Annotated in this window: 54 protein-coding genes (2 of these 54 only partly in view); 26 read left to right on the forward strand and 28 right to left on the reverse strand. The window is 69.2% G+C overall.

Annotated features, from left to right (window positions below):
- Positions 1 to 112, reverse strand: the 5' portion of a protein-coding gene (gene dnaN / locus ACWDYJ_RS00480; protein ID WP_451563206.1) for a DNA polymerase III subunit beta. The gene continues 1,019 nt to the left of window position 1, outside the view; the window shows 112 of its 1,131 coding nt (coding positions 1–112); its start codon is at positions 110 to 112; its stop codon lies beyond the left edge, outside the window.
- An 865-nt stretch (positions 113 to 977) separates the two neighbouring features.
- Positions 978 to 2,729, reverse strand: coding sequence for a chromosomal replication initiator protein DnaA (dnaA, locus tag ACWDYJ_RS00485; RefSeq protein WP_451563207.1), 1,752 nt, complete (start codon positions 2,727 to 2,729; stop codon positions 978 to 980).
- Between the two features lie 357 nt (positions 2,730 to 3,086).
- Between dnaA and rpmH the strand changes: the two genes are divergently transcribed.
- The 9 genes from rpmH to ACWDYJ_RS00530 all read left to right on the forward strand — a co-directional run bounded on the left by rpmH (position 3,087) and on the right by ACWDYJ_RS00530 (position 9,557).
- Complete coding sequence (rpmH, locus tag ACWDYJ_RS00490; protein WP_008741645.1) at positions 3,087 to 3,224, forward strand: 50S ribosomal protein L34; 138 nt, start codon at positions 3,087 to 3,089, stop codon at positions 3,222 to 3,224.
- A 21-nt stretch (positions 3,225 to 3,245) separates the two neighbouring features.
- The gene (rnpA, locus tag ACWDYJ_RS00495) at positions 3,246 to 3,620 is read left to right on the forward strand and encodes a ribonuclease P protein component (protein ID WP_451563208.1); all 375 of its coding nucleotides are present in this window, start codon (positions 3,246 to 3,248) and stop codon (positions 3,618 to 3,620) included.
- Positions 3,617 to 3,898 carry a membrane protein insertion efficiency factor YidD gene (gene yidD / locus ACWDYJ_RS00500; protein WP_075970728.1) on the forward strand — a complete coding sequence of 94 codons (282 nt, stop codon included), beginning with the start codon at positions 3,617 to 3,619 and terminating at the stop codon, positions 3,896 to 3,898. The genes rnpA and yidD overlap by 4 nt, the downstream gene beginning before the upstream one ends.
- Before the next feature lie 3 nt (positions 3,899 to 3,901).
- Entirely contained in the window at positions 3,902 to 5,008 is a 1,107-nt protein-coding gene (gene yidC, locus ACWDYJ_RS00505; RefSeq protein WP_451563209.1) for a membrane protein insertase YidC, read from the forward strand.
- Positions 5,009 to 5,023: 15 nt separating this feature from the next.
- Entirely contained in the window at positions 5,024 to 5,536 is a 513-nt protein-coding gene (locus tag ACWDYJ_RS00510; RefSeq protein ID WP_451563210.1) for a Jag family protein, read from the forward strand.
- 116 nt (positions 5,537 to 5,652) lie between these two features.
- Entirely contained in the window at positions 5,653 to 6,372 is a 720-nt protein-coding gene (rsmG, locus tag ACWDYJ_RS00515; RefSeq protein WP_451563211.1) for a 16S rRNA (guanine(527)-N(7))-methyltransferase RsmG, read from the forward strand.
- 263 nt (positions 6,373 to 6,635) lie between these two features.
- Positions 6,636 to 7,739 (forward strand): ParA family protein, encoded by a 1,104-nt coding sequence (locus ACWDYJ_RS00520; RefSeq protein WP_451563212.1) that lies wholly within the window; start codon positions 6,636 to 6,638, stop codon positions 7,737 to 7,739.
- Positions 7,736 to 8,821 carry a ParB/RepB/Spo0J family partition protein gene (locus ACWDYJ_RS00525; RefSeq protein WP_451563213.1) on the forward strand — a complete coding sequence of 362 codons (1,086 nt, stop codon included), beginning with the start codon at positions 7,736 to 7,738 and terminating at the stop codon, positions 8,819 to 8,821. The genes ACWDYJ_RS00520 and ACWDYJ_RS00525 overlap by 4 nt, the downstream gene beginning before the upstream one ends.
- Before the next feature lie 118 nt (positions 8,822 to 8,939).
- Positions 8,940 to 9,557 carry a GNAT family N-acetyltransferase gene (locus ACWDYJ_RS00530; protein WP_451563214.1) on the forward strand — a complete coding sequence of 206 codons (618 nt, stop codon included), beginning with the start codon at positions 8,940 to 8,942 and terminating at the stop codon, positions 9,555 to 9,557.
- 70 nt (positions 9,558 to 9,627) lie between these two features.
- Here the strand turns inward: ACWDYJ_RS00530 and trxA are convergent, their stop codons facing one another.
- The 7 genes from trxA to ACWDYJ_RS00565 all read right to left on the reverse strand — a co-directional run bounded on the left by trxA (position 9,628) and on the right by ACWDYJ_RS00565 (position 19,125).
- Positions 9,628 to 9,969 (reverse strand): thioredoxin, encoded by a 342-nt coding sequence (gene trxA, locus ACWDYJ_RS00535; protein WP_451563215.1) that lies wholly within the window; start codon positions 9,967 to 9,969, stop codon positions 9,628 to 9,630.
- Between the two features lie 51 nt (positions 9,970 to 10,020).
- On the reverse strand, positions 10,021 to 10,980 hold the full coding sequence (gene trxB / locus ACWDYJ_RS00540) for a thioredoxin-disulfide reductase (RefSeq protein WP_451563216.1): 960 nt from the start codon (positions 10,978 to 10,980) through the stop codon (positions 10,021 to 10,023).
- Between the two features lie 124 nt (positions 10,981 to 11,104).
- Positions 11,105 to 12,058, reverse strand: a complete 954-nt coding sequence (locus ACWDYJ_RS00545; protein WP_451563217.1) for an anti-sigma factor family protein — start codon at positions 12,056 to 12,058, stop codon at positions 11,105 to 11,107.
- Complete coding sequence (gene sigM / locus ACWDYJ_RS00550) at positions 12,055 to 12,765, reverse strand: RNA polymerase sigma factor SigM (protein ID WP_451563218.1); 711 nt, start codon at positions 12,763 to 12,765, stop codon at positions 12,055 to 12,057. The genes ACWDYJ_RS00545 and sigM overlap by 4 nt, the downstream gene beginning before the upstream one ends.
- Before the next feature lie 23 nt (positions 12,766 to 12,788).
- On the reverse strand, positions 12,789 to 14,516 hold the full coding sequence (locus ACWDYJ_RS00555) for a protein kinase family protein (RefSeq protein ID WP_451563219.1): 1,728 nt from the start codon (positions 14,514 to 14,516) through the stop codon (positions 12,789 to 12,791).
- A gap of 117 nt (positions 14,517 to 14,633) precedes the next feature.
- Positions 14,634 to 16,811 carry a murein biosynthesis integral membrane protein MurJ gene (murJ, locus tag ACWDYJ_RS00560; protein ID WP_451563220.1) on the reverse strand — a complete coding sequence of 726 codons (2,178 nt, stop codon included), beginning with the start codon at positions 16,809 to 16,811 and terminating at the stop codon, positions 14,634 to 14,636.
- A gap of 46 nt (positions 16,812 to 16,857) precedes the next feature.
- Complete coding sequence (locus ACWDYJ_RS00565; protein WP_451563221.1) at positions 16,858 to 19,125, reverse strand: DUF6049 family protein; 2,268 nt, start codon at positions 19,123 to 19,125, stop codon at positions 16,858 to 16,860.
- A 185-nt stretch (positions 19,126 to 19,310) separates the two neighbouring features.
- Between ACWDYJ_RS00565 and ACWDYJ_RS00570 the strand changes: the two genes are divergently transcribed.
- Complete coding sequence (locus ACWDYJ_RS00570) at positions 19,311 to 20,786, forward strand: CCA tRNA nucleotidyltransferase (protein WP_451563222.1); 1,476 nt, start codon at positions 19,311 to 19,313, stop codon at positions 20,784 to 20,786.
- A gap of 86 nt (positions 20,787 to 20,872) precedes the next feature.
- On the opposite strand, the gene ACWDYJ_RS00575 is transcribed toward ACWDYJ_RS00570, so the two are convergent.
- From ACWDYJ_RS00575 to ACWDYJ_RS00585, 3 genes are all read right to left on the reverse strand, one after another.
- Positions 20,873 to 22,129, reverse strand: coding sequence for an MFS transporter (locus tag ACWDYJ_RS00575; protein WP_451563223.1), 1,257 nt, complete (start codon positions 22,127 to 22,129; stop codon positions 20,873 to 20,875).
- 105 nt (positions 22,130 to 22,234) lie between these two features.
- Positions 22,235 to 23,317: an inositol-3-phosphate synthase gene (locus tag ACWDYJ_RS00580; RefSeq protein ID WP_451563224.1), complete on the reverse strand. Its 1,083-nt coding sequence runs from the start codon at positions 23,315 to 23,317 to the stop codon at positions 22,235 to 22,237.
- 50 nt (positions 23,318 to 23,367) lie between these two features.
- Positions 23,368 to 23,970 (reverse strand): helix-turn-helix transcriptional regulator, encoded by a 603-nt coding sequence (locus ACWDYJ_RS00585; protein ID WP_451563225.1) that lies wholly within the window; start codon positions 23,968 to 23,970, stop codon positions 23,368 to 23,370.
- A 271-nt stretch (positions 23,971 to 24,241) separates the two neighbouring features.
- Between ACWDYJ_RS00585 and ACWDYJ_RS00590 the strand changes: the two genes are divergently transcribed.
- Together ACWDYJ_RS00590 and ACWDYJ_RS00595 are read left to right on the forward strand one after the other, a co-directional pair.
- Positions 24,242 to 26,824: a transglycosylase domain-containing protein gene (locus ACWDYJ_RS00590; RefSeq protein WP_451563226.1), complete on the forward strand. Its 2,583-nt coding sequence runs from the start codon at positions 24,242 to 24,244 to the stop codon at positions 26,822 to 26,824.
- A gap of 88 nt (positions 26,825 to 26,912) precedes the next feature.
- Positions 26,913 to 28,397, forward strand: coding sequence for a glycosyltransferase family 87 protein (locus tag ACWDYJ_RS00595; protein ID WP_451563227.1), 1,485 nt, complete (start codon positions 26,913 to 26,915; stop codon positions 28,395 to 28,397).
- Positions 28,398 to 28,400: 3 nt separating this feature from the next.
- On the opposite strand, the gene ACWDYJ_RS00600 is transcribed toward ACWDYJ_RS00595, so the two are convergent.
- The 3 genes from ACWDYJ_RS00600 to ACWDYJ_RS00610 all read right to left on the reverse strand — a co-directional run bounded on the left by ACWDYJ_RS00600 (position 28,401) and on the right by ACWDYJ_RS00610 (position 31,063).
- The gene (locus tag ACWDYJ_RS00600) at positions 28,401 to 29,432 is read right to left on the reverse strand and encodes an alanine racemase (RefSeq protein WP_451563228.1); all 1,032 of its coding nucleotides are present in this window, start codon (positions 29,430 to 29,432) and stop codon (positions 28,401 to 28,403) included.
- Positions 29,433 to 29,499: 67 nt separating this feature from the next.
- Positions 29,500 to 30,618, reverse strand: coding sequence for a lipid II:glycine glycyltransferase FemX (locus ACWDYJ_RS00605; RefSeq protein ID WP_451563229.1), 1,119 nt, complete (start codon positions 30,616 to 30,618; stop codon positions 29,500 to 29,502).
- Between the two features lie 130 nt (positions 30,619 to 30,748).
- Complete coding sequence (locus ACWDYJ_RS00610) at positions 30,749 to 31,063, reverse strand: hypothetical protein (protein ID WP_451563230.1); 315 nt, start codon at positions 31,061 to 31,063, stop codon at positions 30,749 to 30,751.
- A gap of 251 nt (positions 31,064 to 31,314) precedes the next feature.
- On the opposite strand from ACWDYJ_RS00610, the gene rpsF reads away from it, so the two are divergent.
- The 4 genes from rpsF (at position 31,315) to rplI (ending at position 33,021) form a co-directional block, all read left to right on the forward strand.
- Positions 31,315 to 31,605 (forward strand): 30S ribosomal protein S6, encoded by a 291-nt coding sequence (rpsF, locus tag ACWDYJ_RS00615; RefSeq protein ID WP_004950685.1) that lies wholly within the window; start codon positions 31,315 to 31,317, stop codon positions 31,603 to 31,605.
- 74 nt (positions 31,606 to 31,679) lie between these two features.
- On the forward strand, positions 31,680 to 32,276 hold the full coding sequence (locus tag ACWDYJ_RS00620; RefSeq protein WP_451563231.1) for a single-stranded DNA-binding protein: 597 nt from the start codon (positions 31,680 to 31,682) through the stop codon (positions 32,274 to 32,276).
- A gap of 43 nt (positions 32,277 to 32,319) precedes the next feature.
- Positions 32,320 to 32,556, forward strand: a complete 237-nt coding sequence (gene rpsR / locus ACWDYJ_RS00625) for a 30S ribosomal protein S18 (RefSeq protein ID WP_003956534.1) — start codon at positions 32,320 to 32,322, stop codon at positions 32,554 to 32,556.
- Between the two features lie 18 nt (positions 32,557 to 32,574).
- Positions 32,575 to 33,021, forward strand: coding sequence for a 50S ribosomal protein L9 (rplI, locus tag ACWDYJ_RS00630; RefSeq protein WP_451563232.1), 447 nt, complete (start codon positions 32,575 to 32,577; stop codon positions 33,019 to 33,021).
- Positions 33,022 to 33,126: 105 nt separating this feature from the next.
- Here rplI and ACWDYJ_RS00635 read toward each other — a convergent pair whose 3' ends face one another.
- Positions 33,127 to 34,464: an MATE family efflux transporter gene (locus tag ACWDYJ_RS00635; protein ID WP_451563233.1), complete on the reverse strand. Its 1,338-nt coding sequence runs from the start codon at positions 34,462 to 34,464 to the stop codon at positions 33,127 to 33,129.
- A 452-nt stretch (positions 34,465 to 34,916) separates the two neighbouring features.
- On the opposite strand from ACWDYJ_RS00635, the gene dnaB reads away from it, so the two are divergent.
- Complete coding sequence (gene dnaB / locus ACWDYJ_RS00640; RefSeq protein WP_451563353.1) at positions 34,917 to 36,380, forward strand: replicative DNA helicase; 1,464 nt, start codon at positions 34,917 to 34,919, stop codon at positions 36,378 to 36,380.
- Positions 36,381 to 36,389: 9 nt separating this feature from the next.
- A complete protein-coding gene (locus ACWDYJ_RS00645; RefSeq protein ID WP_451563234.1) occupies positions 36,390 to 37,775 on the forward strand; it encodes a serine hydrolase domain-containing protein in 1,386 nt (461 codons plus the stop codon).
- Positions 37,776 to 37,830: 55 nt separating this feature from the next.
- On the opposite strand, the gene ACWDYJ_RS00650 is transcribed toward ACWDYJ_RS00645, so the two are convergent.
- Genes ACWDYJ_RS00650 through ACWDYJ_RS00660 form a run of 3 tightly spaced genes read right to left on the reverse strand, consistent with a single transcriptional unit; the run spans position 37,831 to position 40,413 of the window.
- Complete coding sequence (locus ACWDYJ_RS00650; RefSeq protein ID WP_451563235.1) at positions 37,831 to 39,006, reverse strand: winged helix DNA-binding domain-containing protein; 1,176 nt, start codon at positions 39,004 to 39,006, stop codon at positions 37,831 to 37,833.
- Positions 39,007 to 39,060: 54 nt separating this feature from the next.
- Positions 39,061 to 39,522 (reverse strand): N-acetyltransferase family protein, encoded by a 462-nt coding sequence (locus ACWDYJ_RS00655; protein ID WP_451563236.1) that lies wholly within the window; start codon positions 39,520 to 39,522, stop codon positions 39,061 to 39,063.
- A gap of 18 nt (positions 39,523 to 39,540) precedes the next feature.
- Positions 39,541 to 40,413 (reverse strand): GNAT family N-acetyltransferase, encoded by an 873-nt coding sequence (locus tag ACWDYJ_RS00660; protein ID WP_451563354.1) that lies wholly within the window; start codon positions 40,411 to 40,413, stop codon positions 39,541 to 39,543.
- 209 nt (positions 40,414 to 40,622) lie between these two features.
- Between ACWDYJ_RS00660 and ACWDYJ_RS00665 the strand changes: the two genes are divergently transcribed.
- Together ACWDYJ_RS00665 and ACWDYJ_RS00670 are read left to right on the forward strand one after the other, a co-directional pair.
- On the forward strand, positions 40,623 to 41,273 hold the full coding sequence (locus tag ACWDYJ_RS00665; protein ID WP_451563237.1) for an HAD family hydrolase: 651 nt from the start codon (positions 40,623 to 40,625) through the stop codon (positions 41,271 to 41,273).
- A 279-nt stretch (positions 41,274 to 41,552) separates the two neighbouring features.
- On the forward strand, positions 41,553 to 42,653 hold the full coding sequence (locus ACWDYJ_RS00670) for a globin domain-containing protein (RefSeq protein ID WP_451563238.1): 1,101 nt from the start codon (positions 41,553 to 41,555) through the stop codon (positions 42,651 to 42,653).
- Between the two features lie 48 nt (positions 42,654 to 42,701).
- On the opposite strand, the gene ACWDYJ_RS00675 is transcribed toward ACWDYJ_RS00670, so the two are convergent.
- The 5 genes from ACWDYJ_RS00675 to ACWDYJ_RS00695 form a co-directional block, all read right to left on the reverse strand.
- Positions 42,702 to 43,181: an NUDIX domain-containing protein gene (locus ACWDYJ_RS00675; protein ID WP_451563239.1), complete on the reverse strand. Its 480-nt coding sequence runs from the start codon at positions 43,179 to 43,181 to the stop codon at positions 42,702 to 42,704.
- Positions 43,182 to 43,241: 60 nt separating this feature from the next.
- Complete coding sequence (locus ACWDYJ_RS00680) at positions 43,242 to 44,138, reverse strand: LysR family transcriptional regulator (RefSeq protein WP_451563240.1); 897 nt, start codon at positions 44,136 to 44,138, stop codon at positions 43,242 to 43,244.
- A gap of 176 nt (positions 44,139 to 44,314) precedes the next feature.
- Positions 44,315 to 45,481 carry a cystathionine gamma-lyase gene (locus ACWDYJ_RS00685; RefSeq protein WP_451563241.1) on the reverse strand — a complete coding sequence of 389 codons (1,167 nt, stop codon included), beginning with the start codon at positions 45,479 to 45,481 and terminating at the stop codon, positions 44,315 to 44,317.
- Positions 45,478 to 45,987: a low molecular weight protein-tyrosine-phosphatase gene (locus ACWDYJ_RS00690; protein WP_451563242.1), complete on the reverse strand. Its 510-nt coding sequence runs from the start codon at positions 45,985 to 45,987 to the stop codon at positions 45,478 to 45,480. The genes ACWDYJ_RS00685 and ACWDYJ_RS00690 overlap by 4 nt, the downstream gene beginning before the upstream one ends.
- Before the next feature lie 9 nt (positions 45,988 to 45,996).
- Entirely contained in the window at positions 45,997 to 46,377 is a 381-nt protein-coding gene (locus tag ACWDYJ_RS00695; protein ID WP_451563243.1) for a phage holin family protein, read from the reverse strand.
- Positions 46,378 to 46,461: 84 nt separating this feature from the next.
- Between ACWDYJ_RS00695 and ACWDYJ_RS00700 the strand changes: the two genes are divergently transcribed.
- From ACWDYJ_RS00700 to ACWDYJ_RS00715, 4 genes are all read left to right on the forward strand, one after another.
- A complete protein-coding gene (locus ACWDYJ_RS00700) occupies positions 46,462 to 46,779 on the forward strand; it encodes a cupin domain-containing protein (protein ID WP_451563244.1) in 318 nt (105 codons plus the stop codon).
- A gap of 219 nt (positions 46,780 to 46,998) precedes the next feature.
- The gene (locus ACWDYJ_RS00705) at positions 46,999 to 47,226 is read left to right on the forward strand and encodes a DUF5326 family protein (RefSeq protein WP_451563245.1); all 228 of its coding nucleotides are present in this window, start codon (positions 46,999 to 47,001) and stop codon (positions 47,224 to 47,226) included.
- 255 nt (positions 47,227 to 47,481) lie between these two features.
- Complete coding sequence (locus tag ACWDYJ_RS00710; protein ID WP_451563246.1) at positions 47,482 to 48,252, forward strand: IclR family transcriptional regulator; 771 nt, start codon at positions 47,482 to 47,484, stop codon at positions 48,250 to 48,252.
- A 97-nt stretch (positions 48,253 to 48,349) separates the two neighbouring features.
- The gene (locus ACWDYJ_RS00715; RefSeq protein ID WP_451563247.1) at positions 48,350 to 48,799 is read left to right on the forward strand and encodes an SsgA family sporulation/cell division regulator; all 450 of its coding nucleotides are present in this window, start codon (positions 48,350 to 48,352) and stop codon (positions 48,797 to 48,799) included.
- A 7-nt stretch (positions 48,800 to 48,806) separates the two neighbouring features.
- Here ACWDYJ_RS00715 and ACWDYJ_RS00720 read toward each other — a convergent pair whose 3' ends face one another.
- Positions 48,807 to 50,231, reverse strand: a complete 1,425-nt coding sequence (locus ACWDYJ_RS00720; protein WP_451563248.1) for a YibE/F family protein — start codon at positions 50,229 to 50,231, stop codon at positions 48,807 to 48,809.
- A gap of 181 nt (positions 50,232 to 50,412) precedes the next feature.
- Between ACWDYJ_RS00720 and thiC the strand changes: the two genes are divergently transcribed.
- Positions 50,413 to 52,200 carry a phosphomethylpyrimidine synthase ThiC gene (thiC, locus tag ACWDYJ_RS00725; protein ID WP_451563249.1) on the forward strand — a complete coding sequence of 596 codons (1,788 nt, stop codon included), beginning with the start codon at positions 50,413 to 50,415 and terminating at the stop codon, positions 52,198 to 52,200.
- A 110-nt stretch (positions 52,201 to 52,310) separates the two neighbouring features.
- Here the strand turns inward: thiC and ACWDYJ_RS00730 are convergent, their stop codons facing one another.
- On the reverse strand, positions 52,311 to 53,402 hold the full coding sequence (locus ACWDYJ_RS00730; RefSeq protein WP_451563250.1) for a tetratricopeptide repeat-containing glycosyltransferase: 1,092 nt from the start codon (positions 53,400 to 53,402) through the stop codon (positions 52,311 to 52,313).
- Positions 53,403 to 53,737: 335 nt separating this feature from the next.
- Between ACWDYJ_RS00730 and ACWDYJ_RS00735 the strand changes: the two genes are divergently transcribed.
- Positions 53,738 to 54,634, forward strand: a complete 897-nt coding sequence (locus ACWDYJ_RS00735) for a hypothetical protein (protein WP_451563251.1) — start codon at positions 53,738 to 53,740, stop codon at positions 54,632 to 54,634.
- A gap of 39 nt (positions 54,635 to 54,673) precedes the next feature.
- On the opposite strand, the gene ACWDYJ_RS00740 is transcribed toward ACWDYJ_RS00735, so the two are convergent.
- On the reverse strand, positions 54,674 to 55,495 hold the full coding sequence (locus ACWDYJ_RS00740) for a hypothetical protein (protein ID WP_451563252.1): 822 nt from the start codon (positions 55,493 to 55,495) through the stop codon (positions 54,674 to 54,676).
- 148 nt (positions 55,496 to 55,643) lie between these two features.
- On the reverse strand, positions 55,644 to 55,883 hold the end of the coding sequence (locus tag ACWDYJ_RS00745; protein ID WP_451563355.1) for a metallophosphoesterase. 1,077 nt of this gene lie beyond the right edge of the window; the window shows 240 of its 1,317 coding nt (coding positions 1,078–1,317); its start codon lies beyond the right edge, outside the window — the gene reads right to left on this strand; its stop codon occupies positions 55,644 to 55,646.

The raw sequence follows: 55,883 nt of genomic DNA on the forward strand, positions 1-55,883 counted from the left end.
CGGCCTTGAGCAGCAGGCCTGCGAGGACGGGTACCGGCGGCCGGGCCGGGAGGCTGCGGGCAGCCCAGGCCACCGCCTCCGCCAGTACGTCGCGCTCCACCCGGATCTTCACCGGAACCGCCTCCTGCTGTTGCTCGCTCGTCTGCCGGCCTTCGTCGTCGGCTCGTCGATGCCTCGACCGATGCCGGGGACCAGTCTGACGTACGGCGCCGACAGTCGTCGCGGCTGGCGGTCAAGTCGGGAGCGGGGCGTCGGGACGGCGATCCGCCGAGTTGTGCACAGGACCTGCTTGAAAACCGAATCCGGCCTATCTATCCATGGGAGTAGTAGTAGGGCCTGTGGATACGGTGGATAACCCTGTTTTTGCAGGTCAGCCCCGGTTTTTTATCCCCACACCCTGTGGGTGGCGCCGGTGGACAACCTGGCATCTCTGTGGAGAACAAAAAGTTCTGCACAGGCCGTCCCCAGGTGACCCCGATTACTCCACAGGTGCGTCCCCAGGTTTTCCCCAGTGGTCCACAGACCAAACGTCGACATCCGTGTGACGGCTTTCACTCGGGGCGGTGACAGGAGGTGCCTGGTTGCCGAACAGTGGACAACGGTGTGGAGAACCGCTCGGATCCTGTGCACAGCATCGGGGATCCTGTGGGTCAGCGGTGGACAGAGGCGTGGACGGCCCTGTGGACGGTTTTTCTGTCCACAGGCTGTGGACAACGCTTGCGCACAATTCCACAGGGGAGTGACCTGCCCTGATGGGCCCTCAAGGCCGGGCCCTGTGGACAACTTTGTGGGTGACGGGGCCTGTCCCCAGTCTGTGGACGGAAGAAAGTCGGCCAATCTGTGGATGACTTGCCCTTCAGGGGGCGTATTCGAACAGACCGCAGGCGCACGGACGAAGAAGGGCGCCCCCGGTTCGCTCCGGAAGCGCCCTGTCTTGGGGTGTGAGGAGGCCCCGACGCGGCCACCGGGAGTCCGCCTCAGGCGTTCTTGATGCGGTTCGTGAGCTCCGTTACCTGGTTGTAGATGGACCGGCGTTCCGCCATGAGGGCGCGGATCTTGCGGTCCGCGTGCATGACGGTGGTGTGGTCGCGGCCTCCGAACTGGGCCCCGATCTTGGGCAGTGACAGGTCCGTGAGCTCCCTGCACAGGTACATGGCGATCTGCCGGGCGGTGACCAGGACCCGGCTGCGCGAGGAGCCGCACAGGTCGTCCACGGTGAGCCCGAAGTAGTCGGCGGTGGCCGCCATGATGTCGGAGGCGGTGATCTCGGGCGCGCTGTCCTCGCCGCCCGGGATCAGGTTCTTGAGGACGTCCTCGGTCAGACCCAGGTCGACCGGCTGCCGGTTGAGGCTCGCGAAGGCCGTGACCCGGATCAGCGCCCCCTCCAGCTCGCGGATGTTGCGCGAGATGCGGGAGGCGATGAACTCCAGCACCTCCGGCGGGGCGTTGAGCTGCTCCTGGACGGCCTTCTTGCGCAGGATCGCGATCCGGGTCTCCAGCTCGGGCGGCTGGACGTCGGTGATCAGGCCCCACTCGAAGCGGTTCCGCAGCCGGTCCTCCAGGGTGACGAGCTGCTTGGGCGGCCGGTCCGAGGACAGCACGATCTGCTTGTTCGCGTTGTGGAGCGTATTGAAGGTGTGGAAGAACTCCTCCTGCGTCGACTCCTTGCTCGCGAGGAACTGGATGTCGTCGACGAGCAGGATGTCCATCTCGCGGTAGCGCTTGCGGAAGGCGTCGCCCTTGCCGTCGCGGATCGAGTTGATGAACTCGTTGGTGAACTCCTCCGAGCTCACGTACCGCACGCGGGTGCCCGGGTAGAGGCTGCGCGCGTAGTGCCCGATGGCGTGCAGCAGGTGCGTCTTGCCGAGGCCCGACTCCCCGTAGATGAAGAGGGGGTTGTACGCCTTCGCCGGCGCCTCGGCGACGGCCACCGCGGCGGCGTGCGCGAAGCGGTTGGAAGCGCCGATGACGAAGGTGTCGAAGAGGTACTTGGGGTTCAGCCGGGCGGTCGGTTCCAGCGGGCCGGAGGAGGAGCCGCCGCCGGGCGGGGCCTGGGGCGGCGAGGGCCGGCCGGGCGCCGGGCGCGGAGCGGGCTGCTCGTACTGCTGCTGCTCGTAGCGCTGGGGCTCGTACTTCTGCTGCTCGTAGCCGCCCTGGTCGTAGCCGCCGGGCTCCGGCTGCTGGAGGTAGCCGGGCTGCGGGGAGGCGTACGGGTCGCGCTCCGGGAATCCACCGAGGCGCTGTTGCTGCCAGCCGTACTCGTCCTGCTGGCCGCCGCGGGGCCAGGCGCCGGGCTCCGGGCGCTGCTGCTGGTAGTCCGGGTAGGCGGGGCGGGCGGAGGGGAGCTGGTCGTCCCCCGGGCCGCCCGGTCCGCCCGGTCCGGTGTGGCCGCCGGGGCGCTGGCCGCCGTACGGCTCGTAGCCCTCGTGCTGGGGGGCGGACGGCGAGGGCTCGCCGGCGGAGTCGTCCACGGTGATGGCGATCCGGATGGGCCGGCCGCACTCCCGGCTGAGCGCGTCGCTGATGAGCGGAGCGAGACGGCCCTCCAGGACGCGCTTGCCCCATTCATTGGGGACGGCGAGCAGGGCGGTGTCGGCGACGAGGGCGAGCGGCTGGCAGCGTTCGACCCACTGCTTGTCCTTCGGCTCGATGCCTTGCTGACCCTCCCCGAGAAGCTTCTCGAGCACGCGTGGCCACACTGCGGCAAGATCGGCAGGTACGTCAGCCACAGGGCACGCTCTCTCACAGGTCCCGTCCCACGAATGTGTGGTTCTTTGGGACGGTCGGGACAAAAAAACAGGGATCAGGCAACGGTAGTCAGGCCGGTGGTCAGGGTTCAAGTCGTTGTCCACAGCCTGTGCACAGTGTGCGGCAGGCCGGGCTCGGTTTGACCGGATGGCGTAGCCGCGCGTACCGTAACGAGGTCGAGTTGTCGATGGCTGCTGCCGCCTGCCTACCGATGGGCGTAGGTCACTCCTAGTGATCATTAGCGGTGTCCACTCGGGCGAACACGCGAGTTCCTCGTGGGCGCACGGTGACAGCCAGGCGATGTTCCGCCTCAACGATTCATTCTCTGGAGCCCCCGAGTGAGCAAGCGCACCTTCCAGCCGAACAACCGTCGTCGTGCCAAGACCCACGGCTTCCGCCTGCGGATGCGTACCCGTGCCGGTCGCGCGATCCTTGCGAACCGTCGTGGCAAGGGCCGCGCCGCCCTTTCCGCGTAACAACGCGCAGGTCGTGACGTCGTGCTGTCTCCCGAAAATCGGCTGAGGCGGCGTGAAGACTTCGCGAGCGCGGTACGCCGAGGCCGGCGGGCTGGACGCCCGCTCCTTGTCGTCCACCTACGTACAAGCGGTGCAACGGACCCGCACGCGCCGGGGGAGATCCATCCCTCGCCGCGTGCGGGTTTCGTCGTCAGCAAGGCTGTTGGCGTCGCGGTCGTCCGTAATCGGGTGAAGCGCCGTTTGCGCCATCTTGTCCGCGACCGGCTGGCTCAGCTGCCCGCCGGTAGCCTGGTGGTGGTGCGGGCTTTGCCCGGAGCGGGCGATGCCGGCCTCGACGAGCTGGCCCGTGACCTGGACGCCGCCCTGGCGCGGCTGCTGGGAGGCGTGGCTCGATGAAGTACCCGCTGCTCGCTTTGATCAAGCTGTACCAGTGGACGATCAGTCCGCTGCTCGGACCGGTGTGCCGCTACTACCCGTCGTGTTCGCACTACGGGTACACGGCCATCGACCGGCATGGTGCGGTGAAGGGGACGGTTCTGACCGCCTGGCGGATCCTGCGGTGCAATCCGTGGTCCCCGGGTGGTGTGGATCATGTCCCACCCCGGAAACGCCCGCGTTGGCACGAGCAGCTGCGCAGTGCGTTGCGTAGATCTCGCAATGCTCAAGGAGCCTGATTAGTGGACACGATTGCCAGCCTGTTCAGCTTTATCACCACACCTGTCTCGTGGATCATCGTCCAGTTCCACACGCTGTACGGAGCGGTCTTCGGTGAGAACAGTGGGTGGGCCTGGGGCCTGTCCATCGTGTCTCTGGTGATTTTGATCCGTATCTGTCTGATCCCGCTCTTCGTGAAGCAGATCAAGGCGACGCGGGGCATGCAGGCGCTCCAGCCGAAGATGAAGGTGATCCAGGAGCGCTACAAGAACGACAAGCAGCGTCAGTCCGAAGAGATGATGAAGCTGTACAAGGAGACGGGTACCAACCCGCTCTCCTCGTGCCTTCCCATCCTGGCGCAGTCCCCGTTCTTCTTCGCGCTGTACCACGTGCTTTCGAGCATCGCCAGCGGCAAGGAGATCGGCGAGATCGACGGGCCGCTCCTGGCGAGCGCGCGTGAGGCACACATCTTCGGGGCGCCGCTCGCGGCGACGTTCACCGACAGTGCCGCGAAGGTCGCGGAACTGAACGCCTCGATCGTCGATGTGCGTGTCGTCACCGCCATCATGATCATCCTGATGTCGCTGTCGCAGTTCTACACCCAGCGTCAGCTGATGCAGAAGAACGTCGACCTGTCGGTCAAGACGCCGTTCATGCAGCAGCAGAAGATGCTGATGTACATCTTCCCCGTGATCTTCGCGGTCATGGGCATCAACTTCCCCGTCGGTGTTCTCGTCTACTGGCTGACCACGAACGTGTGGACCATGGGTCAGCAGATGTACGTGATCAACCAGAACCCGACGCCGGGCAGCATGGCGCAGGACCAGTACCTGACCCGTCTGCTGAAGCAGGTCAGCGCGCACGGCAACGTCAAGGGCCGGAGCAAGAGGAAGATCGTCGCGGCGATCGTGGCCAAGGGCCCGGACCGCAACGACAACGAGCGCAAGTTCATCACCGCGCTGACGAAGCAGGGCATGGCCGCTCAGGCGGACGGCTCCGTGATCAAGAGTTCTGAAGCCACCGCGGACGCGGACGCCGCGAGCGGCGGTGTCGCCACGAAGCGGCAGCAGCCGAAGCGGCAGACGAAGTCGAAGCGTCAGACGCCCCCCAGCAAGCCCTCCAAGAAGTAAGAAGGAGTCCCTCCCGTGACGGAAGGCACCACCACCGCCGCCGCTGAGAGTGGCGACACCCTGACCCGCCTCGAGCAGGAGGGTGAGATCGCGGCCGACTACCTTGAGGGTCTGCTGGACATCGCCGACCTGGACGGTGACATCGACATGGACGTCGAGGCCGACCGGGCCGCGGTGTCGATCGTCAGTGACTCCCCCAGCCGCGATCTGCAGAAGCTCGTGGGCCGCGACGGTGAGGTTCTGGAGGCTCTGCAGGAGCTGACGCGCCTCGCCGTGCACCGGGAGACCGGTGACCGCAGCCGGCTGATGCTGGACATCGACGGCTTCCGGGCGAAGAAGCGCGAGGAGCTGACGGCCCTGGGCGCCCAGGCAGCGGCGGACGTGAAGGCCTCGGGTGAGCCGCTGAAGCTGGCTCCGATGACGCCGTTCGAGCGGAAGGTCGTCCACGACGCCGTGGCGGCCGCCGGTCTCAAGAGCGAGTCCGAGGGCGAGGAGCCGCAGCGCTTCGTCGTTGTGCTCCCGGCCTGACCGGAGCATTGAATGGTCGGCCCCGTCTGTGTCGCAGGCGGGGCCGATGTTTGTAAGCCTGACAGTTGAACCACACGGTTTGAGCGGTAGCGGTTCTGTACGGAAGGACGGTCCCCGTGACGGAGGCAGCAGAGCTTCCCCCGGCGCCTGAAGAGGCGCGCGCGGTGTTCGGTGAGTTTTTCCCGGAAGCTGTGCGGTATGCGGAGCTGCTCGCGGATGCGGGGGTCAAGCGCGGTCTGATCGGCCCGCGTGAGGTGCCCCGGCTGTGGGAGCGGCACCTGCTGAACTGCGCGGTGCTGTCCGAGGTGGTGCCCGAGGGCGTCACCGTGTGCGATGTGGGCTCGGGTGCGGGTCTGCCCGGTATCCCGCTGGCTCTCGTCCGGCGGGATCTGAAGATCACGCTGCTGGAGCCGCTGCTGCGCCGTACGAACTTCCTCCAGGAAGCTGTGGAGCTGCTGGGGCTGGACCACGTGACGGTGGTGCGCGGGCGGGCCGAGGAGGTTCTCGGCAAGGTCCAGCCGGTGCACGTGGTGACGGCTCGGGCGGTGGCCCCCCTGGACCGGCTGGCGGGCTGGGGCGTGCCGCTGCTGCGTCCGTACGGGGAGATGCTGGCGCTGAAGGGTGACACTGCGGAGGAGGAGCTGGTGGCGGCTAAGGCCGCGCTGGCGAAGCTCGGTGTGGTGAAGACCTCGGTGCTTCATGTGGGCGCCGGTGTCGTGGATCCCCTGTCCACGGTGATCCGGGTCGAGGTCGGAGAAAGCCCCGGTGGGGTGAGGTTCGCGGCCAAGCGGGCTAAGGCCGCGCGAGTAGGACGGACGACGCGCAGGCGTCGTTGACCGTGCCAGGCACGCGGTTCCGGCGGAGATTTCGGGCGTGTGGGCCCTATAGGTATGCATTTCGGAGTGTCGTAGCGGCCTGAAGTCCCCGTCCGGGCATCTTGTTTCACGTGAAACGTCGCTCTCTGCTGCACGGAATCATCAGCCGCGGCCGTGCGGCTGCGGCCCCCCGTCACCGCAAGGCCGCGGGGGTTACAGAGTTGTCCACAACGGTGGATTCCTCCACAGAAGTACGGGCCCCGCTGGTTCGCGACCCTGGTGACATGGCAGGCTCTCTCCATCGCGAGCCCGCTGCCGAGGAGAGTGACACCGTGCGGTCCGACGCCAACCTCGCGGGGCCGATGGCCGATCCGGTCCCCGGTCCCCGCTCTGAATCGCCGGGCGAGGATGTTTCACGTGAAACATTGCCTCCGCCCCTCGTAGACAACGACGACAACGACGACGACACCCCCATCGGCCGGGCCGCCCAGCTGGCGGTCGAGGCGCTGGGGCGTGCCGGCGCTCGTCTGCCGCGGCCTCCGCGGACCCGGGTCATGGTGGTGGCCAACCAGAAGGGCGGCGTCGGAAAGACCACGACGACCGTGAACCTGGCGGCCTCGCTCGCTCTGCACGGTGCGCGGGTCCTCGTCATCGACCTCGACCCGCAGGGCAATGCCTCCACGGCGCTGGGTATCGACCATCACGCGGACGTGCCGTCCATCTACGACGTACTCGTGGACAGCCGGCCGCTGCTGGAGGTCGTCCAGCCGGTGGTCGATGTGGAGGGGCTCTTCTGTGCTCCGGCTACGATCGACCTGGCGGGTGCCGAGATCGAGCTGGTGTCGCTGGTGGCCCGTGAGAGTCGGCTCCAGCGGGCGATCCAGGCGTACGAGCAGCCGCTCGACTACATCCTGATCGACTGCCCGCCCTCCCTGGGCCTGCTGACCGTCAACGCCATGGTGGCCGGCGCGGAGGTGCTGATCCCGATCCAATGCGAGTACTACGCGCTGGAGGGACTGGGTCAGCTGCTGCGCAATGTGGACCTCGTGCGGGCGCACCTGAACCCGACGCTGCACGTCTCGACGATCCTGCTGACGATGTACGACGGCAGGACGCGGCTGGCCTCTCAGGTGGCGGAGGAGGTGCGCACCCACTTCGGCAAGGAAGTGCTGCGCACGAGCATTCCCAGGTCGGTGCGTATCTCGGAGGCCCCGAGCTACGGGCAGACGGTACTCACGTACGACCCGGGTTCCAGCGGTTCCCTCTCCTACCTGGAGGCGGCGCGGGAGATCGCGCTGCGGGGGGCCGGAATCCAGTACGACGCCCAGCACGCCCATGTGGGCACGGGCATGAACAGCACGCAGAGTGTGGCGGAGGGGATCCAGTGAGCGAGCGACGTAGAGGTCTGGGGCGGGGGCTCGGCGCGTTGATTCCGGCGGCTCCGCAGGAAAGGACGCCGGGGGTGGGTGAGGGGTCCACGTCTCCTTCGGCCCTGCCGGTGCTGACATCGGAGCGAGGCATCGCCGCGGCGAAGCTCGCTTCGCTGGCGCAGGCCGATGTTTCACGTGAAACATCGAGGGAGGCATCGGCGGGCGTCGCTTTGCCGGCCGAGCCGGAGACCAACGAGGTGGCGGGGGCGACGTTCGCGGAACTCCCGATGGACTCGATCAAGCCGAACCCGCGCCAGCCGCGTGAGGTGTTCGACGAGGACGCGCTGTCGGAGCTGGTGACCTCCATCCAGGAGGTCGGTCTGCTCCAGCCGGTGGTCGTACGGCAGTCGGCGCCGGGCCGCTATGAGCTGATCATGGGTGAGCGCCGCTGGCGCGCGTGCCGCGAGGCCGGGCTGGAGCGCATCCCGGCGATCATCCGGGCGACGGACGACGAGAAGCTTCTGCTGGACGCGCTCCTGGAGAACCTGCATCGGGCGAACTTGAACCCCCTGGAGGAGGCGGCCGCGTACGACCAGCTGCTCCAGGACTTCAACTGCACGCACGACCAGCTGGCCGACCGGATCGGCCGTTCCCGTCCCCAGGTCTCGAACACACTGCGGCTGCTGAGGCTCTCCCCCTCGGTGCAGCGCAGGGTGGCAGCAGGTGTGCTGTCGGCGGGTCACGCGCGGGCACTGCTCTCGGTGGAGGACTCCGAGCAACAGGACCGGCTCGCGCACCGCATCGTGGCCGAGGGTCTGTCGGTGCGCGCGGTCGAGGAGATCGTGACGCTGATGGCCTCGGAGCCTTCGAGTGGGGTGAAGTCGAAGGGCCCGCGGGCGGGCGCCCGGGTGGCTCCGGCGCTCAGCGAGCTGGCGACACGGTTGTCGGACCGGTTCGAAACGCGGGTGAAGGTGGATCTGGGCCAGAAGAAGGGCAAGATCACCGTCGAGTTCGCGTCCATGGAGGATCTGGAACGGATTCTGGGGACGCTGGCGCCGGGCGAGGGCCGAGTGCTGGAGCAGGGCCTTTCCGGGGAGTAGTCCGGGCCGACGAGGGGCGGATCGTGCCGGTCGAAGCCGGTGCGGTCCGCCCTTTTGCTTTGCCGTGCCGGGGCTGTCCGCACTCGAAGAAGGGGTGGTCAGTGGATACGATGCCGTCATGGGTCGTCGGCTGGTACCGCTCACGCTGGACAACCTCGGGGACCTGCCCAGGCGTTGCCGGTCCTGTGTGTTCTGGGAACTGGATCCCGTCAGTGGTGAGTCCGCCGTGAAGGCGGGCACTGCGGAGCTGGAGAAGGAAGCCTGGATCTCCGCCGTCCTGCTGGACTGGGGTTCCTGTGGCCGGGTGGTCTACGTGGACGAGGTCCCGGTGGGGTTCGTGCTGTACGCACCGCCTGCCTACGTGCCGCGCGCTGCCTCGTTTCCGACCAGTCCGGTCTCCCCTGACGCGGTGCAGCTGATCACGGCGTGGATCATGCCGGGGTATCAAGGCCAGGGGCTGGGGCGGGTGATGGTCCAGACGGTCGCCAAGGATCTGCTGCGGCGGGGATTCAAAGCGATCGAGGCGTTCGGCGACGCCCGGTGGGAGCGGCCTGCCTGCCTGCTGCCGGCCGACCACCTGCTGGCCGTGGGCTTCAAGACGGTCCGCCCGCATCCGGCGCACCCGCGCCTGCGGCTGGACCTGCGCACGACGCTGTCGTGGAAGGAAGACGTGGAGCTCGCGCTGGACCGGCTGCTCGGCGGGGCGCGCAAGGAGCCGGTGCTGCGTCCGCTGTGAGCGGTGAGTCCGGATGCGCGAACGGGGCCGCCCCTGGAGGGGCGGCCCCGTTTCACGTGCGGTGTGTCCGTCAGACGGCCTTGACCTCGACGAAGTCCGAGAGGTCACGCAGGATGGCAGCCTTCGGCTTGGCGCCGACGATGGTCTTGGCGACCTCACCGCCCTTGTAGACGTTCAGGGTCGGGATGGACATGACGCCGTACTTGGCGGCCGTCGCCGGGTTCTCGTCGATGTTCAGCTTGACGATCTCGATCTGATCGCCGTACTCGGCGGCGATGGCCTCGAGGGACGGCGCGATCTGGCGGCACGGGCCGCACCAGGCTGCCCAGAAGTCCACCAGCACGGGCTTGTCGCTGGCGAGGACCTCGGTGTCGAAGTCGGCGTCGGTCACGTTCTTGAGGGTGCCGGCCACAGCGGCCTCCTTATTCCTGCGGGGTGTGGGGTGAGGGGTGGAGCGGGGGGATCAGACGGTCGCGTGCGCGTGCTCGGCATCCGCGAGGGCGGCGAGGAAACGCTCGGCGTCGAGAGCGGCGGCGCAGCCGGTGCCCGCCGCCGTGATCGCCTGGCGGTAGGTGTGGTCCACGACGTCGCCGGCGCCGAAGACACCGGTGATGTTCGTGCGCGTGGACGGCGCGTCGACCTTGAGGTAGCCCTCGTCGTCGAGGTCCAGCTGCCCGGTGAAGAGCTCGGTGCGCGGGTCGTGTCCGACGGCGATGAAGAGGCCGGTCACGGGCAGCTCGGAGGTCTCACCGGTCTTGGTGTTGCGCAGGGTCAGACCGGAGAGCTTCTGCTCGCCGTGGATCGCGGCGACCTCGCTGTCCCAGGCGAAGGAGATCTTCGGGTCGGCGAAGGCGCGGTCCTGCATGGCCTTGGAGGCACGCAGGCTGTCACGGCGGTGGATGATGGTGACCGACTTGGCGAAGCGGGAGAGGAAGGTCGCCTCCTCCATCGCGGTGTCACCGCCACCGACCACGGCGATGTCCTGCTCCTTGAAGAAGAACCCGTCGCAGGTGGCGCACCAGGAGACACCGCGGCCGGAGAGGGTGTCCTCGTTCGGCAGGCCGAGCTTGCGGTGCTGGGAGCCGGTCGTGACGATGACGGCCTTGGCACGATGCACGGTGCCGGCGGTGTCGGTCACGGTCTTGATCTCACCGGTGAGGTCCACGGCCACGATGTCGTCCGGGACGAGTTCGGCGCCGAAACGCTCCGCCTGGGCGCGCATGTTGTCCATGAGGTCCGGCCCCATGATGCCGTCCTGGAAACCAGGGAAGTTCTCGACCTCGGTGGTGTTCATCAGCGCGCCACCGGCGGTGACGGCCCCTTCGAAGACCAGGGGGTTGAGCGAAGCGCGTGCGGTGTACAGGGCGGCCGTGTAACCGGCCGGCCCGGAGCCGATGATGATCACGTTTCGAACGTCGCTCACGGGTGCTTTCCTCGTCTCTGCGGACTGCGTGCTGCCTACCGGGGGCCGGTTCGGACTCTCACCCCACCCAACGGATCCTACGGCGCGTGCATTCCCAGCTTGTCCAGGACAGGACCCGCACGTGTCAGGGCCGTGGGTACGTGCTGGTCAGAAGAGGCTTTTCCGGTGTCCGTGAGGGGGCGTCCGCGCAACTGGCGGACACCAAGTAGGCGTCCACCCGGGCGGAGTCGCCGGCATGTGGCAGTACGACGAGGTAGGCGGCCGTGCCCTGGTAGGTCCCGAGTTCGGCGGCGAGCGGGATGTCGGCCCGGCCGATGGACTGCCGGACGCAGGGCGGGACCGGGGAGGACTCCGGCGGAGCCTGCCGGTCGGAGGGAGCCAGACCGGGGGAGGCGTTCTCCAGCCCCATGGTCTTGTCGGTCTCCGCCGGCGCGCTCCGCATGTCCGTCCCGGCGGTCCCGACGGCGAGGAGCTGCCGGACCTTGTCCTGGAGGCCCTGAGCGGTGTACTCGCCTTCCACCGAGCGGCTGGAAGCGCTCGCGGCGTCGCCGTGCGTGGCGGTGTCATGGGAGGCCGTGCCGGTGAGTCCGCTGACCAGGAAGACACCGAGGGCGCAGGCGGCGGCCCCGGCGAGGCCGGCGAGGAGCGCGATCCGGCGGCGGGCGCGACGCCGGCCGGGGCCGGTCGAGCCGGAGGGGTGACCGGTGGGACGGCGGTCCTCGCGCCGGCCGACGGCGGCGGGCGATGTTTCACGTGAAACATCGCGGTCGGTGCCGTCGGTGCTGTCGGTGCGGGCGGGTGCGGGGGTGGACCGGGAGCTCGTCGCGTCGAGGAGCGCCTCGGCGGCGAGGGCGGCATCGATCCGACCGGCGATGGCGGAGGGCATCCGCGGCGGCCCCGGAAGGGTGCCGAGGAGGGACCGGATCTCCTGGAGGGAGGTGCGTACGTCGGCGCACAGGGCACAGTCCCCGAGATGGCGGCGCACTTCGGCGGTGCGGGACGGGGAGAGCAGTCCTTCGGTCAGGTCGGAGATCTCCGAGACCTCCGGGTGCCGGGTCGTGCCGGTCGTGGGGCTCACGGTCGTCCACCTCCGCCCTTCACAGCGTCTGGGTCTGGATCCCTCGTGCCGGAATCCTTGGAGTCTGCCGCTGGTGGGACGGATGTCCCCGGCGTCCGGTTCCTTCCCCGTTCCGCGGCGGTGTTATCCCCGGCGTTCGTGCGCAGATGAGTGAGCAGCGGGACGAGTTTCGCCCGGCCCCGCGCGCACCGGCTCTTCACGGTGCCTGTGGGGACACCGAGGATGAGGGCGGCTTCGGCGACGGGGTACCCCTGCATGTCCACGAGGACGAGCGCGGCCCGCTGATCGGGCGGGAGGGTACTGAGGGCGGCCAGGAGCTGGCGGTGGAGGTCCTGACGCTCCGCGGGGGCCTCGGCGGACTCGTGGGGCTCCAGAAGGCGCTCCAGGCGGTCCATGTCGTCGAGGGGCGAGGTCCGGCGGGAGGCGGCCTTGCGAGCGCGGTCGAGGCATGCGTTGACCGTGATGCGGTGCAGCCAGGTGGTGACGGCCGACTCGCCGCGGAAGGTATGGGCGGCCCGGTAGGCGGAGACCAGGGCGTCCTGCACGGCGTCGGCGGCCTCTTCCCGGTCACCGAGGGTCCGCAGCGCGACGGCCCACAGCCGGTCGCGGTGGCGGCGTACGAGCTCACCGAAGGCGTCGGGGTCTCCACCGGCGTGCAGGGCCAGGAGTTCCTGGTCGCTGCGGCCGCCGGTTGTCACGTCGTCCAACGGTGGGCCTCCCCTGCCGTGCGTCAGCCGGTGAACTTCACATCGGTGATGGCCTGCTTGTAGCCGGCACCGCTGTATTCGTAGGGGCCGGACTTCGGCATGGCGGTGAGCCACAGCACCACGTAGCGCGTCTTGACCGGGGTGTCCGTGGCAAGGCTGAGCTGCTTGCCGGAGGTGGTGCCGGTGGCGATCTTCTGCATGGCGCTGATCGGCGTCGACGACGACATGTTGGTGCTCGCGTAGATCGTGGCGGTGGTGTGGTCGCCGCCGAATTTGAACGCTATCGAGGCGGCCTTGACCTCCCGCTCCGAGCCGAGGTCATAGACGAGGCCGAGGCCCCGCTTGTAGGAGCCCATGTCCGGCCCGTCCTCGTACGACCTGGTCCGCCAGTACGAGGAGGGGTCGTCGTCGTGGCTGTTCGAGGCGCCTTCGGCATTCTGCGCGCTGCTGTCCGGGTAGTACTCCTCGGCGTGCTTGATGGCCAGCTGGACGGGCTCGGTCTTCTTCGGGGTGTCGTCGGTCTTGGGCTGCGCGGGGCTGGTGTCGGTGTCGGTGTTGCTGCTCTGGTTGCCACGCAGGAGGGTGTCGGCGAGCTGCCAGCTGCCCAGGCCGAGCGCGGCGATCAGCAGGGCGGCGACGCCCCACTTGAGGGCCCGGCCGGTCGGGCTCTGCAGCGGAGGCGGCGGCGGTACGGGCGTAACGATCTGGGCGGTGGGCCCGCCAGGGGCCATGGACCGCCCGTAACTGCCCTGCTGGTAGGTGGTGTGCTGGTACTCCGGGGGTGCGGTGAAGGCAGGCTCCGGCGGCCGGATGCGGGGCATCGCGGCGACGGCCTTGGCCAGCTCCTCCGGGGTGGTGCAGGCGGGTTCCTGACGGGACGCGGTGGCCCCGTCGTTGGCCAGGGCGCGCATGGCGAGTTCCCCGAGGCCCCGGTGGACGCCGGCGCGGACCTGGTCCGGGGCGATCAGGCCGACGCCCTTGGGCAGGCCGGTGAGGCCGTAGGCGTCGTTCTCGTAGGGCCAGCGCTGCGTGAGGGCGGCGTACAGCAGTGCGCCGATGGCCTCGGTGTCGGCCTGATGCGGCGTCTCGCTGGTGATGCCGCGCAGGGCGGCGTTCACCGCGAGGCCGCGGATGCGGTACTGGCCCGAGGACGTGCGCAGTATCGCGCTGGGCGTCAGGCGCAGGTGGGCCAGCCCCTCGCGGTGCGCGGCGGCCATGGCCTGGGAGACCTGGCTCACCAACTGGTAGGCGTCGTGGGCTTCCAGAGGACCGGCGGCGAGGAGGGAAGTCAGTTCGGTCGCGTCGGGCAGCCACTCGTGGACGACGTAGACGAGGTCGTTCTCCTCCACCGCGTCGAGGACCTGGACGAACCGGGGGTCGCCGAGCAGAGCGGAGGAGCGGGCGGCGGCCAGGACGGAGCGGGCCCTCGGGTGGTCGGCCGGCAGGAGATGGACGCCCACGGCGCGGCGCAGCTTCTCGTCCATGGCGCGCCAGCTGCTGAATCCGTCCAGACGGGTGACGCACTCTTCGAGGCGGTAGCGCCTCGCGAGCTTGTGGCCGCTGTGGAGTTCCGGTGCGGCCGTGGGGGCCGTGCTGTTGCGTTCGCCGTCCTTGTCGGGCATGGATCCGTCCGCGGCTCGTCCGTTCTGGGTGTCCACCCCGTCGGCCGTGGCCTTGGCCGCATCTGCGGCCAGCGGCTGGTCGCCGCTGTTGTCGGCCACGTCGACGGCAGCCGTGCTACGTTCCGCCACCGTCGTCCCCGCCTCCCCATCCGTTGCGCGCTGTCGGCCAGTCTGCGAAGCCATGCCAATTGTGCCCACAGTCCGCCGCTATGCACGACACGCGAGGGGGGCTGACGGTTGTGCGCATCAGCGCCCCAGGCGTCCGCGGACCATGCCGACCATGGCGTTGAGCTCTTCGATCCGCATCCGCTTGGCGGCGACGAGGAACACCGCGGCCAGGGCGATGACACCCGCGACGAGGGAGGCGAGAGAGCCGGTGACTCCGCTGCCCAGCCACTGGGTGACCCCGTACGCGGCGGCCCCCGCCACGGCGGCGGCCGGGATGCAGGCGCCGATCAGACGCGTGTAGGTGCGCATCACGTGGGCGCCGTCGAGGTCACCGCCGAGGCGGTTCTTCAGCCGCCGCCAGGCGACGCCGACGCCGACGGCGTAGCCGAGTCCGTAGGCGGCGCCCATGCCGACGACGGCCCAGCGCGCGGGGAGGACGAAGAACGCGGCGGCGGAGACACCGGCGTTGACGGCGGCGACGATGACGGTGTTGTAGAACGGCGTCCGGGTGTCCTCGTAGGCGTAGAAGCCGCGCAGGACGACGTACTGGACGGAGTACGGGATCAGTCCGAGGCCGAAGGCCATCAGGATGAAGCCGATGTTCCGTGCGTCCGCGGCGCCCGACCCGGCGTAGAGCAGGGTGGACATCGGGACGCCCAGGGCGAGGAACGCGAAGGCGCAGGGCACGATCGCGACGGCCGAGGTGCGCAGCCCGTAGGAGATGTCGTCGCGTACGGCCGCGGCGTCCCCGTCGTGCGCCGAGCGGGAAATGCGGGGCAGGACCGCGGTCATGACGGAGACGGTGATGATGGCCTGCGGCATCTGCCACAGCAGCAGCGCGTAGTTGTAACCGGTGATACCGGTGCCGCCATGGCCCTGCTTGTCGGCGACGTCGCCGGCCCAGGTGGCGAGCTGGGTGACGACGACGAGGCCGATCTGGTTGGCGAGGACGAAGAAGAACGTCCACTTGGCCAGTCCGGCGGCCTTGCCGAGGCCCTGGCCCTTCCAGTCGAAGCGCAGGCGCGGCTTGAAGCCGGCTTCGCGCAGGTAGGGCAGCATCGCGAGGGACTGGACGACGAGGCCGAGCAGGGTGCCGAGGCCCAGCAGGCGGACGCCCTCGGGGGTGATGCTCGCCTCGTCCATGCCGGAGGCGGTGAAGCCGCCGAAGGCCCAGATGAAGGCGCTGAAGGTGGCGATGACGACGATGTTGTTGAGGACCGGGGTCCACATCATCGCGCCGAACCTGCCGCGTGCGTTGAGGATCTGACCGAGGACCACATGGACGCCCATGAAGAACATCGTGGGCAGGCAGTACTGGGCGAAGGCGACGGCGACCTCGAGCCGCTGCGGATCGTCGGCGATCTTCTGCGACATCATGCCGATGAACAGCGGGGCCGCGAGGACGCAGATGGTGGTGACCGCGCCCAGCAGGACCACGACGAGGGTCAGCAGCCGGTTGGCGTACGCCTCTCCGCCGTCCTCGTCGTTCTTCATCGCGCGGACCAGCTGCGGGATGAAGACCGCGTTGAGGGCGCCGCCGCCCACCAGCACGTAGATCATCGTGGGCAGGGTGTTGGCGACCTGGTAGGTGTCGTTGAGGGTGGTGACACCGATGGCGCCGGCGACCACCAGGGTGCGACCGAAACCGGTGAGGCGCGAGACGATCGTGCCGGCCGCCATCAGGGCGCTCGACTTGAGCAGGCTGGAGGCCCGCCCGGCGGGCTTGGCCGGTGCGGGTGCGGCGACGGGAGCGTCCTCGGCCGGGGTGCGGGGGGCCGCCTGCTGGTCCCTGTAGAGGTGCGCGAAGGCGTCGGGCTCCGGCTCCTCGTCCGCGGCTTTGGTGACGAGCGCGTCCACGCCGACGAACTGCGTGGTGGTGGCGTGGTCGCCGTAGGGCAGGTGGCGCGAGGGCCCGTCAGGCTCGGGCGGCGGGGTTTGCGCCCAGACGTGCGGGTCGGGGCCGTGCGAGGGCGCTTGCGGGGCGGCGTAGAGCGGGCCCGGCTCCTGGAAGGTGCCCGGCGGCGGCGGAGGGTGGGACGCCCGGTCGTAGAGGACTTCGGCGACGGGATCCTGAGCCGACAGATCCTGGGAGCGGTACGGGTCGTAGTCGTACGCTTCCTGGACATACGGGTCGTGATCGGGTGCGGGCGTCGGCGCCGGACCCTGCCCGGGCACCGGAGCGCCCGTGGCAGTGCCCTGGGAGGGCGCCGGCCCACCAGTGCCCTGCGCGCGGTCACCGTCGTACGGCGCGTTCATCGCAACCCCACCTCATCGTCCCCAGGCCGACCGGCCACGGCATCGCTCAACGGTCCACTGTCTCACCCGTTCCGGACCCCTCGGTGCTTTGCGGTCCGGTGTCCGGGGACTCGTCACTCTGCTGCGTGCTCTCCTCGGAGGCAGCGCGCGCCGCGACGCGCTTGCGGCTCGCGTACATCTTGATGCCAGCCAGGACGAGGAGAAGTACACCACCAGCGATCACGAGCATGACGGTGGGGGTGATCTCGGTGGCCTCCACGGTGAAGGTGCGTTCCTTGCCGTAGGGCACTCCGTCCTTCGTGAAGAGCCGCACGGTGACCTCGACCGGTCCGCTCGCGGTGGCGTTGGCGGTGAATTTCACCGTCTGGCTGTGCCCGCCCCGAACGGTGACTTCCTGTTCCGCCTCACCGAACATCAGGCGGGTGGGGTTGGCCGACTTCACCCGCAGCACGAGGTGGTGGACGTCCTGGACGAGGCTGTTCTGGACGCTGACCGGGATGGTCGCGCTGTGCCCGGACAAGGTGGCGTCGGACTTGGGGATGACCTTGACCTTCTCGGTGAGGCCGATCAGGTACTCCTGGACCTGGTCCCGGTAGCGGCGGGCCTCATCGGGGCGGCCGCGCCACGACGTGGACATCTCCCGGTTGGTGGTGTTGCCGAAGGGGATCTCGACGCGGTCCGGCGCCGTGAGGATCACCTTGAAGTGGTCGAGGGTGTTCTGCGTGGTGCGGATCTTCTCGAACGCCGACACCGGCAGTTCCTGCTTGCCCAGGTCTTCGGGGTACTGGCCCGCGCCCGGTACCTGGGTGGCGGCGCCGGGGTCGGGCTTGGCGGCAGCGGCCACCTCGAGGTCGGCGGGCTGGGTCCAGCGGGAGGCCTGGAGCCCGCGCAGGGCGCGCGCCATCGTGTCCACCTGGCTGGTGGTGGGCATCCGCTGCGGCGCGACCACGTAGCTGCGCTGGTCGTCGGTGTGGTGCAGGTTGAGCGCGAGGCTGTGGGCGAGGAACTGCTGGACGGCGAGCGTGGAATTCCCGGCGCCGACCATGTCGCCCTCGAAGGCCGTGGAGAGCTCGGCGTCGGCGACCACCGCGGTGGTGCCCGCACCGATGGGCCGGGCCGCCGACGGGGTGTAGCCCAGCGTGCCGGTCTCCTGGAGGCTGTCGCTGCGCGTCAGGACGTTGTGCGCGCCGGCCGAGGTGGCGACGTTGACGATCGAAGGGTCGATGGCGCCGTCCACCGGCCACGAGAAGTCGGTGCTCGCGTTCACGTGCAGGACCGTCTCGACGGCCTTCTTCGCCTTGTCGGTGGCGGGCCGCAGCTGGCCCAGGGTGCCCGAGACGTCCTTGCCGCGATGGGCGAGGGAGGCGATGTCGGGGTCGGCGAAGGGCAGCGCGACGACCTTCTTGCCCTGGACGGCCTTCTCCAGGTCGCTCAGCCACTGCTCGGCGACGGCCTTGTTCCTGCCCTGGACCGGCTTGCCGCCGGGATCGGGGCTGCGGACGCGGTAGCCCTTGGTCATGGAGTCGACGGTGGCCAGCAGGTCCGGGTCGATGACCCAGGTGATGGGCAGGTCCTTGCCGAGCGCGACCATCCGTTCCAGGCGGCCGCCCGGCGCCAGCTCGTCGGCGAGGGAGTCGTCGAGGAAGACCGGGGTCTGCAACTCGTCCGAGCCGGTCTCCGCCGTGACACGGGTGGTCGAGATCAGCGGCCACACGTACGTGAGCGAGGACCGCTTGGCGGCTGCCTCCGGCTGCCAGGGCAGGAAGGTGCGCTCGATGCCGAGGACCTGCTCGTTCGGGCGGCTGTCAGTCACCCCGGAAAGCGAGACCCCGAGCTGGTAGACCCCGTCCGCGCCCAGGTCGAGCTTGTTGACGGGGACCTTGATCGTGAAGTCCTGGCCGCCCTTGGAGGGGAGCGAGTCGATCTTCACCGCGTAAGAGGCGTCGATCTCCCCCGGGTCCGCACCCGGCCGGAAGCCCTTGCGGTTCGCGACCTCGTCGATGGCCGACCGGTCCCCCGCCATGGGCCCGACGCGCAGTCCGACGTGGGCGCCCTTGATCGTCTCTTTGCCGTTGTTGACCACGGTCCCCGAGATGGTGAGCGTGTCGCTCTTGACCGGAGCGCTGGGGACCACATCGTTCAGCTGTACATCGACGGCGGCCTCGGAGACTTCGGCCGCCTGGGCCGGCGGGGCGGGGGCGTAGACCAGGGCGGCCAGCACCGGCGTCCCGGCAAGGACGATCACTGCCCGCCGCAGCCGGCGGCGCCGGGCAGGGGCGGGAGCTGCCCCCTGGATGTCTGGAGCCTCGGCCACGCGCTCGCCCGTCCCTCGAAGTGTCATGGTCGTCGGTTGTGCGTCCACGCATGGTAACGAGGCGCGCTGTGCGCGAGTGCCGCGCCTTGCTCCACATGATCGGGGCGGCTCCGCGGGAACCGTGTGCCGGGGTCGGCGCAAAACGAGGAAGCCCATGCCGGGCGGGGCACGTACCCTTTTCTGTTGTGCCGAACGCCAATGAAGACAACCCCAGTGCCCTGAGTCAGGTGCAGCGCCGCGCGGTCAGTGAACTGCTGCGGGTCGCCCCTGTCGCCGACGAGCTCGGCCGCCGATTCCAGGAGGCCGGCTTCCGCCTCGCTCTGGTCGGCGGGTCGGTCCGCGACGCGCTGCTCGGGCGTCTCGGCAACGACCTCGACTTCACCACGGACGCCCGTCCCGAGGAGGTTCTGAAGATCATCCGGCCGTGGGCAGATTCGGTATGGGACGTCGGAATCGCCTTCGGCACCGTCGGGGCCCAGAAGGGCGCCCGCGTCGAAGGTGCCGAACGGAGCTTCCAGATCGAGGTGACGACGTACCGCTCGGAGGCGTACGACCGCACCTCTCGCAAGCCCGAGGTCTCCTACGGCGACTCCATCGAGGAGGACCTGGTCCGGCGTGACTTCACGGTCAACGCCATGGCCCTGGCCCTTCCCGAGCAGGAGTTCATCGATCCGCACGGTGGTCTGGAGGATCTGGCCGCCGGTGTGCTGAGGACCCCCGGCACCCCCGAGGAGTCCTTCTCCGACGACCCGCTGCGCATGCTGCGGGCTGCCCGGTTCGCCGCGCAGCTGGACTTCGAGGTCGCCCCGGAGGTCGTTTCGGCCATGAAGGCGATGTCCGACCGGATCGAGATCGTCTCGGCGGAGCGGGTGCAGGCGGAGCTGAACAAGCTGATCCTCTCCGCGCACCCCCGCAAGGGCCTGGGCCTGCTCGTGGACACCGGTCTGGCGGACCGGATCCTGCCGGAACTGCCGGCGTTGCGGCTGGAGAGCGACGAGCACCACCGGCACAAGGACGTCTACGACCACTCGCTGATCGTCCTGGAGCAGGCGATCGCGCTGGAGGAGGACGGCCCGGACCTGGTGCTGCGGCTGGCCGCCTTGCTGCACGACATCGGCAAGCCCCGCACCCGCCGCTTCGAGAGCGACGGCCGTGTCTCCTTCCACCACCACGAGGTGGTGGGCGCGAAGATGACCAAGAAGCGCATGACCGCGCTGAAGTACTCCAACGACATGATCAAGGACGTGTCCCGGCTGGTGGAACTCCACCTGCGTTTCCACGGGTACGGGGACGGCGAGTGGACCGACTCCGCGGTGCGGCGCTACGTCCGCGACGCCGGTCCGCTGCTGGACCGGCTGCACAAGCTGACCCGGTCCGACTGCACCACGCGCAACAAGCGCAAGGCCGGCGCACTGTCCCGTACGTACGACGGGCTGGAGGAGCGCATCGCGCAGCTCCAGGAGCAGGAGGAGCTGGACGCGATCCGGCCCGACCTGGACGGCAACGACATCCAGCAGGTCCTGGAGATCGGCCCCGGCCCGATGGTGGGCAAGGCCTATGCCTTCCTGCTGGAGCTTCGGCTGGAGAACGGGCCGATGGGCCACGACGCGGCGGTGGCGGCCCTCAAGGAGTGGTGGGCAGCCCAGGCCACACGGGCCTGACGTCCGCTCCGCTTCGATGTTTCACGTGAAACATCGATGCGCCCGATCGCATCGATCGGCCCGGGGGTGATGTTTCACGTGAAACATCACCCCCGGCGTGCGATGAGCGCTGCGGTGCCGGCGTAGAGCAGGGACACACTCACGATCAGCGTGATCGACCGCCCGTCGGGGGGCAGCATGAGGGACGCCACTGCGGCCGCCCCGACGAACGCGACGTTGAACAGCACGTCGTAGAGGGAGAAGACCCTCCCCCGGAACGCGTCGTCGACCCGGGACTGCACGACCGTGTCGGTGGAAATCTTGGCGCCTTGCGTGGCGAGGCCGAGGACGAACGCGGCGACGAGCATCGGTCCGGGTTCGAAGAACAGACCCAGTGCCGGTACGAGGACCGCGGCGCCGGCCGCACACGAGGCGATCCAGCCGAGAGTCCCCAGACGGCCCACCATCCAGGGTGTGACCACGGCGGCCGCGAAGAATCCGGCGCCGGAGACCCCGATCGCGAGGCCCAGCAGGGCCATACCGTCGGATTCGTTGTCCGACCAGGCGTAGCGGCAGAGCATCAGCAGGGTGACGGTCAGGGCCCCGTAGCAGAACCGCATCAGGGTCATCGCGGTGAGCGCCCGGGCCGCCTCGCGCCGGTCCATCAGGTGTTTGAGACCTTCGGTCATGCCCCGCAGGGTGAGGGCCACGCCTTCGATGACGGACGGATGCGGCCGCCCGGCAGGGTGGTCGGGGCCGAGGAGGCCGATGGCCAGGCTCAGGGAGACGAGGGCCGCGCACAGGTAGAGCCCGGCACCGAGCAGGACGACCAGGGCGTCGGCGTCGTCTGCCAGCAGCCGGACGAGGAAGGCCAGGCCTCCGCCGGCGGTCGCGGCCAGGGTGCCGGCGGTGGGCGAGAGGGCGTTCGCGGTGACCAGCTCGTCGGGGCCGACGACGCGGGGCAGCGAGGCGGCGAGTCCGGCCAGCACGAAGCGGTTGACCGCGGTCACGGACAGGGCCGAGGCGTAGAACAGCCAGTCGGGGACCTGCGTGACGATCAGCATTCCGGTGACACAGGCCAGGAAGGCCCGCAGCAGGTTGCCGTAGAGGAAGACCTGGCGGCGGCGCCACCGGTCCAGCAGCACCCCGGCGAAGGGCCCGATCGCCGAATAGGGCAGCAGCAGTACCGCCATGGCCGAGGCGATGGCCGCGGGCGAGGTCTGTTTCTCCGGGGAGAAGACCACGTAGGTGGCCAGCGCCACCTGGTAGACACCGTCGGCGGCCTGGGAGAGCAGCCGTACGGCGAGCAGTTTGCGGAAATCCCTCAGGCGCAGGAGTACGCGCAGATCACGTACGACAGGCATGAGGGCAAGAGTCACATACGCCGAGGGTCCCCGGACAGATTGCCCGGGGACCCTCGGCGGAAGATCAGTCGAAGACCAGGTGTCCGGAGGACCCTTTGGGTTCGACTAGCGGTCGACCTCGCCCTTGATGAACTTCTCGACGTTGGCGTACGCCTCGTCGTCGAAGTACTGCACCGGCGGGGACTTCATGAAGTAGCTCGAGGCCGACAGGATCGGGCCACCGATGCCGCGGTCCTTGGCGATCTTCGCGGCGCGCAGGGCGTCGATGATGACACCGGCCGAGTTCGGGGAGTCCCACACCTCGAGCTTGTACTCGAGGTTCAGCGGGACATCGCCGAACGCGCGGCCCTCGAGGCGGACGTAGGCCCACTTGCGGTCGTCGAGCCAGGCGACGTAGTCGGACGGGCCGATGTGGACGTTGTTCTCGCCGAGATCACGGTCGGGGATCTGCGAGGTGACGGCCTGCGTCTTGGAGATCTTCTTCGACTCCAGACGGTCACGCTCCAGCATGTTCTTGAAGTCCATGTTGCCGCCGACGTTGAGCTGCATGGTGCGCTCAAGACGGACACCGCGGTCCTCGAACAGCTTCGCCATCACGCGGTGCGTGATGGTGGCGCCGACCTGCGACTTGATGTCGTCGCCGACGATCGGGACACCGGCCTCGGTGAACTTGTCCGCCCACTCCTTGGTGCCGGCGATGAAGACCGGGAGGGCGTTGACGAACGCGACCTTGGCGTCGAGGGCGCACTGGGCGTAGAACTTCGCCGCCGCCTCGGAGCCGACGGGCAGGTAGCAGATCAGAACGTCGACCTGGCGGTCCTTGAGGATCTGGACCACGTCGACCGGAGCCTCGGCGGACTCCTCGATCGTCATGCGGTAGTACTTGCCCAGGCCGTCCAGGGTGTGGCCGCGCTGCACGGTCACACCCGCGTTCGGGACGTCACAGATCTTGATGGTGTTGTTCTCGCTGGCGCCGATGGCGTCCGAAAGGTCGAGGCCGACCTTCTTCGCGTCTACGTCGAATGCGGCGACGAACTCGATGTCACGCACGTGGTAGTCGCCGAACTGGACGTGCATCAGACCGGGGACCTTGGCCGCCGGGTCGGCGTCCTTGTAGTACTCGACGCCCTGCACCAGCGAGGCGGCGCAGTTGCCCACGCCGACGATGGCTACGCGAACCGAACCCATTCCGGTTGCTCCCTGTTTGTTCTCGGAACGAGGCCTGCGAGATGCAGGCCTCACTTTGCAGTTTCGTCGGACGGGCCGGACCGTCTCTGATCCCGTCCCGCCCGCTCGCTCTCGATGAGCTCGTTCAGCCAGCGCACTTCACGCTCCACGGATTCCATGCCGTGTCGTTGCAGCTCGAGCGTGTAGTCGTCGAGGCGCTCCCGCGTACGTACGAGCGAGGCGCGCATCTTCTCCAGGCGCTCCTCGAGCCGGCTGCGGCGTCCCTCCAGCACTCGCATCCGCACTTCCCGTTCGGTTTGACCGAAGAAGGCGAACCGGGCGGCGAAGGACTCGTCCTCCCAGGTGTCGGGGCCGGTGTGGGAGAGGAGCTCTTCGAAGTGCTCCTTACCCGCGGCCGTCAACCGGTAGACGATCTTGGCGCGGCGCCCTGCGAGTGAAGCGGCGAGAGCGTCTTCCGGGGCGCTGCCCGGCTCTTCGATCAACCAGCCGTTGGCGACCAGCGTCTTGAGGCAGGGATAGAGAGTCCCGTAGCTGAACGCCCTGAAGACCCCAAGTGAGGTGTTGAGCCGCTTGCGGAGCTCGTAACCGTGCATGGGGGATTCGCGAAGCAGGCCGAGGACGGCGAACTCGAGGATGCCGGAGCGCCTGCTCATCCGCCTGCCTCCCTCTGCCTCTGAGTTTATGCCGAGCTGATGTATCGACTCGATACATCCAGACGATAGAACGGGTCGCCCTCAGTGACAAGGGGTGACGTGGTGACCGGTGTCACATCACCAATTTGCAGCACGCAGGTTGCCTGATTTGGGGTGAACTTCGGCACTGGTTGGGTTTTGACCGTGCGTAGTCTGTGCGGCAAGACAACGGGGGAACCGGAATTCACCTGCCGCTTCCAGGCCACTCGCCTGCCCGAGGAGTAGTCGTTCGATGAGCGAGCACCGCCGCAAACAGCAGCAGCCCCAGGCGGGCGGCCGAGCCGCGTCCCGCCGGGCCGCGCAGCAGCGCTCCGGCCGGGGTGCCGGACAGGGACGGGACGTCCCCACCGCCTCACCCAGCGGACCGTACGCAGAACAGACCGGCCGCGGCAGCCGTGCCGATGCCCGCCGGGCCGCCCAGCGAGGATCCGCGGGCCGAGGTCGCGCGGCCGGCAGGGCGGGCAGGGGCGGCAAGGGCGGCGAGCGGCTCATCAACTACCCGCGGGCGGACAAGGACGGCTGGAAGCGTTTCGTGCCGTCGTGGAAGCTGGTCGGCGGCACGGCTCTCGGCTTCTTCGCCGTCATCACGGCTGGCGCCGGCATCGGCATCGCCAGCGTGGGCACACCGGACGAGAACAAGGCCGCCAAGGCGCAGAACAACGTCTACCAGTGGCACGACGGCACCCACATGGTCGCGACCGGCGGCGCGGCCAACCGGCAGATCGTGCCCATCGACCAGATTCCCCTCTCCATGCGGAACGCCGTGATCGCGGCGGAGAACGAGTCCTTCGAGACGGACAAGGGCGTCGACCCGATGGGTATCGCCCGTGCCGTGGTGAACATGGCCACCGGCGGCTCCACGCAGGGCGGCTCGACGATCACCCAGCAGTACGTGAAGAACATGTACCTGGACTCCGAGCAGACCCTCAAGCGGAAGGTCACCGAGCTCTTCATCTCGATCAAGCTGGGTGTGTCGGAAGAGAAGGACAAGGTCCTCGCGGGCTATCTGAACACGGCCTACTACGGCCGCGACGCGTACGGCATCCAGGCCGCCGCCCGCGCCTACTTCGGCAAGGACGCCAAGGAGCTCAACCCGTCCGAGAGTGCCTTCCTCGCATCCGTGCTCAAGGGCCCCAACCTGTACAACCCGGACGGCGGCGTCGGCGCCGCGGCCACCCCGGAGGCCAACGAGAAGCGGGCCCGGGCGCGCTGGGCCTGGGTGCTCGACCGCGAGGTCGAGGTGGGCCGGATGACGCAGTCCGAGCGCGACCAGTACAAGGAGTTCCCCGCGCGCATCGACTCCGCGCAGGCCCGCGGCCTGTCCGGCCAGACCGGCTACCTCGTCGATGTGGCCAAGCAGTACGTCATGAAGAACGCGGATATCAGCGTGGAGAAGATGGCGCTCGGCGGCTACACGATCAGGACCACCTTCCAGAAGGACAAGGTGGAGGCCATGGTCAAGGCGGTGGAAGAGACCCGCAACGACTTCCTCGACGAGAAGAAGCGGCCCGAGTACGACACCTTCGTGCAGTTCGGCGCGGCCTCCGTGGATGTGAAGTCCGGAGCGATCGTGGCCCTGTACGGGGGTCCCGGCATGGACCACAAGCACTTCACGAACAACGCCAACACCTCCGGCGTCCAGGTGGGCTCGACGTGGAAGCCGTACGTGCTGGCGGCGGCCATGCAGTACGGCACCCAGAACTCCAAGGGCGCGGGCATCTCGGTCGACAGCAAGTACATGGCCAACGACCTCACGGTGATCAACAACCGGCAGGGTCAGCCGCTGATGCACAAGGGCAAGCCCTTCCAGCAGAAGAACGAGAGCCCCGAGCCCTTCGGCTATGTGACCCTCGACGAGGCGATGCGACAGTCGATCAACGTTCCGTTCGCCCAGCTCGTCTTCGACGTGGGCCATGCCAAGGTCCGCGAGGTCGCGAGGTCCACCGGAATCCTCGACGAGTCGATGAACCAGGACAACAACGCCTCCTTCGCGCTGGGCACCTCGACCCCCAGTGCCATCCGCATGGCCAACTCGTACGCGACCTTCGCCGCCTCCGGCACCCACTACGAGCCCTTCTCCGTGCTCGGCGTCCAGAAGAACGGCGTGGACGTGGAGGGCTTCAAGCCCCCCAAGGCCGCCCGGGCCATGGACAGCGCCGTCGCCGACAACATCACCAAGGTCCTGCGGAACGTCGTCGAGAACGGCACCGGTACCAAGGCGAAGAAGCTGGGCCGGCCCGCCGCGGGCAAGACCGGTACGACCGACCAGAACAAGTCGGCCTGGTTCGTCGGCTACACCCCGGAGTTGTCCACCTCCGTCACGCTTTTCCGCAGCGACCCCAACTCCAAGAGCAAGGAGTTGATGTCGATGAACCGCGTCGGCGGAGTCGACTCCATCCACGGTGGTGACATCCCCGCGGTGATCTGGACCGAGTACATGCGCGAGGCGCTCAAGGGCACCCCGGAGAAGAACTTCCCGGAGCCCGAGCCCATCGGCGTCATCGCGGACGCCGCCGGCGCTCCCACTCCTCCGCCCCCGGCGCCCGCGTCACCCTCCTTCGAGCCGTCGGCCCCGCCGTCGAGTTCCCGGCCCCCGGTGTCCCCCTCCCCCTCCCAGAGCGGTGACAAGCGGCCTTGCAAGCCGTGGCAGCTGTACTGCGACCCGGAGGCCTCCGGCGGCACCGACAGCGGCGGGACCACGGGCGACCCCACCGGCGGATCCAGCGGATCGCCCTCCCCCTCCAGTTCGGAAGACAAGCCGGGCCGCCCAGGCGGCGTGACCAGCTGGGGAACCACGATGGGCACCTCCGGCTGATCCGGCCTCCACCTCACATCGGCGAGGGCCGTCGCACCCCGTGCGGCGGCCCTCCCCCGTGTCCGGCGCCGTACGGCAGGATGAGCGCATGACCAAGGTGCACCAGGACCGGCCCGTACTGCCCACCCAGCAGGACGAGGTCGCCGCGGCCGGCAGCGAGCTCATCGGCGGCCCGCTCGGCCGCCACGCGCGGACGGGCGGCCACTGGCTGGGTCCGGCCCGCGTCGTGGTCCTCATCGTCCTCGGCATGTTCGCCCTCGGCATGGTGCAGAAGCTGCCCTGCTACGACTGGGCCTGGTTCCGCGGCGCCGGCTCGCAGTACACCCACGCCTGCTACTCCGACATCCCGCACCTGTACTCCGCGCGCGGCTTCGCGGAGGGCCTGGTCCCGTACATCGACAGGTTCCCCGACTCGGCTCAGGACCCGAAGTACGGCGACATGGAGTACCTCGAGTACCCGGTGCTCACCGGGGCCTTCATGCAGGTGGCCTCCTGGCTGACGCCCTCGGACGGCTCCATCCAGCACCGGGAACAGATGTACTGGATGGTCAACGCGGGCATGCTGATGGTCTGCGCCGTGATCATCGCCCTCTGCGTCACCCGCACCCATCGCCACAGGCCGTGGGACGCCCTGCTCTTCGCCCTGGCTCCGGCCTTCGCGCTCAACGCGACGATCAACTGGGACCTGCCCGCCGTCGCGCTGGCCGCCGTCGCGATGCTGATGTGGTCACGCAGCCGGCCACTGCTCGCCGGTGTCTTCATCGGTCTGGCCACCGCGGCCAAGCTCTACCCCGCCCTGCTGCTCGGGGTCCTGTTCGTGCTCTGCTGGCGGGCGGGGAAGTGGCGCGCGTTCGGCGCCGCGGCCGCCGGCGCCGCCGTCACCTGGTTCGTGGTGAACGGCCCCGTCATGTACTACGCCTGGGACGGCTGGAAGCGGTTCTACGTCTTCAGCCAGGACCGGCCCATCGACTTCGGCTCGGTGTGGCTGCTTATCTCCCAACGCACCGGCAACCCCCTGGAGGGGGCCAACGCGTACGCGACGGGCCTGACGCTGCTGCTCTGTCTGGCCATCGGACTGCTCACCCTGACGGCCCCCCGCCGGCCCCGTTTCGCGCAGCTGGCCTTCCTGGTCGTCGCCGCCTTCATCCTGGCCAACAAGGTCTACTCGCCGCAGTACGTGCTGTGGCTCATCCCGCTCGCCGCGCTGGCCCGGCCCCGTTGGCGCGACTTCCTGATCTGGCAGGCCGGCGAGGTCCTGTACTTCCTCGGGATCTGGTTCTACCTCGCGTACACGACCAGCGGGGACAAGCACCAGGGGCTGCCCGTCGAGGGCTACCAGCTGGCGATCACCGCCCACCTGCTGGCGACGCTCTACCTGTGCGCCGTCGTCGTACGGGACATCCTGCTGCCCGAGCGGGACGTGGTACGGCGCGACGGCTCGGACGACCCTTCCGGCGGGGTCCTGGACGGGGCCGAGGACGCCTTCGTGCTGACGCACACGCCGAAGGCGCCGCAGTACGCGGCGCCTTCGGAGGGACAGCGGGTCGACTGGGGCGCGGGCCCCCGGCACTGACCCTCAGGCGTCGAGCACCCGGTCGAACTGCGTGGTGGTGTGGCGCAGGTGCGCCACCAGCTCGTCGCCGACCTTGGGCTCGGTCGCGTCCGAGGGCACGAACAGGATCGATACCTGCATGTGCGGAGGCTCGGCGAACCAGCGCTGCTTGCCCGCCCAGACGAAGGGCGAGAGGTTGCGGTTGACGGTGGCCAGACCCGCCCGGGCCACGCCCTTGGCGCGCGGCATGACCCCGTGCAGGGCCTTGGGGGCCTCCAGGCCCACCCCGTGCGAGGTGCCGCCCGCCACCACGACCAGCCAGCCGTCCGAGGCGGCCTTCTGCTGCCGGTAGCCGAACCGGTCGCCCTTCGCCACGCGCGTGACGTCCAGGACCGCGCCGCGGTACTGCGTCGCGTCGTGGTCACCCAGCCAGAGCCGGGTGCCGATACGGGCGCGGAAGCGGGTCTGCGGGAACTGCTGCTGGAGCCGTACGAGCTCCGCGGACCGCAGGTGGCTGACGAACATCGTGTGCAGCGGCAGCCGGGCCGCGCGCAGCCGGTCCATCCAGCCGATGACCTCCTCGACGGCGTCCGAGCCGTCCGGGCGGTCCAGCGGCAGGTGCAGGGCGAAGCCCTCCAGCCGGACGTCCTCGATCGCCGCCTGGAGCTGGCCCAGGTCCTGCTCGGAGACGCCGTGGCGGCGCATCGAGCTCATGCACTCGATGACGACGCGGGCACCGACCAGACCGCGGACACCGTCCACCGAGGACACCGAGCGGATCACCCGGTCCGGCAGCGGCACCGGGTCCTCGCCCCGCCGGAACGGGGTGAGGACGAGCAGGTCGCCGCCGAACCAGTCCTTGATGCGGGCGGCCTCGTACGTCGTACCCACGGCCAGGATGTCGGCGCCCATCCGGGTCGCCTCCTCGCACAGCCGCTCGTGGCCGAAGCCGTAGCCGTTGCCCTTGCAGACCGGGATCAGTCCGGGGAACTGGTCCGTGATCTGCTTCTGGTGCGCACGCCAGCGCGCGGTGTCGACGTAGAGCGTGAGCGCCATGCCCGTCCGGAGCCTCTCTTGAACGCTGCCTGGTGCAGCGGTGCGGTGTGTGTGGATGGGGCGGGGGTCAGCGGCGGGACATATACATGTCGAGCGCCTTGTGCAGCAGCTTGTTCAGCGGGAAGTCCCACTCGCCGACGTACTCGACGGCCTCGCCGCCCGTGCCGACCTTGAACTGGATCAGGCCGAACAGGTGGTCGTTCTCGTCCAGCGTGTCGCTGATGCCGCGCAGGTCGTAGACGCTCGCGCCGAGCGCGTACGAGTCGCGCAGCATGCGCCACTGCATCGCGTTCGAGGGACGGACCTCGCGCTTGTGGTTGGCGGAGGCGCCGTACGAGTACCAGACGTGCTGGCCGACGGTGAGCATCGTGGCGGCGGCCAGCGGCTCCCCTTCGTGGGTGGCGATGTACAGCCGCATGCGGTTGGGGTCCTCGGAGTTGAGGGCCGTCCACTGGCGCTGGAAGTAGCTGAGCGGGCGCGGGCGGAACTTGTCGCGCTCGGCCGTGATCTCGTACAGGTGCTGCCAGGTGGGCAGGTCGTCGTAACCACCCTGGACGACCTCGACGCCGGCCTTCTCGGCCTTCTTGATGTTGCGGCGCCACAGCTGGTTGAAGCCCTTGAGGACATCGTCCAACGAGCGGTTGCCCAGCGGTACCTGGAAGACGTAGCGCGGCTGGACGTCGCCGAATCCGGCACCGCCGTCCTCGGCCTGCTGCCAGCCCATGCGGCGCAGTTTGTCGGACACCTCGAAGGCGCGCGGCTCGATGACCGAGGCCTCCACGTCACGCAGACGCTTGACGTCCGGGTCCTGGATGCCGGCCTTGATGGCGGTCGAGTTCCAGCGCCGGATGACGACGGGCGGGCCCATCTTCACGGTGAAGGCGCCCTGGTGCTTGAGGTGGGCCAGCATCGGCTGGAGCCACTCCTCCAGGTTCGGGGCGTACCAGTTGATGACCGGGCCCTCGGGGAGGTAGGCGAGGTACCGCTTCACCTTGGGCAGCTGGCGGTACAACACGAGAGCGGCGCCGACGAGTTCGCCGGAGTCGTCGAACCAACCCAGGTTCTCCGAACGCCACTCGTTCTTCACGTCGGCCCACGCCGGGACCTGGCAGTGGCTCGCCGAGGGCAGGCTCTGGAGGTAACCCAGATGCTGCTCTCGGCTGATGGTCCTCAGGGACAGGCTCATGCGGGGCGTCTCCTCCGGCGGCTTCGCTGGCTATGGCGCGAAGCCTACTGCGACGGGGGCGCCACCCATCTGGGGGACGGGGCCGCCCGTCCTGGTGGAGGGCGGTGCCCCCGTCGCGGAGGTCCCCCGGTCAGCCCAGCCAACCGCCGAAGAGGCCGCCGTGAGCCATGCCGAGGAAGAAGCCGATGGCTGCCGCGCCAAGGCCGATGATCAGTGCGAAGCGCTCGCGTGTCGTGACGGAGATGAACTGTCCGTACGCCCCCGTCAGGATCCCGATCAGACCGGCCCACGAGCTGAGCAGGTGCAGGTTGTGGAAGAACGCAGTGACGAACGCCACGGCGCCGAGGATCAGCGTGACCGCCATCAGGGTGTTCTGGAGCGGGTGGGGCTTGCCGTCGGTCGCGAAGAGCGAGATCTGGGACTGGGGTCGCATGGCCTGTGCCATCGGAAGGCACCTCCTGGCTGAAGCAGAGCGGTGCTGCGGGGCCGCCGCCGGAAGAGGCCGGGGGCGTAGCGCCGAGCACACCCGATGGATACAGATTGTGGCCCTCTCCCGGCGGATTTCAACCGGAAGGAGTCGAGCAGGTAGTCTGTACGGTCTGCGCGGTGTCTGTTCTCGGACGCCGTGCTTACGCATCACGACCCTCCTGCCACGGAACGACCGTGGCCGCTGAGTCCAAAGGAGGTGGGTTCCACATGCGTCACTACGAAGTGATGGTCATCCTCGACCCCGATCTCGAGGAGCGCGCTGTCTCCCCGCTGATCGAGAACTTCCTCTCCGTCGTCCGTGAGGGCAACGGAAAGGTTGAGAAGGTCGACACCTGGGGCCGTCGTCGTCTCGCTTACGAGATCAAGAAGAAGCCCGAGGGCATCTACTCGGTCATCGACCTGCAGGCCGAGCCTGCGGTCGTCAAGGAGCTCGACCGCCAGATGAACCTGAACGAGTCGGTTCTCCGGACCAAGGTCCTTCGCCCCGAGACCCACTGAACTTCGGTTCAGCGGTAATCGGGACCGAGTAGCACACAGCAGCCCAGCAGCAATCCCCGCCGAGAGGTTCATCCATGGCAGGCGAGACCGTCATCACGGTCGTCGGCAATCTCGTCGACGACCCCGAGCTGCGCTTCACCGCATCGGGTGCGGCGGTCGCGAAGTTCCGTATCGCGTCCACTCCCCGCACTTTCGACAAGCAGACCAATGAGTGGAAGGACGGCGAGAGCCTGTTCCTGACCTGCTCGGTCTGGCGGCAGGCCGCGGAGAACGTCGCCGAGTCCCTTCAGAAGGGCATGCGCGTCGTCGTGCAGGGCCGGCTGAAGCAGCGGTCCTACGAGGACCGTGAGGGCGTCAAGCGCACGGTCTACGAGCTGGACGTCGACGAAGTCGGCCCCAGCCTGAAGAACGCCACGGCCAAGGTCTCCAAGACCACCGGTCGCGGCGGCCAGGGCGGATACGGCGGCGGCGGTCAGCAGCAGGGTGGCGGCGGCAACTGGGGCGGAGCCCCCGGTGGCGGCGGCGCTCCTCAGGGCGGCGGAGGTCCCTCCGACGACCCGTGGGCGTCCAGCGCGCCGGCCGGTGGCCAGCCGCAGGGCGGCGGCGGGGGCGGTTGGGGCGGAAGCTCCGGCGGCTCCGGCGGTGGCTACTCGGAAGAGCCGCCCTTCTAGGGCAGCTCGCATCCCCACTTCTTGATCACACAGGAGAGACACAATGGCGAAGCCGCCTGTGCGCAAGCCTAAGAAGAAGGTCTGCGCTTTCTGCAAGGACAAGACCGTGTACGTGGACTACAAGGACACGAACATGCTGCGGAAGTTCATTTCCGACCGCGGCAAGATCCGTGCCCGCCGCGTCACCGGCAACTGCACGCAGCACCAGCGTGACGTCGCCACGGCCGTCAAGAACAGCCGTGAGATGGCGCTGCTGCCCTACACGTCCACCGCACGATAAGGAAAGGGTGACCGACTAATGAAGATCATCCTGACCCACGAGGTTTCTGGCCTCGGTGCCGCCGGCGATGTCGTCGACGTCAAGGACGGTTACGCTCGCAACTACCTGGTCCCGCGTGGTTTCGCGATCCGCTGGACCAAGGGTGGCGAGAAGGACGTGGCGCAGATCCGCCGCGCCCGCAAGATCCACGAGATCGCGACCATCGAGCAGGCCAACGAGATCAAGGCCAAGCTCGAGGGTGTGAAGGTCCGTCTGGCCACCCGCGCGGGTGACGCCGGTCGTCTCTTCGGTTCCGTCACCCCGTCCGACATCGCCACGGCGATCGAGGCGTCCGGTGGTCCGAAGGTCGACAAGCGTCGCGTGGAGCTCGGCTCCCCGATCAAGACCCTCGGTTCGTACCAGGTCTCCGTGCGTCTGCACGGCGAGGTTGCCGCGAACGTGGGCATCGAGGTCGTCGCCGCCTAAGGGCGGCGCATGAAGGGCCGCACCCCAGTGGGGTGCGGCCCTTCGTCGTTCTTCGTTGTCTCACAGCGATGTTTCACGTGCAACATCGACCCGGACGCCCACCGGTCAGCGGGTGGCTCCCGCGACCAGCCACCGGCCCGAGCGGGCGCGCAGCTGGAGCGTGACCATACGAACCAGCATCATCAGCGTCATGGCCCACCACAGAGCCGTGAGTCCGCCGCCGAAGGCGGGGACGAGCAGTGCGGCCGGAGCGAACACGGCGAGGGTCAGGAGCATGGCCCAGGCGAGGTAGCGGCCGTCACCCGCACCCATCAGCACTCCGTCCAGGACGAAGACGATGCCGCAGACCGGCTGGGCGAGGGCCACGACCAGCAGGGCGGGCAGCAGGGCGTTCTCGACGGCGGGATCGCTGGTGAAGAGCGGGATGAACACCGGGCGGGACAGGGCGACCAGCAGGCCGAGCACCGCGCCGACGGCGATCCCCCACTGCACCATGCGGCGACAGACCTCCTTGGCGCCCTCGGTGTCGCCGGCGCCCAGGTAGCGGCCGATGATCGCCTGCCCCGCGATCGCGATCGCGTCCAGGGCGAAGGCGAGCAGCGACCAGAGGGACACCAGGATCTGGTGAGCGGCGATGTCGGCGTCACCCAGCCGGGCCGCCACGGCGGTCGCGATCATCAGGATGGCCCGCAGGGACAGGGTGCGGATCAGGAGCGGCACACCCGCCTGTGCACAGGCTCGGATGCCGACCGCGTCCGGCCGCAGGGACCCGCCGTGCTTCCGGGCCCCTCGGACGACCACGAAGAGGTACGCGGCCGCCATGGCGCACTGGGCGATGACCGTGCCCCAGGCGGAGCCGGCTACGCCCAGGCCCGCACCGTAGACGAGGGCCACGTTCAGGACGCCGTTGAGGGTGAAGCCGCCGATGGCCACGTAGAGCGGTGTCCGGGTGTCCTGGAGCCCGCGCAGGACGCCGGTGGCCGCCAGCACCATGAGCATGGCCGGGATGCCGAGGGCGGAGATCCGCAGGTAGGTGATCGCGAACGGGGCGGCGGTGTCCGAGGTCCCGAAGAGGGAGATCAGCCACGGCGCGGTGGGCAGCACGGCGACGGCGACGGCCGTCCCGAGCAGGAGGGCGAGCCAGATGCCGTCCATGCCCTGCCGGATGGCGGCCGGGACGTCGCCCGCTCCCACCCGTCGGGCAACGGCGGCGGTGGTTGCGTAGGCGAGGAAGACGAAGACGCTCACGGCGGTCATGAGCAGAGCGGCGGCGATGCCGAGGCCGGCGAGCTGGGGCGTGCCCAGGTGTCCCACGATGGCGCTGTCGACCAGCACGAAGAGGGGTTCGGCGACGAGGGCGCCGAAGGCGGGGACCGCGAGAGCGAGGATCTCGCGGTCGTGTCGTCTCGGACCGGTCTTCGATGGCGTGGGGGCCTGTGTCATGCGCTCAATCTAATCTTCCACAGGTAAGAGATGCAAGCGCCTTTGAGTCCTTACCAAGGCGCTGACTTGGGCGTTCTCCGCACCCCGTTGGGGGCGATCTTGAGACAGTGGCCAAGAATTTTCTCCACCCCCGCTGTCGGAGGCGAAAACCGCAGGTCAACGCCGTGGACATGCGGGCTGGGTGATTTTGTCCACAACGCCGTCCCCCGGTCCGTGCACAGCTTCGGGGGAGTTACCCACAGCATTGGTGCCGTCATCCACATCTCATCCACACAGCCTGTGGATAACAAGATTGGCTGACGTCGCTCGCGGCTCTACCGTGGTGCGTTGCCCGACGCGCCCAGAAGCCGATCCGGGTGCCCCACATGTCAGAGCCGTGTCGTAGAAAGAGTGGCACGGCAAGGTCCGCTTTGCGGACGGGAGGAGGCGGCCCGGTGAACATGCCCGAGCCCATGGACGACCCTTGGGCCGACAGCGGTCCTGGTGACCGTCTGCCCGCCCGTCCACGCCGCAACGGCGAAGGCCGCGGTCGTGGGGACGACCAGCACGACCGAGGCCGGGAGAGCGGCTCCTGGGATGGCGGAGCCGGCGGCTTCGAGCGCGTCCCGCCGCAGGACCTCGACGCCGAGCAGTCGGTGCTCGGCGGCATGCTGCTGTCCAAGGACGCGATCGCGGACGTGGTCGAGGTCCTCAAGGGCCACGACTTCTACCGGCCCTCGCACGAGACGATCTTCCAGGCCATCCTCGACCTCTACGCCAAGGGAGAGCCGGCCGACCCGATCACGGTCGGCGCGGAGCTGACCCGGCGTGGCGAGATCACCAAGGTCGGCGGTGCCTCGTACCTGCACACCCTGGTGCAGTCCGTGCCGACCGCGGCCAATGCCGAGTACTACGCGGAGATCGTCCACGAGAGGGCCGTTCTGCGGCGCCTGGTCGCCGCCGGTACGAAGATCACGCAGATGGGTTACGCGGCGGACGGCGACGTCGACGAGATCGTCAACAGCGCCCAGGCCGAGATCTACGCCGTCACCGAGCAGCGGACCTCCGAGGACTACCTGCCGCTGGGCGACATCATGGAGGGCGCCCTCGACGAGATCGAGGCGATCGGGTCGCGCAGCGGCCAGATGTCGGGTGTCCCGACCGGATTCACCGACCTCGACTCCTTGACCAACGGCCTGCACCCGGGCCAGATGATCGTCATCGCCGCCCGACCCGCCATGGGAAAGTCCACGCTCGCGCTGGACTTCGCTCGGGCCTGCTCCATCAAGAGCAACCTGCCGAGCGTCATCTTCTCCCTCGAAATGGGCCGCAACGAGATCGCGATGCGTCTGCTCTCGGCCGAGGCCAGGGTGGCGCTCCACCACATGCGCTCCGGCACGATGACCGACGACGACTGGACCCGGCTGGCCCGCCGGATGCCGGACGTCTCGGCCGCCCCGCTGTACATCGACGACTCGCCGAACCTGTCGATGATGGAGATCCGGGCCAAGTGCCGCAGGCTCAAACAGCGCAACGACCTCTCGCTCGTCGTCATCGACTACCTCCAGCTGATGCAGTCGGGCGGCTCACGCCGGCCCGAGAGCCGCCAGCAGGAGGTCTCGGACATGTCCCGAAACCTCAAGCTGCTGGCCAAGGAGCTCGAGGTTCCGGTGATCGCCCTGTCCCAGCTGAACCGTGGTCCCGAGCAGCGCACCGACAAGAAGCCGATGGTCTCCGACCTGCGTGAGTCGGGGTCCATCGAGCAGGACGCCGACATGGTGATCCTGCTGCACCGCGAGGACGCCTACGAGAAGGAGTCCCCCCGCGCGGGCGAGGCGGACCTGATCGTGGCCAAGCACCGAAACGGTCCCACCGCCACCATCACCGTGGCCTTCCAGGGCCACTATTCGCGGTTCGTGGACATGGCCAACACGTAGCATCCGCTCATGAATTCGCTCCCCGAAGAACTTGAGCTGCTTCCTGCCACCAGACGTGCGCTGAGCCACCGGATCGCCGTGGCGCAGAGCGAGGGGCGGGCGCCGTCCGTGGTGGCGGCGGTCGTCCGGGGCGGGGAGGTGGTCTGGGAGGGTTCCCGCACCTCCGTCGCCGGGCACGGGCCGGACGGGAACGTGCAGTACCGGATCGGGTCGATCACCAAGACGTTCACGGCCGTTCTCGTGTTGCGGCTGCGGGACGAGGGACTGCTGGACCTCTCCGATCCGCTGGACAAGCACCTGCCGGGCACCGGTGCGGGTGAGGTGACGATCGGCCAGTTGCTGGCCCACACCGGAGGACTGGCGGCGGAAACGCCCGGCGAGTGGTGGGAGCGCACCTCCGGTGAACTTCGGCCGGAGCTCGCCGATGTGCTGGGTGAGGAGCCGTTCCGGCACGCTCCGGGGCGCAGGCACCACTACTCCAACCCGGGTTACACGTTGCTGGGTTCGCTCGTCGAGGCGCTGCGCGGAAAGCCGTGGGAAGAGGTGCTGCGGGCCGAGGTGCTGGAACCGCTGGGGCTGAACCGTACGAGCGGGCTGCCGCAGGCTCCGCATGCGGGCGGCTGGGCCGTGCATCCGTGGGCTGACGTGATGATGCCCGAGCCGCTGGAGGATCTGGGACTGATGGCACCGGCCGGCGTGCTGTGGTCCACGACGGGGGACTTGGCGCGGTTCGCCGCGTTCCTGCTGCGGGGGGACGAGCGGGTGCTGAGCGCGGAGAGCGTACGGGAGATGTGTACGTCGGCGGCGCCCCCCGAGCCGGATTTCGCCGAGCTGGGCTACGGCCTAGGGATGCAGCTGACGGCCCAAGGCGGGCGGCGGCTCGTAGGACACTGCGGTTCCCTGCCGGGGTTCGTCGCGGGGCTGTGGATGAGCGGGACGGACGACGTGGCGGCGATCGTGCTGGCCAACTGCACCTCGGGGCTGCCGGTTTCCACAGTGGCGGCGGACCTCGTCGCGATCGTCGCGGAGGCGGAGCCACGGTTCCCCGACCCGTGGATGCCGTTCGCGCAGGACGATCAGGTGCCGCTGGAGCTGTGCGGTCCCTGGTACTGGGGCACCTCGGCGCACGCGCTGCGGCTGAAGGCGGACGGATCGCTGGAACTGGGGCCGCTGGGCGCCACCGGACGCGCGGCCCGGTTCCGTGCCGAGCTGGACGGTACGTGGACGGGCCTGTCGGGGTATTACGCCGGTGAGACGTTGCGGGCGGTGCGGCGTGCCGACGGCTCGGTGAGCCACCTCGACCTGGCGTCGTTCGTGTTCACGCGTGAGCCCTACGACGCCCAGGCCCCGGTGCCCGGCGGGGTGGACCCGAAGGGCTGGCGGGGCATCGGCTGACGGCTCCCGATGACTCCCGACGGCTCGGACCGGGACCGGAATCGGGACCGGGCGATCAGGCGACGAGTTCGCGCTCCAGCGGGGTACGGAACCGGGGAGTGATCCGGGCGTCGCCCACCCAGTCGGCGAGCCGGGCGGCCTCCGCGCTGATTGCCTTCCCGGCGGCGCCGCCGGGGTCGCCCAGCAACCGCCAAACGATCTCACCGTCTGCGCGCTGGGCCCACCCACCGACGATCTCGCCGTTCCACCACACGGTCGGGCCGATGTTGCCCGCGTAGTCGAAGAGGGCGGCCCGGTGAGCGGGGTCGAGGTGGAAACTCCGGTCGGCCCAGCCCATGCCGCTGGGGTCGAGGCCTGGCAGAAGAGCGGCCCAGGGCTCGGGGGCGGGCTCGGGCGCGGTGTCGCCGGGGCAGACGAGCGCCGTGCCGCCGTTTTCGAGGCGGACCTGGTCGGGGCCGATTGCGGCCAGAGCCTTGCGTACGTCGGTGAGGGTCCAGCCGGTCCACCACTTGAGGTCGGCCTCGGTGGCCGGTCCGTAGGCGTGGAGCCAGCGGCGGGCGAGTTCGGCGCGGGCCTCGGCGGCGGGTACGGAGGGCCAGGGCGCGGTGTGTACCCATCGGTACTGGCTGGAGGTCCACGACCCGCGCGGCCGGTCACGGCGGATCAGGCCCTCGGCGGCCAGCAGGCGGATCACGCGGGTGGTGACGCCGGTCTGCGTCTCGTACTTCTTGCCCCGCCCGATGGTGATCTTCTGCCGTAGGGCGGGCACGGCGGCGGAGAGCTGGCTGCCGGTCGAGGGGCCGTTGGCGTCGAGGGCATCGAGCGCGGCCGCTTCGGCCGTGGCCAGCCAGTCGGCATCGAGGCCCTGGCCGTCCTCGTCGAGGTGTTTGAGGAGACCGCGGCGCTCTTTGGCCGCGATTCCGCGGGCGGTGGACGCGTCGACGAAGGGGGCGAGTTCCGTGGAAACGGCGAAGAGCGTGTTGCGCATGCTGAGCATGCGGACGAGGCTGACGTCCCCGTAGAGAGCCTCCTCGATCGCGGCGGGGCCGCTTTCCGTCAGACGGGCCCGCGCGGAGAGGTAGATCGTCGCGGCGTCGGTGGCGTGCAGCGCGACGACGGCGTCGGCGGCCTGGGCGGCGGTGACGGCGCGGGCCGAGGGAGCGAGGCGGTGCCGTCGGCCGAGCCGGTGGCGACGCTCGGCCGTGGTGACGACGGGAAGGCTGAGGCTCATCTTCCCGATCGTAGGCCGGGCCGCTGACAACGACCCGGCCTTCGACGGAGCCACTCAGAGTTGCAGCTTGAACCCGACGTGAGAGGCGGTGAAGCCCAGCCGCTCGTAGAACCGGTGGGCATCGGTGCGCGTCACGTCCGAGGTCAGCTGGACCAGAGCGCAGTTCTCCAGCCGGGACTGCTCGATCGCCCACTCGATGAATCGGGTGCCCAGGCCACTGCCGCGTTCGTCGGCGTGGACGCGGACGCCTTCGATGATGGCCCGTGCGGCGCCCTTGCGGGACAGGCCGGGGACGATCGTGAGCTGGAGCGTCCCCACGACGCGTTCGCCGCGGACGGCTACGACGACATGCTGGTGGGGGTCGTCGTTCAGGCGCTTGAGGGCCGCGACGTACGGGGAGAGGTCGTCCGGGGATTCCCGGGTGGCGCCGAGCGGGTCGTCGGCGAGCATGGCGACGATCGTGGGCAGGTCGGCCTCGGTGGCGGGGCGAATGGCCGGCTCGGGGCTTTCGGGCATGGTGTGTTTCTCCTTGTCTCAGCCCGCGGCGACGGTCAGCGGGGCCCAGCGGCGGGTCCAGTCGCCTGGAAGGCCGGGGACGTCCCGTGTCATGACGGCGTTGAAGGCCACCGATTCGAGGCCGCGGGCCTTGAGCCACGAGAGAAGTCCCTCGTGCCGGACGTCGACGTCGGTACGCAGTGACCGTGAGGTGGTGGCGGCCAGGGCGGTGACGAGTGCCTGTGCGTCGGCGGTGTCCCGGGCGATCAACGGGCCGATGACGTGCGTGTCCATGTTGGGCCAGAGCGCGGCGTACCCGATGAGCTCGCCGGAGGCGTCCTCAGCGACGAGCAACCGGTCCGCGAACGAGGGCAGGCGCGTGATCAGGTGGGTCCGGTCGGTGCCGAAGACCTCCGTGTCCAGGCGGACGATGTCGAGCAGATCACCGGCGGTGGCCGCGCGGATCCGGACGTCGGCGGAGCCCGGACCGGCGGGCCTGGAGGAGGCGGGCTCGGAGTCGGCGTGCTCGGGCCGGAAGGTGCCCCGGAGCATCTCCGCGCGGCCCGAGGCGTTGAAACCGAGTTCCTCATAGAGGGGGCGGCCGTACGGGGTGGAGTGCAACGTGAGCGGGATGCCGGTGAGGACCTCGTCGCACACGTACGTCATCAGACGGCGCCCCAGGCCCTTGCGGGCGTACCGGTCGGCGACGAGGACCATTCCGATGGCGGCGAGGTCGGGTTTGGCGGGGCTCTGGCCGTACCGGGTGACGACACAGGCCGCCGCGAGCCCGTTGCCATCGGGGGCGTCGATTCCATAGCCGTCTCCGGCGGCGAGAAGAAGCCCCCACTTGTGGTCCTCTCGCGGCCAGCCGCGGTCCTCGGACAGGTCGGCGCAGTGGCGGAGGTCTTCCATGGTCAGTGCGCGGATGGGCAGATCGGTGAGCGGTGATGGTGTCACCGGCCCAGAGTGGATCACTGCTTGGGCGGCCGTCCAGAGCATTTGGGTTTCTGACGAGTTGGATGTTTCACGTGAAACATCGGCGCGTTCCACGTGAAACGTCCTGGATGTTTCACGTGAAACACGCTGTTTCACGTGAAACGGAGCGGCTAGCCTCGTCAGCTATGACGCTGCTCCACCTCTTCGATCTCGACGGGACACTGATGTACGGCTCGGCCGCGCCGGTCGAGATCTCCCGGCAGCTTGGCGTGGGCGCCGAGATCGCAGAGCTGGAACGGGCCTTCAGCGCGCGGGAGATCGGACCGCACCAGTTCTCGGTGGCGGCGCACGCGCTGTGGGCAGAGCTGACGCCGGCCCATGTCCGGGCGGCGTTCGACGGCTCGCCCTGGCTGGCCGGCATCCGCGACGTGTGGCAGGAGATCAGGGAGCGCGGTGACTACTGTGCGGTGATCTCACTGTCTCCCTCCTTCTTCGTCGAGTTGCTGCTCGAGTGGGGAGCACACGCCGCACACGGCTCCGTCTTCCCCGCCGTGCCCTTCACCCGGCCCGTCGATGTGGCGGGGATCCTGACGCCCGAGGGCAAGGTCGGCGTGGCGGACCGGCTGTGCGCGCGGTTCGGAGTGAGCCGGAGCGACTGCGTCGCGTACGGGGACTCCATGACCGATGCGGTGCTCTTCGAGGCGGTGCCGCAGTCGGTGGCGGTGAACGCGCGGCCGTATCTGGCGGAACGGGCGACGCACGTCTACGAGGGCCGCGACCTGCGTGAGGCATACCAGCTCGTCGGGGCTCCCCGCCCGGGGGTTGAGGCATGTTAAGGGGAAAGGGGGTTCGAAACGGGGGTTTTGGCCATTCCCCCGCAGGGCCCCGGGGCGGCTGGCACGCTGTGCAATCTGAAACGCTGTGCAATCTGAAACCACGACGTCCGGAACCCGCGTGCGGAAACCTCTGAACCGCGGATTCGAGGCCGTGGCGTGTGCAGGCCGACCGAGATGCTCGAAGCGAGGCACCGCATGGACGCTCCGCCCACCAGATCGGCAAGACCGACGGGCCGGATACCTTCCGGGGACGGTGGGACCGAGCCCTCTCCGGATGCCGTGCTCATCCGCCGGACCCTCGAGGAGATCGCACCCGTCGCCGACAAGGTGACGTCGTACTTCTACGCGCTTGTCTTCACCGGGCACCCGGAGGTGCGGGGGATGTTCCCCGCCGCCATGGACGCCCAGCGCGACCGGTTGCTGAAGGCGCTGCTGACCGCCGCCGAGCACATCGACGATCCCGAGGTACTCACCCCCTTCCTGCGGCGACTCGGCGCCGGGCACCGCAAGTACGGCACCATGGCGGCGCACTATCCGGTGGTGGGAGAGGCCCTGATGGGCGCGCTGGCCCGGTACGCGGAGCGCACCTGGGGGCCGCAGACCGAGGCGGCGTGGGTGCGCGCGTACTCCGCCATCTCGCAGATCATGATCGACGCGGCGGCCGAGGACGAGGTGCGGGCGCCGGCCTGCTGGCACGCGGAGGTGGTGTCGCACGATCTGCGGACCCCGGACATCGCGGTGCTGACGGTCCGGCCCGACCAGCCGTACCCCTTCCTCGCCGGCCAGTACACGAGCCTGGAGACCCCGTGGTGGCCACGGGTCTGGCGGCACTACTCCTTCGCGTCGGCGCCGCGCGCCGACGGACTGCTGGCGTTCCACGTCAAGGCCGTCCCGGCGGGCTGGGTCTCCAACGCCCTCGTCCGGCACGCCCAGCCGGGCGACGTACTGAGGCTGGGGCCGCCGGCCGGGTCGATGGTGGTGGACCACAGCACGGACAACGGGATGCTGTGTCTGGGAGGCGGTACCGGAATCGCCCCCATCAAGGCGCTGATCGAGGACGTGGCCGAGCACGGCGAGCGGCGCCCGATGGAGGTGTTCTTCGGCGCGCGCAGCGACAACGACCTCTACGACAAGGACACCCTGCTCGGTCTGCAGCGCTCCTATCCGTGGCTGTCGGTGCGCCCGGTGATCGGGGAGGGGCTGGCGGGTCAGTTGCCTCAGGCGGTCGGGGAGCACGGGCCCTGGAGCTCGTACGACGCGTTCATCTCGGGACCGCCCGCGATGATCCGCAGTGGCGTGGACGCGCTCAAGCGGATCGGCATCCCCGGGGAGCGGATCCGCTACGACGCGCTCGAGGAGTTGGCGGGCGTCGCCGGCTGAGACCGGCTCGGCCCGCCGGCTCCCCGGCGTGCCCGCTCCTTCGGGGAGTCAGCCCAGGTCGGGGGCGTGCATGGCGCGCACCCCCTCGATGTTGCCGTCGAGGTAGTGGCGCAGGGACAGGGGAACGAGGTGGACGGCGGCGATGCCGACCCGGCTGAAGGGCACGCGGACGATCTCGTACTCGCCCTCCGGGTCGTCGATCTCGGGGCCGTGCCGTTGGCTGGGATCCATCGATTCCAGGTGGCAGACGAAGAAGTGCTGCACTTTTACGCCGGTCACTCCCCCGGAGGCGATGTGCTCGACGGTGTCGACGAAGCAGGGCACCACATCGGTGATCTTGGCGCCGAGTTCTTCGTGCACCTCGCGGTGGAGGGCGTCGACGACAGTGGCGTCCGTCGGTTCCACTCCCCCGCCCGGTGTGAGCCAGTACGGGTCCACGCCGGGCTTGGTGCGTTTGATGAGGATCAGGTCGTCACCGTCGAGCAGGATCGCGCGGGCGGTGCGTTTGACGACGGGACGTTCGGTCATGGGAGAAGAGTGGCCCAGGACTCCGCTTCTGAAACGCACCACGGGCCGAAAACGGGTGGTTCACCAGTGCGCGGCGGCGCGCAGCAGCCTGTCGTGGGCCCGGGCGACGTGCGCGAGGGCCAGGCTGCCGGCCCGCACGGCCAGGAACCAGGTGCGCAGCGGCGGCACGTCGGGCTCCAGCAGGGCGACGACCTGACCGTGGTCCAGGGCGTCCTGGCACAGGTAGCGGGGTACGACGGCGAGCCCGGCGCCGGCCCGTACGCATTCCAGTACGGCCCGCAGGTCGGGCGCGACGACGGTGGCGGCGGAGTCGGGTACGGAGTCGAAGACGGCGGTCCAGTAGCGGGTGACGAGCGGAAGGCTCTCGTGGACCTCGACCACCGGGATCCCGTCGAATGCGGCCGGACCCGTGTCGCGCAGCTCGGCCGGATCGAGGAGCGCGGCCCAGTAGGGCGCGGCGACCAGGACCTGCTCCTCGTCGCACAGGGCAGTCGCGGTGAAGAGTCCACCGCGCGGTCGTGCGGTGGTGACGACGAGGTCGTGGCGCCCGGCGGCCAGCCCGTCGAGGGTCTCTTCGGCGTCGGATGCGAGGGCGGCGCGCAGGGTCTGGCCCTGGCCCACGAGGGGGGCCAGGGCAGGGAGCACCCGCAGGCAGAGGAACTCGGGGGGACCGGCCAGGTGCAGGCTGCGCGCCGTGCCGGCGGCTTCGCGCTCGGCCTCGGTGATCCGCAGCAGGGCGTCGAGGTGCGGGGCGGCCTTGTGTGCCAGTTCGTCGCCGACGGCCGTGGGCGTGACACCGCGGGGGCGGCGGTGGAACAGCGGCCGGCCCAGCTGGCGCTCCAGGGTGCGGATCTGCGAGGTGACGGCGGGCTGTGACAGCCCGAGGAGCACGGCGGCCCTGGTGAAGGAGCCGGCCCGGTGCACGGCGACGAAGGTGCGCAGCAGGGCCAGGTCCATGTCGGCCCCTCTCGGTGGGGGCCTTCAACTATAAATATGCCGATAGGCCCCTGCCGTTACCGTGATTGGACTCTGACGCTGGGTCAATTAGCCTTGACAACGTGGCTCTTCACGCGGGAGCCGGGGGCGGTCCGAGTCACCAGGGGGAGACTCGGACCGCCTTTCCCATGGGCCGTTCAGGCCCTGGAGTCCGCTGAATCAAGGGCCCGCAGCACGTCCGCGACCAGGTCCTCGGGATCCTCGGCCCCGGCGGAGAAGCGGATGAAGCCCTCGGGGACGGCGTCGCCGCCCCAGCGTCCGCGCCGCTCCGCGGTGGACCGTACTCCGCCGAAACTCGTGGCGTCCTCGACCAGACGCAGAGCGGCCATGAAGCGTTCCGCGTGTGCGCGGTCCGGCAGGGTGAACGAGACCACCGAACCGAAGCCGCTCATCTGCCGCGCGGCCGTCTTGTGGGACGGGTCCGAGGGCAGCCCCGGGTAGCGCAGGCCGGTCACCTCGTTCCGGCCGGCCAGTGCCTCGGCGACCCCGAGCGCGTTGCCCCACTGGCGCTGGGCACGGAGCTGGATGGTGGCCAGGGAGCGATGGGCGAGCCAGGCCTCCATGGGCCCCGGGATCGCGCCGACGATCTTGCGCCAGCGGCGGACTCCCGCGGCGAGCTCCGGGTCGCGGCAGACGACGTAGCCGAGGAGCAGATCGCCGTGGCCGGTGAGCCCCTTGGTGCCGCTGGCGACGGAGAAGTCCGCCCCGAGTTCCAGCGGACGCTGCCCCAGCGGGGTGGCGAGGGTGTTGTCGACGGCGACCAGGGTGCCCCCGGCGTGTGCGGCTTCCACGAGGCGGCGTACGTCGCACACGTCGAGTCCGGGGTTGGAGGGGGTCTCGATCCACAGCAGTCGGGCACCGTCGAGCGCCGTGAGCTGGGCGTCCTCCGCGGTCGGCGCGGTCCGCACCCGGATCCCGTACGCCTCCAGCTGCTCGCCCAGCAGGGGCAGAGCCTGATAGCCGTCGTCGGGTAGCACGACGGTGTCACCGGTGCGGGCCTGGGACAGCAGGACGGCGGAGATCGCGGCCATGCCGGAGGCGAAGACGATGGTGTCCACGCCGTCCTGGCCGGGGGCCTCCAGCTCGCCGATGGCACGTTCGAGCAGGGTCCAGGTGGGGTTGGTGTCCCGGCCGTAGGTGTACGGGCCCGCCACGTCACCGGGGAGGTGGAAGTGGGCGGCGAAGACGGGCCCGGGCAGGGGCGGTTCGTTCTTGACGGGCTCGGGCAGTCCGGCGCGAACGGCCCGGGTGCCGTCACCGTACCGGTCCGCCCCGACCGCTTCGCCGGGGTCGTGATCGTTCACAGGGCGCACTCCTTCACGGCGGCGCGTACGGCGCCCAGCAGGCCTGGGCTCGCCGCCTCCACCAGTTCCAGGCACTCCTCGAACCCGTCGAGGGAGCCGTAGTAGGGGTCCGGTACGTCCAGTGCGTCCGGTACGTCGCTCCGTGCGGCCCCGGCTGCCGGGTCGTACGAGCGCAGCAGCCGGACCTTGGCGGCGGCCTCCGGGGTGGGTGCGAGGGCGCGGAGGTCTCGCAGGTGGCCGCCGTCGAGCGCGATCACGAGGTCGAGCCGGTCGAACCAGGAGGCCCGGAACTGCCGGGCCCGGTGGTCCTGTTCGTACCCGGCGGCCTCCAGCACGGCCACGGTGCGCGGATCGGCGCCGTCGCCTTCGTGCCAGCCGCCGGTGCCGGCGCTGTCCACCTCGATCAGGCTGCCGAGCCCGGCGTCGGCGACGTGCGAGCGGAAGACGGACTCGGCCATGGGCGAGCGGCAGATGTTGCCCGTGCAGACGAAGCACACGCGGTACATGGCGGCCGCTCAGTTCTTGTCGGGCAGGACCAGGTTCACGGCCCAGGAGACGATGGAGATGATCAGTCCGCCGAGGACGGCGGTCCAGAAGCCGTCGACGTGGAAGCTGAGGTCGAGCTTGCCGGCCAGCCAGGAGGTCAGCATCAGCATCAGAGCGTTCACGACGAGGGTGAACAGGCCGAGGGTGAGGATGAACAGCGGGAGCGAGAGCAGCTTCACCACGGGCTTGACGATGATGTTGACCAGGCCGAAGACCAGCGCGACCAGGATGAGCGTGAGGGAGCGGTGGCCCAGGCTGCTGCCGTCGTCGAGCGTGATGTCCGCGAGCAGCCAGATGGCGACGGCCAGGGCAGCCGCGTTGGCGAGCGTCTTGACTACGAAATTCGTCATGTGTCTGATCGTGGCAGAGAAGATCCCGGTGGGACATCGGCAGATCAGCGGATCCACGCACTACGGAGCAAGGGGCACACGACGATGAAGGCCTTCCGGCTGGACGAACTAGAGGCGGAACGGGCCGCCAACGACGGCGCCTATCTGCAATTCCTGCGGGAACGGAACATGTCGGTCGGGCTGTACGCGCTCGACGCCGGGCAGGTCGACCCGCAGCAGCCGCACCGCCAGGACGAGGTGTATTTCGTGGTCAGCGGCCGGGCGTCGATCACGGTCGGGGAGGAGACGACGACGGTGGCGAACGGCAGCGTCGTCTACGTGCCGGCCGGGGTGCCGCACAAGTTCCACCACATCACCGAGCCCCTGAAGGTGATGGTGGTGTTCTCCCCGCCGGAGGGCTGACGGCTGAGGGCCGAGGGCTGAGGGCTGAGGGCTGAGAGCTGTGAGCTGTGAGCTGAGGGCATCGGAGGGCTGGGAGCGGGCCGCTGGGCGTGAGGGTCGGACCCCTGCTCCCCCTAGGGGGAGGGTCAGGGGGTTCCGGGGGCTCGCGGGCGCCCGGCGGCGGCCGTGGCCCCCTAGCATCGAGAGCAGGAAGTGACGGACGAAGAAGAGGTAGAGGACATGGACGGAATCCGGGCGATATTCGCGGGCACTCCCTGGTGGGTCAAGTGGGTCGCCGTTCCGCTGCTGGCACTCTTCGTCTTCGGCGGAGTGATCACCAGCATCCTCGGCACACTGATCTCGTTCCTCTTCAACGTGCTGCTCTTCGTCGCCCTCGTCGGCGGCCTGATCTTCGTGGTCAAGAAGTTCACCGGCAGTGGTTCGAAGTCCTCCTCCGGAGAGTGGTAGAACACGCCACTCCGGGCGGTACGGGCATTAACCCGGGCGGGGGAACGTGACGCGCCAAATCGTCCACGCCCAAGGAATGGGCGGATAGATTCGCCATCCGTGCCGTTCCCTGGGCGCCGACGCCGGTACCTCCGCTCTGACCAGGCGGTTACGTCATGCGGCCGCCGAGCTCAACCCCCAGGATCCACGGCACACGCGGGGGCGGCCCCCGCAGGGCAGGCCCCCGAGGCCCGCCGTCAGGCCTGGGGGTGAGCTTTGTCTTCGGTCCACAATGCCGGTGTGCCCACTCTGATCGGTTCGGTGCAGAGGGCGCTGAGGCTGCTGGAAGCCGTGGGGTCCCACCGTGAGGGAGCCCCGGCGAAACAACTGGCGCGCGAAGCCGGGCTGCCCCTCCCCACCGCGTATCACCTGCTGCGCACCCTGACGCACGAGGGCTATCTGCGTCGAGAGGGCGGAGTGTTCGTGCTCGGCGCCGCCGCCGGGCGGCTGGCAGGCGGCGGACTTCAGCAGAAACGTCGCAGCATGATTCTCGACTCGCTCGCGCACTTCCGCGAGGCGGTCGGGGCCCCCGTCTACTTCGCGGTCTACCGCGAGGGTGAGATCGAGCTCATGGGCGTCTCGGACACCCTGGCCCACCCGGCCTGCGAGGAGTGGGCCGATTTCCGGGAGACCGGTCACGCGCACGCGATCGGCCAGTGCCTGTTGGGCCAGCTCGACGAGAAGACGCGGAAGGACCACTACGACCGCCATCCGGTCGAGAGCCTCACTCCCTACACCGTGCGGGATCTGTGGGCCCTGGAGCAGCGGATCGGCTCCCTGGAACGGATGCAACCTGTCGTCGAGCGGCAGGAATACGCCTTGGGTACGGTCTGCGCGGCCATCCCGATCACCGTCGGTGACACTGCCGCGACCATGGCCGTTTCTCTCCCGGCGGGCCAGGAAGCCAGGTTGTCCCAGGTAGTCGATCAGCTTCGCAGAGAAGTAGGCGCGCTGTTGAGCACCCTCTCGTTCTCTATCAGTATCTGAAAACTCACTCCTTGTGATCTGCCAGCGCTTCCACCACTCTTGTCAAGAGGGCCTTGGGCGATCATTCCTGGCCACTTCCACTACAGCGGAGTAGGCAATGCGCGAGTCGGTACAGGCAGAGGTCATGATGAGCTTCGTCGTTTCCGAGGAGCTCTCGTTCCGGATTCCGGTGGAACTCCGGTACGACGCTCGGGACCCCTACGCCGTACGCCTGACCTTCCACCTTCCCGGAGACGCGCCTGTGACCTGGGCGTTCGGCCGGGAGCTGCTTCTCGACGGCATCAACAAGGCGTGCGGTGACGGCGATGTGCGCATCGCTCCCACCGGCCCGGAGGAGCTGTCCGATGTCCACATCCGCCTCAAGGTCGGAGGCGACCGAGCCCTGTTCCGCGCCGGCGCGGCGCCGCTCGTCGCCTTCCTCGACCGCACCGACCGGCTTGTTCCGCTCGGTCAGGAGCGCAACCTCGGATGCTTCGAGGAGAACCTGGACGAGGCGCTCGGCAGGATCCTCGCCGAGTGGCGGCAGAACGAGCAGAACGCGGGCTGACGCCGCCTCAGCGCTTGCGGCGCCGGCCCCGGCCGCGGACCGGCCCCGAGGCCGGCGCGGCGGCGGCCGGTGATCCGGGTCGGTCGGCGGACACCACCAGCGCGGCCAGCGCCGTGGTCACGGGCACCGAGGCCACGAGCCCGATCGAGCCCACGAGGGTTCGTACGATCTCCTCCGCCACGAGCTCGCTGTTGGCCACTGAGCCCATGCTGCTGTTCGCGATCGAGAACAGCAGCAGCAGGGGCAGCGCGGCGCCCGCGTAGGCGAGTACCAGGGTGTTGACCACCGACGCGATGTGGTCGCGGCCGATCCGGATGGCCGCCCGGTACAGGGATCGGGGGCCCATCGACGGGTCCGCCTGGTGGAGTTCCCAGACCGCCGACGTCTGGGTGACCGTCACGTCGTCGAGTACGCCCAGAGATCCGATGATCACGCCTGCGAGCAGCAAACCGCTCATGTCGATGTCCGGGTAGAGCCCGTGGATCAGCCCGGTGTTGTCGTCCGTGTTGCCGCTGAGGAAGGCCCAGTCGATGAACAGCGAGCCGAGCAGCCCGATCAGCAGCAGTGAGACGAGTGTTCCGAGGACGGCCACGGACGTACGGGCGGTCAGTCCGTGGCACATGTACAGCGCGATGAGCATGATGGCGCTGGCCCCGACGATGGCGACGAGCAGCGGATTCGAACCCTGCAGGATGGCCGGGAGGATGAAGAGGGTCAGCACGCCGAAGCTGGCGACCAGAGCGACGAGCGCGAACAGGCCGCGCATGCGGCCGACGATGACGACGGCAACGGCGAAGATGCCGGCCAGCAGCGCCATCGGGAACTTCCGGTTCACGTCGATCACGGAGTACTGGAGGTCCCGGGGCGCGTCCGGCGCGTAGGCCACCACGACTCCCTGGCCTTCCTCCAACTGCCGCGGCGCACCCGGCTGGACGATCTCGAAGAAGGCCCGGCCCTTGTCCGGACCGGTGCCGACCTCGATGGTGGCCTTCTTGCACTCGCCGTTCTGCGCGGCCTGGGCCTCGCGGCCCTCCGGGGTGGAGGTGTCGCCGGTGGGGGGCACCTGCGCGGCGTTGACGGATTTGCAGTCGACGTTCGCCAACGACACGACCTTGCCCTGCTGGGTCTGGCGGTCGAATCCCACTCCGGTGCGCTCGTGGGCGGGCGCACCGCCCGGCCAGAGCACTGCCATTCCGATGAAGACGGCGGTGGCGAAGGGGATCAGTACGGCCGCGATGACCTTGCGCAGGTGCTTGGACACCGGGGCGGCCGGTCCGTGGCTGTGGGTGTGGGAATGCCCGTGAGAGGGTCCGGCCGCTGGTCCGTGGGACGGGTGTTCGTGGCCGGTGTTACCCGTGGGTTCATTGGGCTCGGTGGGGGGCTGCGGCGAGGACGTCACCGGCAGATCATCGCAAGAGATGAGGGGGCCCACTGTTCAGCACGCCACAGAGGACGCTAGCGTGGGGGCACCTTTGCACAACGCGGGAGCTCGGAGCACCGGGCTGAGAGGACGCTGATCACCGTACGCGTGTCGGAAATGACACGCACGGGAAGAGGCTGCGTCGACCGCCGAACCTGTTACCGGGTAATGCCGGCGTAGGGAGATAGGTCTCATGACCATTCAGGACGCACGCACGCCTGCCGTCAGCCAGGACGCCGACGGCGGGACAGAGCGCCAGCCGGGCTGGCACAAGGGCTACGTGGCGGGCTCCCGCCCCGACATCCGGGTGCCGGTCCGCCAGGTCCACCTCACCAACGGCAAGGACGTCACGCTCTACGACACGTCCGGTCCGTACACCGACCCGCAGATCGAGACCGACGTCCGCCGGGGCCTCGCACCGCTGCGCGAGAACTGGATCATCGGACGCGGCGACACCGAGGAGTACGCGGGCCGCCCCGTGCGCCCCGAGGACGACGGCATCAAGCACACCTCCCCGCGCGGTGGCCTCAAGAACCTCGACGCGGTCTTCCCCGGCCGCCCCCGCCAGCCCCGACGGGGCCGCGGCGGCGCCGCCGTCACCCAGCTCGCGTACGCCCGCCGGGGCGAGATCACCCCGGAGATGGAGTACGTCGCGATCCGCGAGAACGTCGCCCCCGAGGTCGTCCGCGAGGAGATCGCCGCAGGTCGCGCGGTCCTTCCGGCCAACGTCAACCACCCGGAGATCGAGCCGATGATCATCGGCAAGCGGTTCCTGGTGAAGGTCAACGCCAACATCGGCAACTCCGCGGTCACCTCCTCCATCGAGGAGGAGGTCGACAAGATGACCTGGGCGACCAAGTGGGGCGCCGACACGGTCATGGACCTCTCGACCGGTCGCAACATCCACACCACGCGTGAGTGGGTGCTGCGCAACTCGCCCGTCCCGATCGGCACCGTGCCGCTCTACCAGGCGCTGGAGAAGGTCGACGGCCGCGCCGAGGACCTGACCTGGGAGATCTACAAGGACACGGTCATCGAACAGGCCGAGCAGGGCGTCGACTACATGACGGTCCACGCCGGCGTCCTGCTGCCGTACGTGCCGCTGACCGCCCGCCGCAAGACCGGCATCGTCTCGCGCGGCGGTTCGATCATGGCCGCCTGGTGCCTGGCGCACCACAAGGAGAACTTCCTCTACACGAACTTCGAGGAACTCTGCGACATCCTCGCGACCTACGACGTCACGTACTCGCTGGGTGACGGCCTGCGCCCCGGTTCCATCGCGGACGCCAACGACGCGGCGCAGTTCGCCGAGCTGAAGACGCTGGGCGAGCTGAACACGATCGCCAAGCGGCACAACGTGCAGACGATGATCGAGGGCCCGGGCCACGTCCCGATGCACAAGATCAAGGAGAACATCGACCTCCAGCAGGAGATCTGCGAGGAGGCCCCGTTCTACACGCTCGGCCCGCTGACCACGGACGTCGCGCCCGCGTACGACCACATCACCTCGGGCATCGGCGCGGCGATGATCGCCTGGTGGGGCACCGCGATGCTCTGCTACGTCACGCCCAAGGAGCACCTGGGCCTGCCCAACCGGGACGACGTGAAGACCGGTGTCATCACGTACAAGATCGCCGCGCACGCGGCGGACCTGGCCAAGGGCCACCCCGGAGCCCAGGAGTGGGACGACGCCCTGTCGGACGCGCGGTTCGAGTTCCGCTGGGAGGACCAGTTCAACCTGGCCCTCGACCCGGTCACGGCCCGTGAGTTCCACGACGAGACGCTCCCGGCCGAGCCCGCCAAGACCGCGCACTTCTGCTCCATGTGCGGTCCGAAGTTCTGCTCGATGAAGATCTCGCAGGACATCCGCCGTCAGCACGGCGGTGACCTGAAGGCCGACGAGATCGAGGCGGGCATGGCGGAGAAGTCCGCCGAGTTCGCCGCTGCGGGCAACCGCGTCTATCTGCCGCTGGCGGACTGACGGACCTGTTGGGGGGAGTGCTGCTCCCGGACGGCGCCGTGGCGTCGGCCGGGAGCAGCGCGTAGGGGCGGTGGGGGGTGTCCGGGGGGACGCCGCCTGCCGCCGCACCGTCAGGCGACCACCAGATACTTCGGGTCCAGCTTGCTCCGGGCGAATTCGAGATTGGCGGAGACCCGGTCGCGGTGCTCGTCCGGAAGCTTGCCTCCCTCGAGGAGGCGCTCGCAGCAGTCCATCGACTCCTGGTACTCGCCGACCCAGTAGGCGGCCACGGCGAGTTCGTCGAGTGCGGACCACTCGTACCAGTCGAACTCGACGAACAGGATGTCGTCGTCGGGGAAGGGGATGCGTGCCGCCTGGCGCGCGAAGAGGTACGCCAGCGGCCAGCGGCTCCCGAGGCGGCAGCGGCGGGCGAGCTCGCCGAGAGCTTCGGCGCGCGAGGGACGGCTCTCGTGTGCGCGAAGGAAGCGGTCCATGACCTCGGCCCACGGCTTGTTCAGGTCCGCCGCGGTCCGTGCCGCGTAGAGCCGGGAGCAGAAGACCTCCTCGGCGAAGCCGCCCATGCCGGCCCGGCGGTCGTAGGCGGCCAGGGACTTCTCCGGCTCATCCGCGTCGCGCCAGCTCTGGGCCAGGTAGAACACGTAGCGGGAATTGTCGGGTTCCTTGATCAGCCCTTGCTGGAGGATCTCGGCGTCGCGAAGGTACTTCTTCCGCTGGCCGTCCTCCACGAGGCGTGCTCCACCGCCGACGGTGAGGATATTGGCGCCTTCGAGCAATCCGCGGCTGTACTCCGCTCCGCAATCGATGTACTCGTGGAGCACACCGACGTACCGCCACGGCAATCGGGTCGCGACCAGAGCGGGCCGCCAGTGGATGATGGGGCCGTCGTGCAGTGCGACGCCGTACGCGTCCGCGGTCAGGTCCGGCATGCGAAAGCCGGGCTGTACCTGCATCAGGTCGTCGGCGTCGATGAACAGCAGGTAGTCCGCGCTGGAGCGCGCGAGGTCGATCGCCTCGCTGCGGCTGAGGTCGAACCCCTTCCACGGCCGCTCGTGCAGAACACCGGGCAGATCGCTGAAGCATTCCCGGATGATGCTTTGAGTCCCGTCCGTCGAGCCCGTGTCCACGATCACCCAGGTATCGATCAAAGGGCGCACGGACTCGAGGCAGCGCCGGATCACCGGCGCCTCGTTCCTGACGATCATGTTCAGGCAGACAGTTGCTTTCAAGGGTCCCGTCCCGTGTCGTGATGAGCCTCAAGGGTTCGCCCGTTCATGTCACCGCCCACGGGAACCCTCCGGCTGGCTGACAGGGGGTGACCTTAGTGACGGCTTTTGGTCACGTGTCCACGGCTCGCCGACACCGGGCGGCGTTCGTCGCCGCTCATGGACCCATCAGGGGTGCACCACTGGGCCGATGAGTTGACGTTCTCGCGAGGCGTCCCACCACTTGCGACCGAGATCCCCACGATGGCCGAGGTGGCCCGGAATGGGACCCACCGCACATCGTGCGATCCGGTTTCGAGAAGGAGCGGCGTTCTATGAGCCCCGAGTACAAGACCAGGTCAACCCTTGGGCCGCTGCCCAGGCGCAGCGGCTGGGTGACTGGCGGCACCCTGGCGTCGATCGCCATGGTGCTGGCGGGTATCGCCAGTCCCGCGGTCGCCACGGCCGAGACCGTCCAGGTGACCGAGGCGGTCATCGCGGCGGATCCCGCGGGCGGCGGCGACGAGTGCCGGGATCACCACCGGCCGGACGACAACTGGCCGCGGTCCCTGGCCGGCGGCGGCGGCGACGACAAGTGCAAGGAGGGCAAGCCGGGCAAGCCGGGCGCCACGGGTCCGACGGGCCCGCAGGGTCCGCGCGGCGACACGGGCCCGACCGGCCCGACGGGCCCGCAGGGTCCGACGGGTCCGGCCGGTCCTGGCGGCGGAGCCACTGGCCCGACGGGTCCCGCGGGTCCGACGGGTCCGACGGGTCCGGCCGGTCCCACGGGTGCGGCCGGCCCGTGCAGCGACGTCGACGCCTACAAGCCCAGCGGTGCGACGGAGGTCAAGGCCGTCCTCAGCGACGACGTCGCGTACGCCGGTATCCGGAACACCCAGCCGAACCTGACGCCCTTCCTCTGGTACGACCTGACGGACACCGAGTCCGGCTTCCCGGAGGGGGCTTGTGCCATCTCCGTCGCCTCCCAGACCAACGCGCCCGGCGGCGTCTCCATCGAGGTGCTGACCACCGAAGGCGAGATCTTCGAGATCCTCTGCGAGATCAACGAGGACCCGGACCCCACAGTCCGGGCCGTCCTCGAGTGCGAGGACGAATGGACTCAGCTGACCACCCCGACCCCCGGCTCGGACGGCCCCCCGCCCGCGCCGCTCAACCGGTTCAAGGGCAAGCTCGACGTCCTCACGGACCGCAGCATGCTGAACAAGAAGTAGTTCAGCGCTAGCCCCACGGCCCGGGTCGCCGGTCGGACGTCAGTCCGGCTGGTGGTCCGGGCCTCCGAAGTCCGGGCTCGTGAAGTCCGGTGACGTGTAGCCGGGCCGGGGCCCCTGTGACGGGGTTCCCGGGCTGGTGAAGTCGGGCCGGGTGTACCCCAGGCTGGGGATGCGCCCGGCCGCCGGCGTACGCGGGGTCGGATACCCGGGGCCGGCGCTCGGATCGGCCAGCGCATCCCGTAGGAACGGCACGATGCCCCGCTCCAGGAGGGCATGACGCCACGCCTCCCGGGCCCGCGCGACCTCGTCGGGTATCGCCTCGGACTCGTCGGCCACCACCTCGGTGACACTGTTGCGCAGGGCCGTCACCAGCAGGCCGATCACCGCGAACAGCAGGGCGGCCACGGTGAGTCCGCCGAAGAGCCAGCCCGTCGTCACCATCGTCTCGGCGAAGGCCGGTTCGGGCTGGAGCATCTTCAGGATGTAGCCCACCAGCAGGAAGAGCAGCATGGCGGCGCCGGCCAGGACCGGCGCGAGAACCGCGACCACGGCGCTCACGCCGGCGCCGTCGCCCTGCCCGTCGGCTTCGGCGCTGCCTTCGCCCGAGCGCCCCGAAGCCGACACGGCCTCGTCGCGCAGTTCCTCGCGGACCTTCACGTAGTGCACGTATTCGGCGGCGGCCGCGGCCGTCAGCAGGGAGCTGGCACCCTGGGCCATCGTGCGCAGTTGTTCGGCGTTCAGCCGTTCGCCGAGGGTGGCCAGCTCGGGCCGTTCGTTCGCGGTGCGCAACGCCTCGTCGAGGAGCCGATCGAATTCCGGTCGGTCTTGGATCAGCAGGTGCGGAGCGCTGGTCATGTGCATCCCCCGATGCTCCGTACAAGCCGGTATGCCCGCGTAGAACCGGGCGCCGGCACAAACGGAGGAGAGCCTGCTACGGATAGAGCGATGGTAGAGCGCCCACACCGCACCGTGACAGGGTCTTTCCGGAAAAACCCTGCTCGCAGAAGGCTCAGCGGCCCAGCGGGAGTTGTACGACCAGCAGCTTGCCGGCCATGGTCACGCCGCCGTCCATCGCGATCGCGAGGCCTTCCGCGTACACGTGCGGCCCGTCCACGGCTTCCGGCCCGCGGGCCTCGTCCCCGTCCTCGGTGCCCACTTCGCCGAGCAGGTACGGGATGGGGCTGTGACCGTGGACGACGCGGCTGCCGCCGTACGTGCCGAGGAGTTCGCGTACGGCCTGCGGACCGGT

Source organism: Streptomyces sp. NPDC003042, from assembly GCF_053591315.1.

Bases quoted from the DNA above. Each gene is read 5' to 3' on its own strand.
- ACWDYJ_RS00635 (WP_451563233.1), bottom strand. From the start codon at position 34,464: ATGACACAGGCCCCCACGCCATCGAAGACCGGTCCGAGACGACACGAC.
- ACWDYJ_RS00600 (WP_451563228.1), bottom strand. From the start codon at position 29,432: ATGGCGCTCACGCTCTACGTCGACACCGCGCGCTGGCGTGCGCACCAG.
- ACWDYJ_RS00645 (WP_451563234.1), top strand. From the start codon at position 36,390: ATGAATTCGCTCCCCGAAGAACTTGAGCTGCTTCCTGCCACCAGACGT.
- ACWDYJ_RS00675 (WP_451563239.1), bottom strand. From the start codon at position 43,181: ATGACCGAACGTCCCGTCGTCAAACGCACCGCCCGCGCGATCCTGCTC.
- ACWDYJ_RS00620 (WP_451563231.1), top strand. From the start codon at position 31,680: ATGGCAGGCGAGACCGTCATCACGGTCGTCGGCAATCTCGTCGACGAC.
- ACWDYJ_RS00580 (WP_451563224.1), bottom strand. From the start codon at position 23,317: ATGGGTTCGGTTCGCGTAGCCATCGTCGGCGTGGGCAACTGCGCCGCC.
- ACWDYJ_RS00715 (WP_451563247.1), top strand. From the start codon at position 48,350: ATGCGCGAGTCGGTACAGGCAGAGGTCATGATGAGCTTCGTCGTTTCC.
- ACWDYJ_RS00690 (WP_451563242.1), bottom strand. From the start codon at position 45,987: ATGTACCGCGTGTGCTTCGTCTGCACGGGCAACATCTGCCGCTCGCCC.
- ACWDYJ_RS00575 (WP_451563223.1), bottom strand. From the start codon at position 22,129: ATGCCTGTCGTACGTGATCTGCGCGTACTCCTGCGCCTGAGGGATTTC.
- ACWDYJ_RS00650 (WP_451563235.1), bottom strand. From the start codon at position 39,006: ATGAGCCTCAGCCTTCCCGTCGTCACCACGGCCGAGCGTCGCCACCGG.
- ACWDYJ_RS00585 (WP_451563225.1), bottom strand. From the start codon at position 23,970: ATGAGCAGGCGCTCCGGCATCCTCGAGTTCGCCGTCCTCGGCCTGCTT.
- thiC (WP_451563249.1), top strand. From the start codon at position 50,413: ATGACCATTCAGGACGCACGCACGCCTGCCGTCAGCCAGGACGCCGAC.
- ACWDYJ_RS00700 (WP_451563244.1), top strand. From the start codon at position 46,462: ATGAAGGCCTTCCGGCTGGACGAACTAGAGGCGGAACGGGCCGCCAAC.
- murJ (WP_451563220.1), bottom strand. From the start codon at position 16,811: ATGAACGCGCCGTACGACGGTGACCGCGCGCAGGGCACTGGTGGGCCG.
- ACWDYJ_RS00590 (WP_451563226.1), top strand. From the start codon at position 24,242: ATGAGCGAGCACCGCCGCAAACAGCAGCAGCCCCAGGCGGGCGGCCGA.
- ACWDYJ_RS00660 (WP_451563354.1), bottom strand. From the start codon at position 40,413: ATGGAAGACCTCCGCCACTGCGCCGACCTGTCCGAGGACCGCGGCTGG.
- rplI (WP_451563232.1), top strand. From the start codon at position 32,575: ATGAAGATCATCCTGACCCACGAGGTTTCTGGCCTCGGTGCCGCCGGC.
- ACWDYJ_RS00695 (WP_451563243.1), bottom strand. From the start codon at position 46,377: ATGACGAATTTCGTAGTCAAGACGCTCGCCAACGCGGCTGCCCTGGCC.
- ACWDYJ_RS00605 (WP_451563229.1), bottom strand. From the start codon at position 30,618: ATGAGCCTGTCCCTGAGGACCATCAGCCGAGAGCAGCATCTGGGTTAC.
- ACWDYJ_RS00680 (WP_451563240.1), bottom strand. From the start codon at position 44,138: ATGGACCTGGCCCTGCTGCGCACCTTCGTCGCCGTGCACCGGGCCGGC.
- dnaB (WP_451563353.1), top strand. From the start codon at position 34,917: ATGGACGACCCTTGGGCCGACAGCGGTCCTGGTGACCGTCTGCCCGCC.
- ACWDYJ_RS00655 (WP_451563236.1), bottom strand. From the start codon at position 39,522: ATGCCCGAAAGCCCCGAGCCGGCCATTCGCCCCGCCACCGAGGCCGAC.
- ACWDYJ_RS00520 (WP_451563212.1), top strand. From the start codon at position 6,636: ATGGCAGGCTCTCTCCATCGCGAGCCCGCTGCCGAGGAGAGTGACACC.
- ACWDYJ_RS00705 (WP_451563245.1), top strand. From the start codon at position 46,999: ATGGACGGAATCCGGGCGATATTCGCGGGCACTCCCTGGTGGGTCAAG.
- ACWDYJ_RS00735 (WP_451563251.1), top strand. From the start codon at position 53,738: ATGAGCCCCGAGTACAAGACCAGGTCAACCCTTGGGCCGCTGCCCAGG.
- ACWDYJ_RS00730 (WP_451563250.1), bottom strand. From the start codon at position 53,402: ATGATCGTCAGGAACGAGGCGCCGGTGATCCGGCGCTGCCTCGAGTCC.
- ACWDYJ_RS00740 (WP_451563252.1), bottom strand. From the start codon at position 55,495: ATGCACATGACCAGCGCTCCGCACCTGCTGATCCAAGACCGACCGGAA.
- ACWDYJ_RS00595 (WP_451563227.1), top strand. From the start codon at position 26,913: ATGACCAAGGTGCACCAGGACCGGCCCGTACTGCCCACCCAGCAGGAC.
- rpsR (WP_003956534.1), top strand. From the start codon at position 32,320: ATGGCGAAGCCGCCTGTGCGCAAGCCTAAGAAGAAGGTCTGCGCTTTC.
- rpsF (WP_004950685.1), top strand. From the start codon at position 31,315: ATGCGTCACTACGAAGTGATGGTCATCCTCGACCCCGATCTCGAGGAG.
- ACWDYJ_RS00530 (WP_451563214.1), top strand. From the start codon at position 8,940: ATGGGTCGTCGGCTGGTACCGCTCACGCTGGACAACCTCGGGGACCTG.
- ACWDYJ_RS00610 (WP_451563230.1), bottom strand. From the start codon at position 31,063: ATGGCACAGGCCATGCGACCCCAGTCCCAGATCTCGCTCTTCGCGACC.
- yidD (WP_075970728.1), top strand. From the start codon at position 3,617: ATGAAGTACCCGCTGCTCGCTTTGATCAAGCTGTACCAGTGGACGATC.
- ACWDYJ_RS00665 (WP_451563237.1), top strand. From the start codon at position 40,623: ATGACGCTGCTCCACCTCTTCGATCTCGACGGGACACTGATGTACGGC.